The following is a 57,671-nucleotide window of genomic DNA, read 5'->3' as shown; positions in this document are numbered from 1 at the left end:
TGATGAATTAACTCTTGAGCTTATGGCTGAATTAGTTAAAGCCGGTCACACTACCATTGATACGTTGTACATCAATGAAGTGGACAGCGGTGCTTACATGTCAAATACATTGAACATTGACTCTTCAAGCAACCGTTTAGAAGCACTAGTAGAAATTTATCGCATGATGCGCCCAGGCGAGCCACCGACGAAAGACGCGGCTGAAGCCTTATTCCAAAACTTGTTCTTCTCTGAAGAACGTTACGACCTATCAACTGTTGGTCGTATGAAGTTTAATAGCCGTGTTGGTTACGATTCTGACACAGGCCCAGGCACATTAAGCAAAGAAGACATCGTGTCTGTTATGAAAGTATTAATTGCTATTCGTAACGGTCAAGGCGATGTTGATGATATCGACCACTTAGGCAACCGTCGTATACGTAGTGTTGGCGAAATGGCTGAGAACCAGTTCCGTGTTGGTCTAGTACGTGTAGAACGTGCTGTACGTGAGCGTTTAAGCTTAGGTGACCTTGACGCGATAATGCCACAAGATCTTATTAACGCTAAGCCTATTTCGGCAGCGGTTAAAGAGTTCTTCGGCTCGTCTCAGTTATCACAGTTTATGGACCAAAATAACCCGCTATCAGAAGTAACGCATAAGCGTCGTATTTCTGCATTAGGTCCGGGCGGTCTAACACGTGAGCGCGCTGGCTTTGAAGTACGTGACGTTCACGTAACTCACTACGGTCGCGTATGTCCAATCGAGACTCCTGAGGGTCCAAACATCGGTCTAATTAACTCATTGTCTACGTACGCACGTACAAATGACTACGGTTTCTTAGAAACACCTTACCGCAAAGTGGTAGACGGTGTAGTAACTGATGAAGTTGATTACTTATCAGCCATTGAAGAAGGTCAGTTTGTTATCGCACAGGCGAACTCAAACTTAACTGAAACCAATGAGTTTGTAGATGAACTTATTCCATGTCGTCACAAAGGTGAATCAACCTTTATGGGTCGCATGGACCAGCAATATATGGATGTATCACCACAACAGGTGATCTCTGTAGCAGCAGCACTTATCCCGTTCCTAGAACACGATGATGCTAACCGCGCATTGATGGGTTCAAACATGCAACGTCAAGCAGTACCAACATTGAAAGCGGATAAGCCGTTAGTAGGTACAGGTATTGAGTTAACACTAGCGAAAGATTCTGGTGTAACGATTGTTGCAAAACGTGGTGGTGAAGTAATGTATGCCGACGCAAGTCGCATCGTTGTAAACGTACATGAAGAAGAACGCATCCCTGGTGAAGCGGGTATCGACATATACAACTTAACCAAGTACACACGTTCTAACCAAAATACATGTATTAACCAAAAACCAACGTGCATGGTTGGTGAACCGGTTACTCGTGGTGACGTGTTAGCAGATGGTCCTTCGACTGACTTAGGTGACTTAGCCCTTGGTCAAAACCTTCGCGTGGCATTCATGCCATGGAACGGTTATAACTTCGAGGATTCAATCTTACTATCAGAGCGCGTAGTTGAAGAAGATCGTTTAACGACTATCCACATTCAAGAACTACAGTGTGTTGCCCGTGATACTAAATTAGGTCCAGAAGAGATCACTGCAGATATCCCTAACGTGGGTGAGTCTGCACTAGGCAAGCTTGATGAATCAGGCGTTGTTTATATTGGTGCTGAAGTTAAAGGCGGCGATATTCTAGTAGGTAAAGTGACTCCGAAAGGCGAAACACAGCTTACACCTGAAGAGAAGCTACTGCGTGCTATCTTCGGCGAAAAAGCATCTGACGTTAAAGACAGCTCTTTACGTGTACCAAACTCTGTAACTGGTACAGTAATTGACGTGCAAGTTTTCACCCGTGACGGTGTTGAAAAAGATAAGCGTGCGTTAGAAGTTGAAGACATGCAGCTTCGCGAAGCGAAGAAAGACTTCAACGAAGAGTTCCGTATTCTTGAAGCTGGCGTTTTAGAACGCGCTCGTAAGCTACTTGTAGCTGCAGGCTTTGATGAAAACAACTTAGTGTCATTAAATGCTGAGAAACTATTAACTCAAAGCCTTGCTGAAGAAGATAAGCAAGCTGAACTTGAGCAACTAGCTGCACAGTACGATGAACTTAAAGCTGAATACGATAAGAAGTTTGAAAACAAACGTCGTAAAATTACTCAAGGTGATGACTTAGCACCAGGCGTACTTAAAATTGTTAAAGTATACCTAGCTGTTAAACGTCGTATCCAACCGGGTGATAAAATGGCGGGTCGTCACGGTAACAAAGGTGTTATCTCGACTATCGTACCAGTAGAAGATATGCCATACGATGATAAAGGTCGTACGGTAGATATCGTACTAAATCCACTAGGTGTACCATCGCGTATGAACATCGGTCAGATCCTTGAAACACATATGGGTCTTGCTGCACGTGGTATCGGTGAACGTTTAGAAGAAATGATGAAAGAGCAACGTGAGCTTCATGAGCTACGTGAATTCATCAAGCAAGCTTACGAAATTGGTGAATCTCGCCAAGTTGTAGACATTGCAAGTTTCTCTGATGACGAAATTCGTCGCCTAGCTGAAAACTTAAAAGGTGGTTTACCAATCGCTACTCCTGCATTTGATGGCGCTAAAGAAGACGAAATCAAAGACATGCTAGAGCTTGGTGGATACCCTAGAAGTGGTCAGGTTACACTTTATGATGGCCGTACTGGCGATCAGTTTGAACGTCAAGTAACTGTTGGTTACATGTACATGCTTAAACTTAACCACTTGGTTGATGATAAGATGCACGCACGTTCTACTGGTTCTTACAGCCTTGTTACTCAGCAGCCGCTGGGTGGTAAAGCACAGTTCGGTGGCCAGCGTTTTGGTGAGATGGAAGTATGGGCACTTGAAGCTTATGGTGCTGCTTACACTCTACAAGAAATGCTAACAGTGAAATCGGATGACGTGAATGGTCGTACTAAGATGTATAAAAACATCGTTGATGGTAACCACAAGATGGAACCAGGTATGCCAGAATCGTTCAACGTATTGTTGAAAGAAATCCGCTCACTGGGTATCAACATCGAGTTGGAAGAAAATTAAGCCAATTAGATGCTGCAGTTGACGCTGCAGCATCTGTTACGGCTGAATAGAATGTAGGGACGAGATTACCCGTCCTCGAGATTAACTCCGACAGGAGAGCTAAGGTGAAAGACTTACTTAAGTTTCTGAAGCAACAAAATAAGACCGAAGAATTCGATGCAATTCGCATTGGTCTTGCTTCACCAGACATGGTTCGTTCATGGTCATACGGTGAAGTAAAGAAACCTGAGACTATTAACTACCGTACTTTCAAGCCTGAGCGCGATGGCTTATTCTGTGCCCGTATTTTCGGCCCAGTGAAAGATTATGAGTGTTTATGTGGTAAATATAAACGCCTTAAACACCGTGGTGTGATCTGTGAGAAGTGTGGCGTTGAAGTTACACTGACCAAAGTGCGTCGTGATCGTATGGGTCATATTGACCTTGCGAGCCCAGTAGCACATATATGGTTTTTAAAATCATTACCGTCACGTATCGGCTTAATGCTAGATATGACGCTTCGTGATATTGAACGTGTTCTTTACTTCGAATCATTCGTAGTAACTGAGCCAGGTATGACAACGCTTGAGCGTGGTCAGTTACTAGGTGAAGAAGAGTACCTAGATGCATTAGAAGAGCACGGCGATGAGTTTGAAGCGAAGATGGGTGCTGAAGCAGTTTTAGACTTGCTTCGTGAACTTGATCTTGGCCAATTAATTGCTGAGATGCGTGAAGAGTTACCAACAATTAACTCTGAAACTAAGCGTAAAAAAATCACTAAACGTCTTAAGTTAATGGAATCATTCCACCAATCAGGTAATAACCCTGAGTGGATGATCATGACAGTACTTCCAGTATTGCCACCTGATCTACGTCCATTAGTACCACTAGACGGTGGTCGTTTTGCGACATCTGATCTAAATGACCTTTACCGTCGTGTTATTAACCGTAACAACCGTCTTAAGCGTCTATTAGATTTAGCAGCACCAGACATTATCGTACGAAACGAAAAACGTATGTTACAAGAAGCGGTAGATGCGCTACTTGACAACGGTCGTCGTGGTCGTGCTATTACAGGTTCTAACAAGCGTCCGCTTAAATCTCTTGCTGATATGATCAAGGGTAAGCAAGGTCGTTTCCGTCAGAACTTACTTGGTAAGCGTGTAGATTACTCAGGCCGTTCTGTAATCACAGTAGGTCCTACACTTAAGCTTCACCAATGTGGTCTTCCTAAGAAGATGGCACTTGAGCTATTCAAACCGTTTATCTACGGCAAACTAGAGCGTCGCGGCATGGCTACGACAATCAAAGCTGCTAAGAAAATGGTAGAGCGTGAAGTAGCGGAAGTATGGGATGTATTAGACGAAGTAATTCGTGAACATCCGGTACTACTAAACCGTGCACCAACACTTCACCGTTTGGGTATCCAAGCGTTTGAGCCTGTGCTTATCGAAGGTAAAGCGATTCATTTGCATCCATTAGTATGTGCGGCTTACAACGCCGATTTCGATGGTGACCAAATGGCGGTACACGTACCGTTAACAATTGAAGCACAGCTTGAAGCACGTGCATTGATGATGTCAACAAACAACATTCTATCTCCTGCGAATGGTGAGCCAATCATCGTTCCTTCACAGGATGTTGTATTGGGTCTTTACTACATGACCCGTGATTGCATCAACGCAAAAGGCGAAGGCGCAATATTTAAAGATCCTAAAGAAGCAGAAAAAGCATACCGTAGCGGTAATGCAGACCTTCACGCTATTGTGAAAGTACGTATTAGCCAGTCAGTTGCTAACGAGCACGGTGTAGTAGAAGACACTACAACGGTTATCGAAACAACGGTAGGTCGTGCAATTCTGTCTCTAATTTTGCCAACTGGTATGCCGTTTGAGTCAATCAACCAGCCACTAGGTAAGAAGCAGATTTCTAGCTTGTTGAACGAGTGTTACCGTCGCTTAGGCCTTAAAGACACCGTTGTGTTTGCTGACCAAGTTATGTACACCGGTTTCCATTACGCAATGAAGTCTGGTGTTTCTATCGGTATCGATGACTTAGTTATCCCACCGGTTAAAGCGCAGATCATTGAATCAGCAGAAGCTGAAGTAACTGAAATCAACCAACAATTCCAATCAGGTCTTGTAACGGCTGGTGAGAAGTACAACAAAGTTATCGATATCTGGTCTCGTGTAAATGAAAACTTATCACGTGAGATGATGGCTAACTTGTCGAAAGACACAGTAACCAACGCGAAAGGTGAAGAAGTAGAGCAACCGTCATTTAACTCAGTGTTTATGATGGCCGACTCAGGTGCTCGTGGTAGTGCCGCTCAGATCCGTCAGCTAGCAGGTATGCGTGGTCTAATGGCACGTCCAGATGGTTCAATCATCGAGACACCAATCACGGCTAACTTCCGTGAAGGTCTAAATGTACTTCAGTACTTCATCTCAACTCACGGTGCGCGTAAAGGTCTAGCCGATACAGCACTGAAAACAGCGAACTCGGGTTACTTAACGCGTCGTCTAGTAGACGTAGCACAAGATTTGGTAATCAACGAAGACGACTGTGGCACAGAAGATGGCTTAACAATGAAACCGCTTATTGAAGGTGGTGATGTTGTAGAAGCGCTTCGCGAACGTGTACTAGGTCGTGTTGTAGCTGAAGATGTTGTTATTCCAGGTACTAATACTGTACTTGTAGAACGTAATATCATGCTTGATGAAAAACTGTGTGACCTTTTAGAAGAGCACTCGGTTGATGAAGTACGCGTACGCTCAGTTATCACATGTGATAATGACTTTGGTGTATGTGCTAACTGTTATGGTCGTGACCTTGCACGTGGTCATATCATCAACGCAGGTGAATCAGTAGGTGTTATCGCGGCACAGTCAATTGGTGAGCCGGGTACACAGCTTACGATGCGTACATTCCACATCGGTGGTGCGGCATCTCGAGCGTCAGCTGAAAATAATGTACAAGTTAAAACTAACGGTACATTAAAACTTCACAATGCTAAGTATGTATTAAATACAGACGGTAAGATTGTTATTACGTCTCGTTCAACGGAAATCACTATCATCGATAGTCATGGCCGTGAAAAAGAGCGTTATAAAGTACCTTATGGTGCAGTTTTAACAGTTCAAGACAATGCAGAAGTTCAAGGTAACGACATTGTTGCTACTTGGGACCCGCATAGTCACCCAATCGTTCTTGAGCACAAATCAAAAGTATCGTTTAGCGATATCGATGACTCGAATACAGAGACACAAACCGATGAACTAACAGGTTTGACTCGTATCGTAGTTAAAGACCTTGCTAAAGCGAATGCTAAAGAGCCTAAACTTATCATCGAAAGTGATGAGCGTGGTCTGCAAGAAACACGTCTTCCTTCATTCACAACGATTGAAGTAACAGACGGTGCGACTGCAAACCCAGGTGACGTGTTAGCACGTATCCCGCAAGAAGGTTCTAAAACTCGTGATATCACGGGTGGTCTACCACGCGTAGCCGACTTATTTGAAGCGCGTAAGCCAAAAGATCCAGCTATCTTAGCTGAAATCACCGGTACTATTAGCTTCGGTAAAGAGACTAAAGGTAAGAAGCGTTTAGTTATTACTCCAGCTGAAGGCGATCATTACGAAGAAATGATTCCTAAGTGGCGTCAACTTAACGTGTTTGAAGGTGAACAAGTGTCTAAAGGTGAGGTAATTGCCGATGGTCCTGAATCACCACATGACATCTTACGCCTACGTGGTGTGACTCATGTTGCTAACTACATTGTTAACGAAGTGCAAGAGGTTTACCGTTTGCAAGGCGTTAAGATCAATGACAAGCACATTGAAACAATTATCCGTCAAATGTTACGTAAATGTACCATTTTACACGGTGGTGATACTGACTTCTTAGCTGGTGAACAAATCGAAGTGGCGCGCGTTAATATCGCAAACCGTGACCTTGAAAAACAAGGTAAGATCCCAGCGAAGTTTGAAATCCAGTTAATGGGTATTACTAAAGCATCACTAGCGACAGAATCTTTCATCTCTGCAGCGTCTTTCCAAGAAACAACACGTGTTCTTACAGATGCAGCAGTGAATGGTAAGAGCGATGAGCTTCGCGGTCTGAAAAAAAACGTAATTGTGGGTCGTTTGATCCCAGCCGGTACCGGTTTTGCGTATCATCAAGATCGTATGGCTCGCCGTAAACAAAGCAAAGAAGTAGTAGAAGAGCAAACAGTAAGCGCTGAAGAGGCAACTCAAGCACTAACTGATGCACTAAATGCTGATTTGTCTGGAAATCAATAAACTGTTCTTAATCAATAGATTAAGAGATCGTAAGGCAGTTAAGTGCTGTCTTACGGTTAGTTTAGGTTGACAGGTTAAACTTTGCTCATTAAAATTCCGCCACCCATTTACTTGTGTGCTTATCGTAGGCAGGTAATAAAGGGCGGATTTTTTTATTTTTTTCAGTAGTAATTTTAATTTCAGGAGCTATTTAAATGGCAACTATTAACCAGCTAGTGCGTAAGCCACGCCGTAGCAAGGTTACGAAAAGTAACTCAGCTGCACTAAAAGCGTGTCCGCAAAAGCGCGGTGTATGTACTCGTGTATATACAACTACACCTAAGAAACCAAACTCAGCGTTACGTAAAGTAGCTCGTGTACGTTTAACTAACGGTTTCGAAGTAACATCTTACATCGGTGGTGAAGGTCATAACCTTCAAGAGCACAGTGTAATCCTAATCCGTGGTGGTCGTGTTAAAGATTTACCAGGTGTGCGTTTTCACACTGTACGTGGTGCACTTGACTGTGCAGGCGTTAGCGACCGTCGTCAAGCTCGTTCTAAATACGGTGCAAAACGCCCTAAAGGGTAATTGTATTCCGTTAGTAAGGCCAAGCACTAAATATTATTAATTATTGTTTTGGGTGATTGACTCGAAAGAGCAAACCTGAATAAACCGGAGATACAAAATGCCTAGAAGACGCGTAATAGGTCAACGTAAAATTCTTCCAGATCCTAAGTTCGGATCGGAACTTCTTGCTAAATTCGTTAACATCGTAATGTTAGACGGCAAGAAATCTACTGCTGAAAAAATTGTTTATGGTGCGCTAGACGTGGCTGCTGAGAAATCAGGCAAGTCGCACCTAGAAATCTTTGAATCTGCACTTGATAACATCCGTCCACAGGTAGAGGTTAAATCTCGCCGTGTTGGTGGTTCAACTTATCAAGTACCAGTTGAAGTACGTCCAGTTCGTCGCAACGCATTAGGTATGCGTTGGTTAGTAGACGCTGCACGTAAGCGTGGCGAAAAATCTATGGGCTTACGTTTAGCTCAAGAAATCGTTGACGCTGCTGATAATAAAGGCACTGCGGTTAAGAAACGTGAAGACGTTCACCGTATGGCTGAAGCGAATAAAGCATTCGCTCATTACCGTTGGTAATCTGTCCTTAACCTTTAAGAGGATCATATGGCACGTACAACTCCACTTGAGCGCTACCGTAATATCGGCATAGTAGCTCACGTAGATGCAGGCAAAACCACCACAACAGAACGTGTTCTGTTCTACACAGGTCTTTCTCATAAGATCGGTGAAGTACATGATGGCGCTGCAACTATGGACTGGATGGAGCAGGAACAAGAGCGTGGTATCACAATCACTTCTGCTGCAACAACGTGTTTTTGGAAAGGGATGGACGCTCAATTTGACGCCCATCGTATCAATATTATTGATACTCCAGGACACGTAGATTTCACTATCGAAGTAGAGCGTTCTTTACGCGTACTTGATGGTGCGGTAGTTGTGCTTTGTGCTTCTTCTGGTGTACAGCCGCAAACTGAAACAGTTTGGCGTCAAGCGAACAAATACGAAGTTCCAAGAATGATCTTCGTAAATAAAATGGATCGCACGGGCGCTGACTTTTTAGCTGTTGTTAGCCAGGTGAAATCTCGTCTTGGAGCAACGCCTGTTCCAATTCAGTTGCCAGTAGGCGCTGAGGACGACTTTAAAGGTGTTATTGACCTTATAAAAATGAAAGTGATTAACTGGAACGAAGCGGACCAGGGTATGACTTTCACATATGAGGCAATACCGGCAGACCTTCTTGAGTCAGCTGAAGAATGGCGCTCTCATTTAGTTGAAAGCGCTGCTGAAGCCTCAGAAGAACTAATGGACAAATACTTAGAAGGTGAAGAGTTAAGTGAAGCAGAAATTAAAAATGCTTTACGTCAACGCACATTAGCCAATGAGATTGTTCCAGTAACTTGTGGAAGCGCATTTAAAAACAAAGGTGTTCAAGCTGTGCTTGACGGCGTTGTAGAATACATGCCTTCACCAGAACAAGTTAAACAAATCCAAGGTATCTTAGAAGATGGTACCGAAGAGGAACGTCCAGCTGATGATAAAGCGCCGTTTGCTGCACTTGCATTTAAAATTGCAACAGACCCGTTTGTTGGCACTTTAACCTTTTTCCGTGTTTACTCTGGTACTGTTAAACAGGGTGACGCGGTATACAACCCAGTTAAAAGTAAGCGTGAGCGACTTGGCCGTATCGTACAGATGCATTCAAACTCTCGTGAAGAGATCAAAGAAGTCTACGCAGGCGACATCGCGGCGGCTATTGGTCTTAAAGACGTTACAACAGGTGAGACACTGTGTGCTCCGAATTCAATTATTACGCTTGAGCGTATGGAATTCCCAGAACCAGTTATCTCTGTTGCGGTTGAGCCTCGCACAATCGCTGACCAGGACAAGATGGGTATCGCGCTAGGTAAACTAGCTGCCGAAGATCCGTCTTTCCGCGTACAAACTGACGAAGAATCAGGCCAGACAATTATTTCTGGTATGGGTGAACTTCACCTAGATATTATCGTCGACCGTATGAAACGTGAATTCAGTGTTGAATGTAACGTTGGTAAGCCGCAGGTTTCATATCGTGAAGCTATTCGTTCAACTGTAGAAGTTGAAGGAAAGTTCATTCGTCAATCAGGTGGTCGTGGTCAATATGGTCACGTTTGGTTGAAGCTTGAACCGATGGATATTTCGGATGATGATTCTCCAATTTACGAATTCGTTAACGAAACCGTAGGTGGATCAGTTCCTAAAGAATACATCCCAGCGGTAGACAAAGGTATCCAAGAGCAAATGTCTCAAGGTGTACTGGCAGGCTATCCTTTACTTGGCGTTAAAGCGACTTTATATGATGGTTCGTTCCATGATGTAGATTCGAATGAAATGGCATTTAAAATTGCAGGTTCATTAGCTATGAGAGACGGTGCGCTTAAAGCAAACCCAGTTCTTTTAGAACCACTAATGAAGGTTGAGGTAATCACTCCTGACTCAAACATGGGTGATGTAGTTGGCGACTTAAACCGTCGTCGCGGCATGATCGAGGGCATGGAAGATGCACTTGGTGGACTTAAGCAAATAAATGCGCAAGTTCCACTGTCTGAAATGTTCGGTTATGCGACTGCTTTACGTTCTGCAACTCAGGGTCGTGCTTCTTACTCTATGGAGTTTTTGAAGTACGCTGAAGCCTCAAAGCAGGTTGCAGATACAATAATTTCAGCTCGCGCTGTAATATGATTTTAGCTTGTCTGGCTCAATAGTGAGTCAGGCTTTAATTTCTTAATTAGGAATTTTTTAAGATGGCAAAAGAAAAGTTTGAACGCGTAAAACCGCACGTAAACGTTGGTACAATCGGCCACGTTGACCACGGTAAAACTACACTAACTGCAGCAATCACTAACGTACTTGCAAAAGTATACGGCGGTGTTGCTAAAGATTTCGCATCAATCGATAACGCTCCAGAAGAGCGCGAGCGTGGTATCACTATCTCAACTTCACACGTTGAGTACGACACACCAACTCGTCACTACGCACACGTAGATTGTCCTGGTCACGCCGATTATGTTAAAAACATGATCACTGGTGCTGCACAAATGGACGGCGCTATCTTAGTAGTAGCTGCGACTGATGGCCCAATGCCACAAACGCGTGAGCACATCCTTCTTTCTCGTCAGGTTGGCGTACCTTACATCATCGTATTCATGAACAAATGTGACATGGTTGATGACGAAGAGCTACTTGAGCTAGTAGAAATGGAAGTTCGTGAACTTCTTTCTGAGTACGATTTCCCAGGTGACGACTTACCACTAATTCAAGGTTCTGCACTTAAAGCACTTGAAGGCGAGAAGCAATGGGAAGACAAGATTGTAGAGCTTGCAGAAGCACTAGATTCTTACATTCCAGAGCCAGAGCGTGACATCGATAAGCCATTCATCATGCCTATCGAAGACGTTTTCTCAATCCAAGGTCGTGGTACTGTTGTAACTGGTCGTGTTGAAGCGGGTATCATCAACGTGAATGACGAAGTTGAAATCGTTGGTATCAAAGAGACTACTAAGTCTACTTGTACTGGTGTTGAAATGTTCCGTAAGCTTCTTGACGAAGGTCGTGCTGGTGAGAACATTGGTGCACTACTACGTGGTACTAAGCGTGAAGACGTTGAACGTGGTCAAGTACTAGCTAAGCCTGGTTCAATCAACCCACACACTACATTCACTTCAGAAGTATACGTACTTTCTAAAGATGAAGGTGGTCGTCATACTCCATTCTTCAAAGGTTACCGTCCACAGTTCTACTTCCGTACAACTGACGTAACTGGTGACGTACAGTTACCAGAAGGTGTAGAAATGGTAATGCCTGGTGATAACATCAAGATGACAGTAACTCTAATCGCACCAATCGCGATGGATGAAGGTCTTCGTTTTGCTATCCGTGAAGGTGGCCGTACTGTAGGTGCTGGTGTTGTAGCAACTATCGTAGAGTAATAATTAACGTTTAAGTTAATTGTTAGAAAAAGGTCACTTAGGTGGCCTTTTTTAATGCCTGCAATTTGCCTCACGTGAAGGTGGCGCTCTTACCTCAGGCGTAGGTGCTTTGTAGCAACGTCCAATGAGTGATAGTTAACGTTTAAGTTAATTAATACTAAAAAAAACCGAGCTTAGTCTCGGGTTTTTTAATGCCTGCAATTTGCCTCACGTGAAGGTGGCGCTCTTACCTCAGGCGTAGGTGCTTTGTAGCAACGTTCAATGAGTAATATTTAGCGTTTAAGTTTTTAATACCTGAACAAAAGTGATTAGTTTTCAGTTATCTGACCCGGATAAATAGTGATCTTTAGTACGTTTGAATAAACGAACTTACCTCGATTAAAAGCTCACAAAACTAGCCGCTTGATATGTGTATTTGATAAGGTAGGGTGTCACTTATTAGAGGGGTCTTCATGCTAAATAAACTAATATTTACTGCAAAAGAAGTTAGGGATAACGAGGCACTGGCTGCTAAAAATAGCCATTGTGAGTTATTTACCCTCATGCAGCGCGCTGGGCACGCTGCATTCAACGCTTGGCAAGACTTTAATGCAGAGCATACGTTAGTTGTTGTAGGACATGGTAATAACGCTGGTGACGCTTATATTACCGCGAGCCTAATTAAGCAAGCGGGTAAGCGAGTAACTTTGTGTGCCGTTAATCCTGAAAAATCACTAACAGGAGATGCTGCAAAAGCGTTTAAGTTATGGCGTGATGAAGGCGGTGAAGTTAATGCTTATACGAGTGAGTTATTAAACCGAAGTGATTTAATTATAGATGCAATGCTAGGTACAGGGATCACAAGCTCGGTTCGCGATAATTTTGCTAAAATTATTAATGAAATTAACGCCAGTAATAAACCTGTATTGAGTATAGATGTACCCTCAGGTATCAGCGCAGATACTGGCCAACCTTTAGGTATTGCTATACAAGCAAGTAAAACAATAACCTTTGTTGGTATTAAGCAGGGGCTAACAACGGCTATAGGTAAACAACATTGCGGGGAGTTAATATTTGACGATCTAAATATTGGACCTGCATTTTATGAGCTCGCTACTTCAAGCGGCACACTTATAAATATTAAGAGCTTTAAAAAGCTTGGTGCGCGTAACCTAAATAGCCATAAAGGAACTCATGGTAAACTCCTCTGTGTAGGTGGTAATGAGGGGACGGCTGGCGCAATTAGATTATCCAGCGAGGCCGCACTTAGAGCAGGTGCGGGTATGGTAAAAGTGTATACACATTCAAGTTCTGTAGTGCCTGTAAGCATTGGTAGGCCAGAATTAATGGTAACCAGTACTAATCTAAAAGAAGCGCTTGAGTGGGCTAGCTGCGTAGTAATAGGGCCAGGGCTTGGGCAGGACGAATGGGCACAAAAAACCTTTGAGGAGGTTATATATTATTGCCAAACTAATAACATGCCACTGGTTATCGATGCCGATGCGCTAAATTTATTATCCAAGCAAGCCTCATCATACACATTAAAGCAATGTGTACTTACACCGCACCCAGGAGAAGCATCCAGGCTATTAAGTAAAACTATTGTGGATGTTGAGTCAAATAGGTTTGAGAATGCTCGATTGTGTGCTAAGCGCTATAACGCTACTTGCGTATTAAAAGGAGCCGGAACATTAATTGATAATGCTGAGAATACGTTCGTGTGTGAAGACGGTAACGCAGCACTGGCCGTTGGTGGTAGTGGCGATGTACTCACTGGTATTATTGGCGCTTTACTGGCTCAAGGTTTAAATATTGATGAAGCAGCGCGATATGGCGTAACACTGCACGCTAAAGCCGGTGATATCGCCAGTGAGCAAGACGGGCAGCGAGGTATGCTACCCTCCGATTTATTTAGCATAGTGAGACAGCTGTTAAACTGACTTTCATTAGATTAGTGTTTAGTCACTTTGCTTAAAAGCTTGGTCAGAATGAGATCTTTTTCTGTTTGAAGGAGTTTATCTTCAGTCGCTGCTTTTTCGATATTAGCAAACATCTCTAGGCGCTTTACTTTTTCATAGGCGAGCTCGCTTTCATTGAGCTCACTAACCAATACAGGTTTTACTACCCCAAAGTTAGGGTCATCAACTTTGTTAAAATCAAACTCTGCATCTAAATACTCACCGTAAGGTACGTTGTAAATAACAGCAATCCAGAGTTTTTTTTATTTACATCGTGAGAGCTTAACCAGTGTGTTTTCGGAACTAATATATCAGCCGAATAATAAATATCATCATAGAAAAAGTCGCCATCGATTCTAAAGTAAGCGAGTGACTCCCCTCTACTGTTTGCCAGTTCAATTTCGGCCGTAAGTAATTTTTTTTACTACCGACTAACTCAACAAAATCTTCTTTTCTTAGCCCTATGTAGGAGCTTTTTAAATTTTTTACGTTGTTGTACTGTTAATTATTTCAGTTGTTAACAAAAATTATACCCCCACTACTAACTAAGTTATTTACCTAAAAAATATGGGGCTACTATTTTACGTATAGTTTCTAAAAAGTAGCCGAAGTATCGCATATAAGGTAGGTCAAGAAAATGAACCTAAATACACATCAGATCCTAAATAGAGGTTCTTTTCAGCTTAGTTTTTACTTTTGGCGATCGAGTAGCTATTAAGCTCCCTGCAAAAAATAGAAAAGCCAAACTAAAAGCACCGCCACTAGAGCTCTTTTTCTCCGGTTCTGGTGTGGCAGGTGTATCATCAGAACCGTTATCAGTGCCGTCATCCTTGCCAGATGTGCTCACTGTCGGTGTGACTTTAACGAGGTTACCGTTGGTATCGTATTCATAGCTAACAACCATACCGTTGTCGTAAGTGACTTGTTGCAGTTTGTTTGAATCGTCATATCTATATACGGTTGCTGTGCTATAAAATGAACTGAACAATAAAATTAAAAGACTATATTTCATAAATCACTCCCTACTTAAACTATTGTTTTTTATTCCATTCATTGAAATGTTTTGTTAATTGCTCTGCTTGCCTTTTAAAAGCAGGGTCAATCCGAATCAAGTCGTTAAGTCCATCAGCAAAGATTTCATCGAGTCCTGTTTCATTATTTGTTTTTAGTGACAAATTATCTAATTTATTTTTTATTTTAGCTTTATTACTGTTCCCCCAACTTTCTGTCATGCGATGCACAGCCCGAGGAATCGATACTGTAGTAGTCGAGTAAACACCAAGGTTAAACTGTTTTAGTAGTTTTTGAGGGATAATGTGATGGGCTTCATAACCTTTTTTAAAGCCTTTTAGTTTATTATATGAACCGATTGCATAAGTTCCTAGTTTATCTGAATAAACTACAACTTTCCCTACAGGTATAACTGGTTGTGAATCATCAAAATTCGAAGCTGTTAGAGCAAAAAAAACTAAAGCACAAACGTGAGCAGGCGTCATCCCACTTGGGTCAATGAAATTAACCGGATCACCACCAACATAGGCATAACGATTTAGCGACCCTAAATCGCTTATGTCACCACGAATAGGATCTTTACTCACAAAGCGGCGTAACTCAGGTGAATAGTAACGGGCGCGCATATAGATAAGGCCATTAGCATCAGTAATTACACCATCACGGCCGTTATATCCAAATGGTGTTGTAATTGATTGGTTTTGCTCTACAAAGTTTGGTGCGTCAAAGCGTGTGCCAAATGGCGTATACCCATAACGAGCAACTACATCACCACTTGAATCGCTGATTGCAACTACCGAGCCGCGATAGTCATAATGGAAGTAATATTCCTGTGCGGTTTGATTTGCTTTGTTACTTCGTTGTGAAACTAAACCATAAGGACTATAAATAAAGTAGTGATAATCTACCGAATCATCAGGGTTTGTTACCTCTTGCCACGCAATTTGCGGTAAACCTAGGTAGTCAGGGAGCAATGAATAACGAATAGTTGTGTTACCACTTTCACTTGAATAGGTTTGCGTATCGCGCATACTTTCAGCGTTGTAAGTGTATTGGTGATTGCCAGCACTAGCCAACTGATTTCGGGCATTAAAGTCTAATTCTATATCACCTACATTGAGTGTATTGCCATCAAGGTCAAAGTTAAAAATTTCTGAATTTTTACTAGCAATACGGTTATCGGCTGAATAGGTCATAACCTGCTCAGTTAATAATTCAACAGGTGGTGCAAATTCAGGTGTAATATCTTCCTTAGTAACTTGCCCAATAGCATTGTAGGTATAATGCTGTTCAAGTATTACAGTGCCGTCTGGCGCTGTATCAATACTACTGGTTAGCCTATTTAGCTTGTTGTAGGTGTTTACCAAAACAGTGCCATTTCCACGAATGATTTTTGTAATATTTTGGTTCGCGTCATACTCATACTCAGCAGCGATAACATCCTGATTTAATGCAGAAACAGAAGTTACTAAATTGAGTTCGTTATAAGTGTATTTGATGGGGAGGTTTTGATTCCCATTGTTATTGATGTATTGAACTTGCTCTAAGTTACCTGCGGCATCTCGAAGAAAGTTAACACCACGAAAGTTATTGTCATTTTGCTTGTATAAACTGACTCTATTTAAGTGGTCATATGCTCTTGTAATCGTGAGATCATTTTCCGTAATGCTTGTAGCGTTAGCATTTTGGTCATACCCATAACTAATAGTAGAAATAGGGTCGCTTACGCTGATTAGACGTGAAGCTATATCATACTCGTTGCTACTTTGGTGATTGCGGCCATTAATAAAAGTGCTAACTAAGCCATTTTCATTATATGAATATTGCAGCGATACGTCGTCAGCTGTCGTTTCTGTCTCTACTTGGGCATTATCATTAAGGGCAAGCGTACGTGTATCATCAGCAGGTGCGGTAACACTGATAACGTTGTTATCGTTATCGTAGCCTTGTTTTGCAATAAGCAGCTCATCGTTACTGCTTGGATGAGTAATGCTGATTAAGCGTGAGAGCTTGTCGTATGTGTTGTTCCACTCTTGTGATAAGGCATTAGTCGTTTTGGTGGTTTGCCCGAGTAAGTTATATACGAAAGATTGTTTATTACCAACGGCATCCTCCGTTTGTGTAGTGCGATCCATTTCATCAAACGTTGCTTTAATGGTATTACCTTTAGCGTCACTGGATTCAATTAAGTTGCCATTTTCATCAAATTCGGCTTTAACTATATTTCCTAATGCATCGGTTGTTTCGATAACCCGACCAAGCTCATCACGGTTTATTTTGATGGTATTGTTATTTGGATCTGTACTCTCGATTAACCGACTCTCACCGTCATATTTATATTGATAAACTATATCCTGAACGTTTTGATTAAGGCTGATGATACGTTTTTCTATTAGATCGCCTTGACCATTATAGTTGTACACCGTTTGAGCCGCGGTACTAGAAGTGCCGCTATTACAACGTTTATCGCAATACTCTATAACATTGCCTCTGGCGTCATAGACCCATGTTTCAAATAATCCGAGTGGATCAATCTTTCTAGTCACTCGGCCTAAGCCATCGCGTTCATAGCTAGTGGTATTACCCTGCAAATCAGTTTCGGACTCAATAAAACCATCAGCATCATGATAAATACGGCGAGTATATTCTTCGGGGTTTGTCTCGCTCGTTAATAAGCCATTTGTATAACCATAGTATGTTGTTCTGCCTTCAGGTGTGGTTACGCTTAATAGCTGATTATGTTCGTTATAGGTAAATGAAGTAATTAACCCAAGTGCGCTTGTTATGAATTCAACATTATTAGTACCAGTTACGTAGCTATAAAGGGTTTCTTCCCTTAGTGCATTTATATGTTTAATAGTATTGCGGTTAGAGTCATATTCTTTTTTATCAACAGCACCGTCTGGCATTGCTAATTCGGTAATATCACCAAACTCTGTATACGCTATGCTAGTAGAATAACCGCGGCCATTAGTAACAAGTGTTGGTTTTCCTTCTTCGTTGTATTCAAAGTTTTGCTCATGAGAAAGGGCGTTTACCTCTTTAAGAAGCTGATAATTTTTATCAAAGGTTTTTTGAGTGATTTCACCATTTCTATCATTGATAGTTGTAATAACGTGTTCATCGGTTTCTTGATAAGAGAGGCGAAGCGGCAAATTGTCATCACGCGAATCTTCCTGCTCAGTTGCACGACCTTTGTTGTCGTATGTAGTCGTACTAACTAAAACAGAATTTAGGAAATGGTCAACGATCTGATCAAGGTTGTTGTAGGTGAACTCTTCAACCATACCATCTGCATGAGTAACTTTGGTTAACTGCTTGTTTTCATAGCTTAAACTAACTGACCTACCATAATTGGTAGAAGCCTCAACTAAAAAACCATCGCTATTATAGCTGTATGTAATGCCAACATTGCTAACAGGTTCATATGCTTTCTTAAGACGACTTTTCTCATCAAATTCAAAGTTAGTGCTTTGCCCTTGATAGTTCTCTATACGAGTTAGGAAATTAAATTCGTTGAATATATAAGTTAAACGATTACGACGCTCAACTTTGAATGTGCCATCTTCAAGTTTGGTTAGTTTATCTAAACGACAGCCAAAGCTTTCGGTATTATATGTGCCATCACCTTTCGGACTAAACTTATGCTGTTGATTATCAGACCATAAAATAGTGACGTCGCCATTTGGTGCTTCTGCTATTTGCGCCGCATAGGCATTAGCAAAGTCCCAACCCACTCCAATACCGCTTTGGCCACGAATGAGTGAGTTATAACTGATAGCAAACGTAACAGGTACAACACCATTAACGGTAAGTAGCCGCTTATGTTCAACTTTAGCGCCGTTGCTTGCAAGGATAGGGTTTGAACCTTTGGTAATAGTAGCTGCTGTTATTTCACAATCAGATATTTTTTGAGGTGCAGTTTCAGCCCCTTCATAACCAGAAACTACTTCTTCCGTTTCTTGGGGCTGCACAACTTTAATAGTATAGGCAAAAATATCCTCATTACCACTTTCATCTGTGGCGATGAATTTAAGTGTTAAATCACTTAAATCGTTATTGGTACGAGTATAAGAAAAAGCGATATCTTGTCCGTATGGGTTAATTACATTAACTATGCGATCGAGGTTGTTATCACCCTCCCAGTCGGCTTGAATGCTGACAAGATCGCCATCTATATCTTCACTTTTTACCGTGATAGTGAATTGCTGATCTAATATAATGTAACGAGGTATATTATCGATCCATACTAATGGATCATTAGAATTAACTGGTGGCGTTACTTCAACATGCCAATATTCACTACCAGCAATTACCTTATGCTTGTTTTCATTTTGAGTATCTTTTAAGTAAAAACGTTTTTGTCCGTGTACGTCAGGCGTGCATGACATAGTAATTACAGAATCTGAAGAGCTTAGTAATTGGCAATGACCATTAGTGCCTTCAATATTACCAATAGTAGTATTCTTTAAGTTTTCACCTAGTAATGTAAATACTGTTTTGGAATCTTGAGGTACACGTTTAGGGCTAAAGTCAATTAAGCGAGTTTCTGTGTTTGGTTCTTCTTGCTCTATAAAGGTTGCTGAAATCGTTAAGTCTTCTTTTATCAATAATTCGCAAGCTGCTGCTCTACAGTCATTCGGCTGAGGTTCGCGATCATAATTCCATTGGCTAAACTCCCAACCTTTGGCTGGGCTTGCTACTAAAGTTACTTTGGTATCATTTTCATATTGATAGCTACACTTAGTTCCACAATTAATCTCATTGGTTGGAGAACTAAATACTTTACCTTGACCCGAGTGGTTTACAGATAATATAGAGCTGTTTTCACGGACTTCTTGAACACTTATAGTCCAACTTTCAGAGCCTGCAAGGCGCGCGCCCCCAGATTCGGCTTTGACATAGAAGCCTTTATTCCCTTTCACATTAGGTGTACAGGAGAAGGTAGCGCGAGTAGAGCTTTGACTGTTGCGATTACATAGGCCAGTCATGCCTTCAATACTCGCGATAACGGTGCTTGGGATGTTGGTGCCATTAACAGTGAAAGTGGTCGCTTTACCGACAATAGCTGAATCGGGTGAGAAGCTGGTTAAGTTAGGTGCTGTGTCCTCTTGAACACTAATTGTCCAATTTTCAGAGCCCGCAAGGCGCGCGCCCCCAGATTCGGCTTTGACATAGAAGCCTTTATTCCCTTTCACATTAGGTGTACAGGAGAAGGTAGCGCGAGTAGAGCTTTGACTGTTGCGATTACATAGGCCAGTCATGCCTTCAATACTCGCGATAACGGTGCTTGGGATGTTGGTGCCATTAACAGTGAAAGTGGTCGCTTTACCGACAATAGCTGAATCGGGTGAGAAGCTGGTTAAGTTAGGTGCTGTGTCCTCTTGAACATTAATTGTCCAATTTTCAGAGCCCGCAAGGCGCGCGCCCCCAGATTCGGCTTTGACATAGAAGCCTTTATTCCCTTTCACATTAGGTGTACAGGAGAAGGTAGCGCGAGTAGAGCTTTGACTGTTGCGATTACATAGGCCAGTCATGCCTTCAATACTCGCGATAACGGTGCTTGGGATGTTGGTGCCATTAACAGTGAAAGTGGTCGCTTTACCGACAATAGCTGAATCGGGTGAGAAGCTGGTTAAGTTAGGTGCTGTGTCCTCTTGAACATTAATTGTCCAATTTTCAGAGCCCGCAAGGCGCGCGCCCCCAGATTCGGCTTTGACATAGAAGCCTTTATTCCCTTTCACATTAGGTGTACAGGAGAAGGTAGCGCGAGTAGAGCTTTGACTGTTGCGATTACATAGGCCAGTCATGCCTTCAATACTCGCGATAATGGTACTTGGAATGTTTGTGCCATTAACAGTGAAAGTGGTCGCTTTACCGACAATAGCTGAATTTGGTGTGAAGCTGGTTAAGTTAGGTGCTGTGTCCTCTTGAACATCAATTGTCCAATTTTCAGAGCCCGCAAGGCGCGCGCCCCCAGATTCGGCTTTGACATAGAAGCCTTTATTCCCTTTCACATTAGGTGTACAGGAGAAGGTAGCGCGAGTAGAGCTTTGACTGTTGCGATTACATAGGCCAGTCATGCCTTCAATACTCGCGATAACGGTGCTTGGGATGTTGGTGCCATTAACAGTGAAAGTGGTCGCTTTACCGACAATAGCTGAATTTGGTGTGAAGCTGGTTAAGTTAGGTGCTGTGTCCTCTTGAACATTAATTGTCCAATTTTCAGAGCCCGCAAGGCGCGCGCCCCCAGATTCGGCTTTGACATAGAAGCCTTTATTCCCTTTCACATTAGGTGTACAGGAGAAGGTAGCGCGAGTAGAGCTTTGACTGTTGCGATTACATAGGCCAGTCATGCCTTCAATACTCGCGATAACGGTGCTTGGGATGTTGGTGCCATTAACAGTGAAAGTGGTCGCTTTACCGACAATAGCTGAATCGGGTGAGAAGCTGGTTAAGTTAGGTGCTGTGTCCTCTTGAACATTAATTGTCCAATTTTCAGAGCCCGCAAGGCGCGCGCCCCCAGATTCGGCTTTGACATAGAAGCCTTTATTCCCTTTCACATTAGGTGTACAGGAGAAGGTAGCGCGAGTAGAGCTTTGACTGTTGCGATTACATAGGCCAGTCATGCCTTCAATACTCGCGATAACGGTGCTTGGGATGTTGGTGCCATTAACAGTGAAAGTGGTCGCTTTACCGACAATAGCTGAATCGGGTGAGAAGCTGGTTAAGTTAGGTGCTGTGTCCTCTTGAACACTAATTGTCCAATTTTCAGAGCCCGCAAGGCGCGCGCCCCCAGATTCGGCTTTGACATAGAAGCCTTTATTCCCTTTCACATTAGGTGTACAGGAGAAGGTAGCGCGAGTAGAGCTTTGACTGTTGCGATTACATAGGCCAGTCATGCCTTCAATACTCGCGATAATGGTACTTGGAATGTTTGTGCCATTAACAGTGAAAGTGGTCGCTTTACCGACAATAGCTGAATTTGGTGTGAAGCTGGTTAAGTTAGGTGCTGTGTCCTCTTGAACATTAATTGTCCAATTTTCAGAGCCCGCAAGGCGCGCGCCCCCAGATTCGGCTTTGACATAGAAGCCTTTATTCCCTTTCACATTAGGTGTACAGGAGAAGGTAGCGCGAGTAGAGCTTTGACTGTTGCGATTACATAGGCCAGTCATGCCTTCAATACTCGCGATAACGGTGCTTGGGATGTTGGTGCCATTAACAGTGAAAGTGGTCGCTTTACCGACAATAGCTGAATCGGGTGAGAAGCTGGTTAAGTTAGGTGCTGTGTCCTCTTGAACATTAATTGTCCAATTTTCAGAGCCCGCAAGGCGCGCGCCCCCAGATTCGGCTTTGACATAGAAGCCTTTATTCCCTTTCACATTAGGTGTACAGGAGAAGGTAGCGCGAGTAGAGCTTTGACTGTTGCGATTACATAGGCCAGTCATGCCTTCAATACTCGCGATAACGGTGCTTGGGATGTTGGTGCCATTAACAGTGAAAGTGGTCGCTTTACCGACAATAGCTGAATCGGGTGAGAAGCTGGTTAAGTTAGGTGCTGTGTCCTCTTGAACATCAATTGTCCAATTTTCAGAGCCCGCAAGGCGCGCGCCCCCAGATTCGGCTTTGACATAGAAGCCTTTATTCCCTTTCACATTAGGTGTACAGGAGAAGGTAGCGCGAGTAGAGCTTTGACTGTTGCGATTACATAGGCCAGTCATGCCTTCAATACTCGCGATAACGGTGCTTGGGATGTTGGTGCCATTAACAGTGAAAGTGGTCGCTTTACCGACAATAGCTGAATCGGGTGAGAAGCTGGTTAAGTTAGGTGCTGTGTCCTCTTGAACATTAATTGTCCAATTTTCAGAGCCCGCAAGGCGCGCGCCCCCAGATTCGGCTTTGACATAGAAGCCTTTATTCCCTTTCACATTAGGTGTACAGGAGAAGGTAGCGCGAGTAGAGCTTTGACTGTTGCGATTACATAGGCCAGTCATGCCTTCAATACTCGCGATAACGGTGCTTGGGATGTTTGTGCCATTAACAGTGAAAGTGGTCGCTTTACCGACAATAGCTGAATTTGGTGTGAAGCTGGTTAAGTTGGCTTGAACCATATGAGGTATGAAAGAAAAAGGGATAAGACTAACTATTTTTAATAAATATTTCACTAGGACAGTCCATAATCTTAAAGTGTTGATTACAATAGTTGCACAAATGTTTTCATTTGTTAATGGTTTTTTAATTTTTTCTGCGGTTTAATTTTTATAATAGAAGTTTTTGAATAATAAATAGCTCGAGTAACTTATATAGCCATGTCCAACATAGCAGTTATATCCTTATGGATCTTAGAAACCAGCCTAGCTAATATAGAGTGACAGCACACTACTAATAAACCGTTTCAGATTAGGCATTAATGAAATGATCTATAGGTTTCTATTGAAGTGTACTTTACAGAATATGTTTTTAGGGCACTCTAACAGCTAAGCATAATCATTTATTCCATTTCTTCATCCGGCGGGTCGCCTGAATCTTCCTTACGTTTACGCTGCTCTTGCTTCGCCTTTTGAACATTTTCGTAGGTAGGTGGCGGAATAGGCATCAGGGAAATAAGCGGAAAAAAAGCTAAAAATAAATATGCCCCTTTCGACATACTTTTACCCCAAGTAATCATTTTTAACAAAAGGCACACTATTAAAAGCAGCAATGCAGATATTAGGGTTACAAGCACTGCGATGAAAGTAATTCCATTACTGTTAAGTATGTCCATGGTGTGGTTTTTTAATTTATACGTTATTACTATTTGGGGGTAAATTGAACAATAACAATAAAAAAGTACTAAAAAGTAAAAACCCAGCCGAAGCTGGGTTTTATATAAGCAAGGTGCTTAAACGGTGATGATTACATCATGCCGCCCATGCCACCCATTCCGCCCATGCCACCCATATCAGGGGCACCAGCAGCTTCTTCTTTAGGGATTTCAGCAACCATTGCTTCAGTTGTGATCATTAGACCCGCAATAGACCCTGCAAATTGTAGTGCAGAGCGCGTTACTTTAGTTGGATCTAGGATACCCATTTCAATCATGTCATTGTATTCGCCAGTTGCTGCGTTGTAACCGTAGTTACCTTCGCCACCTTTAACAGCGTTAATAACAACAGATGCTTCGTCACCCGCGTTAGTTACGATTTGACGAAGAGGTGCTTCCATCGCACGAAGGGCAACTTTAACACCGTGGTTTTGATCTTCGTTATCGCCAAGTAGTTCAACTAGTTTGCTAGCTGCACGTACTAGAGCAACACCGCCACCCGGTACTACGCCTTCTTCAACCGCTGCACGAGTTGCATGTAATGCATCTTCAACACGGTCTTTTTTCTCTTTCATTTCAATTTCAGTTGCTGCGCCTACTTTAATTACTGCAACACCGCCGGCAAGTTTAGCCATACGCTCTTGTAGTTTTTCTTTATCGTAGTCTGATGTTGCTTCTTCAATTTGTGCTTTAATTTGAGAAACACGACCGGTAATGCCTTCTTCTTCGCCAGCACCATCGATGATAGTTGTATCGTCTTTAGTGATAACAACGCGCTTAGCTGTACCTAGGTCTTCAACTGTTGCTTTTTCAAGCTCAAGGCCAATTTCTTCAGAAATAACAGTACCGCCAGTTAATACGGCGATATCTTGTAACATCGCTTTACGACGGTCGCCAAAACCAGGAGCTTTAACCGCTGATACCTTAACAATGCCGCGCATGTTGTTAACTACAAGCGTTGCAAGTGCTTCGCCTTCAAGGTCTTCAGCAATGATTAATAGTGGCTTGCTTGCTTTAGCAACGGCTTCTAATGTAGGTAGTAGCTCACGAATGTTAGATACTTTTTTATCTACAAGTAGAATAAATGGGTTATCTAATTCAACTGCGCCTTTTTCAGCGTTGTTAATGAAGTAAGGAGATAGGTAACCACGGTCAAACTGCATGCCTTCTACAACATCTAGTTCGTTCTCTAGTGATTGACCTTCTTCAACAGTAATAACACCTGTATTACGGCCTACTTTTTCCATTGCTTCTGCAATGATGTCGCCAATTTCTTTATCAGAGTTAGCTGAAATAGTACCTACTTGAGCAATAGCTTTAGTATCAGCACAAGGAACAGAAAGCGCCTTAAGCTCTGCAACAGCAGCAATGATTGCTTTATCAATACCACGTTTAAGGTCCATTGGGTTCATGCCTGCAGCAACCGCTTTAAGGCCTTCATTAACAATAGACTGTGCAAGTACTGTAGCGGTAGTTGTACCATCGCCGGCTGCATCGTTTGCTTTAGATGCAACTTCTTTAACCATTTGCGCGCCCATGTTTTCAAACTTGTCTTCAAGTTCGATTTCTTTTGCTACAGATACACCATCTTTAGTGATCACTGGAGAGCCAAACGATTTGTCTAGTACAACGTTACGGCCTTTAGGGCCTAATGTAACTTTAACTGCGTTTGCTAGGATGTTTACGCCAGTTAGCATTTTAGCGCGTGCGTCACCTGCAAAAAGTACTTCTTTAGCTGCCATGTTTTAAATTCCTCTAAATTCTTAAATGTGTGTTAAACGAAAAGTAGGCTTAGCCTACAATGCCTAAAATGTTGTCTTCACGCATGATCAGGTACTCTTGACCTTCGATCTTTTCAGTTTTCTCAACATATGAGCCAAATAACACAGTGTCACCGGCTTTTACTTCTAAAGCTCTAACGTCACCGTTATCTAAAATACGACCATTACCTACGGCTACTACTTCTCCGCGAGTTGATTTTTCAGCTGCAGAGCCAGTTAATACAATACCGCCAGCAGATTTTGTTTCTTCTTCTAGACGTTTAACGATTACGCGATCTTGTAAAGGACGAATGTTCATGTTTTTTAGTTCTCCTAACAGTTTCTGAACAGTACAGAAAAAAGCTTTTCTAATTTGCATTCATTAATGGGGGTAGAGTAAAAAATTCCAAGAGAAAAAATGATAAATTTTTAATCTTTTCGTTCAAACTCACCATCAATGGTTGTTGGTTGTTCGGTTTGTTGCTGGTCACGCATTGAATGCGGTTGTTGAGCGTATGGGGAAGGACCTTGTTGCATACCTGCACTCATTCTCACAGTTGCCTGACTTGCAAGGCCTGCAGCTAATTTATTACGAATTGCAGGGGTTAATAAAAGTAAACCAAAAACGTCAGTCATGATGCCTGGCGTTAACAATAGTACACCGGCAATAATTACGCATATTCCCGTGAATAATTCTTTAGCAGGCATCTGGCCTTGCGCCATTTGCGTTTGCGCATTTTGAAGTGCGCCCATACCTTGTTGTTTCACCATCTTAGCGCCTAAAATTGCGGTAATAACCACTAGTGCAATAGTCGCTACACCCCCTATTACATCGCTTACTTGAATTAACAAGGCGATTTCGATAATAGGAATGATAATAAACAACACAAATAAAAATCTAAACATAATGCTCTCTAAATAAGGTACTCGTAAGAGTTGATGAAATATAAGTGAGGGTTAATAGGTCTCTTTTCAAGGTTAATGCGTAGGTAGTGTCATTTAACTGGATTTCTACACATTGGCTTACCTATCAGATACTATGAAGCTAGACATCGTTCAACAAGTAAAGGTTCATAATGAATACACAATTTAAATTAATTTTTACTACCTGTAAAAACGAGGCTGAAGCACGCATGCTTGGTAAAGCTTTGGTAGAAAAAAAGCTGGCCGCGTGTGTCAATATTTTACCAGCAATGTCTTCTATTTATATGTGGGAGGGTGAGGTAAAAGAAATGACAGAAGTTAAAATGCTAGTTAAAACCAAAACAGAGAAAATGAACGATGTGTTTTTAACTATAAAAGCGATGCATAGTTATGAAGTACCCGAGATACAAGTTATTGACATAACAACCGGGAACTTGGCTTATTTTAACTGGATGGATGAGGTATTACATTAATGCGCTTTTTGTTTTTGCTATTAGTGACATTATTAATAGCCCCTGCAAAGGCTACATCAAATAATGTGCTTAATGATTTATTAGCGCCCACGCAGCAAACCTTTTTACCCGTAACACAAGCGTTTGAGTTTGACTTTGATCAGCAAGGTCGCACCTTGTTTATAGGGTGGGATATTGCGCCAGGTTACTATTTATATAAGCAAAAAATAGAGATACTCGCTAAAGATGCCAGCATTGATGTAGGAAGCTTAGGTGATGGCGAGATTATCGAAGATGAATTTTTTGGTAAAACAGAGGTGTTTTTTCAAAGCGTTAGTATCATCAGTAAGCTGAGTGACGTAAATGAAGGCGCCGTAGTCAAAGTGCGTTATCAAGGCTGTGCTGAGGCTGGACTCTGTTACCCGCCTGAAGTTATCACTATTCCATTGAGTGTGATTGCAGGCGAGCAATCGCAAAATGCAACACCGTCTAATGCTGCAAGCGCATTAACCGAATCAACATCGCAACCGGATGCTGGTATAGCTAAAAAAGATCTTTCTTTTACTGAGCAACTGGCAAGTCAAAGTTTAGCTATTAACTTATTAGTATTTTTTGCAGTGGGTGTGGGGCTTGCTTTTACACCATGTGTGTTCCCGATGTTTCCTATTTTGTCGAGCTTAATTGCTGGGCAACAAAATTTATCAACTAAAAAAGCCTTTGCACTTTCGTTCGTATACATACAAGGCATGGCGGTAACTTATGCGGCATTAGGGCTAGTTGTTGCAGCATTAGGTGGACAAGTACAAGGGTATTTACAGCACCCCTATGTACTTATTAGCTTTAGCTTATTATTTGTATTACTGGCTATGTCGATGTTTGGTTGGTACGAAATAAAACTCCCTAGCAGTGTGATGAATAAACTCACGCAGGTAAGTAATAATCAAAAAGGTGGCAACTATGTTGGTGTATTTTTGATGGGGGTATTATCCGGTTTAATTGCATCACCTTGTACTACGGCGCCGCTATCAGCCGCTTTATTATACGTTGCGCAAAGTGGTGATTACTTAGTGGGCGGGCTAACGTTGTATGTATTAAGTTTAGGCATGGGGTTGCCTTTATTATTGCTTGGTACATCGGGTGGTAAATTGCTACCTAAAGCAGGCGGTTGGATGGAGCAAGTTAAAACCTTATTTGGCTTTGTAATGTTGGTCGTTCCACTAATATTGTTAGAACGTTTGATCAGCGCCAACATTATATTACTTATGGCAGGTATATTGGCGTTAGCTGCTGCTTTGTACTTACACCATTGGCAAAGTAATCAGCAGCAAAGTAAATTAAAAACAGCTTTATGGTTTGCAGCCATGTTGTTGGTATTTACTGGATTTAGTTTAGCTAAAGACTATTTTTGGCCTGTACAAGTCCAAGTAAACTCACAAAAAAATGAGTTTAAACACGTTGCCAATTTAGCCGAACTAAAAGTCGCGGTCGATGATGCCAATAAACAAGGTCGACTTGTTATGGTCGATTTATACGCCGATTGGTGTGTTGCGTGTAAAGAGTTTGAACATTACACCTTTCCTGATGAAAATGTGCAAAAGGAGTTTAGTCATTATCAGTTAATTCAAATCGATTTAACTGAAAGTGATAGTAAAACTATTGAGCTAATGGAAGAGTATGACGTGTTCGGATTACCGAGTATTTTGTTTTTTAACACTCAAGGGCAAGAGCTAAGCACGTTGCGAGTGACAGGCTTTTTAAATGCTGAGGATTTTGCTAAACACCTTGCTACAGTGCGTGCCAGCGCACAATAATAGTGCAAAAAAGCCACTTAAGTTTACTAAGTGGCTTTGTTATTTATACCTTTCAAAATGTACCTTAAATAGTGATTGGACCAGTATTTTGCTGTTATTTACGTCGAAATCACTATAATACCCAGCTAACGTGAGAAAATGTTGCAATTTAGCTTTTTTATGCTTAGTTTAAAGTTAAAAAATAGCTGGCAATGGCTTAACTCATTACTTAGAGGGTATATCGCGTATTATGGCTGCAAAATTAAAGATTTTAGTTGTTAATGGTCCAAATTTAAACATGCTAGGAAAGCGCGAGCCAGAAAAATACGGTACGCAAACACTTAGTGAGATTATGAGCGAACTAACAAATACCGCTAATAGTCTGAATGTTGAACTTACGCACTTTCAAAGTAATGGTGAGCAAGCGCTCATAGAACGAATTCATAATGCTTGGCAAGCGGTTGATTGTATCATTATTAACCCCGCAGCATTTACGCATACAAGCGTTGCATTACGTGATGCATTGTTAAGTGTTGATATTCCGTTTTATGAGGTGCACTTGAGTAATGTGCACGCACGTGAAGCTTTTCGCCATCATTCTTATTTTTCAGATGTGGCACAAGGCGTTATATGTGGATTAGGTGCAATGGGTTACCACGCAGCATTAAATGCAGCGGTTAACCGGTCGCAAAACGCAATTTAATTTAAAAATTAACACACTAACAAACTAACAGGCGGGTCGTGTAATGGATATTCGCAAGATAAAAAAACTTATCGAATTAGTAGAAGAATCGGGCATTGCGGAACTAGAAATCACTGAAGGTGAAGAGTCGGTACGCATAAACCGTAACAACATGAGTGCGGGTCCAGCTTACCCACAATTTGCACCACAACAATATGCACCAGCTCCTGCACAGCAAGCGTCAGCCCCTGCAGCCCCTGTAGCAGTTGAAGCAGAAGCTGCGCCTGCTGCACCAACGGGTCATCAAGTTAAATCACCTATGGTTGGTTCATTTTACTCAGCATCTTCTCCAGAGGCACCTGCTTACGTAGAAGTTGGCTCTAAAGTTAATGTAGGCGATACACTGTGTATCATTGAAGCCATGAAAATGATGAACCAAATTGAAGCTGATAAAGCGGGTACTGTACGCGCAATTTTAGCTGAAAATGGCGAGCCAATTGAATTTGACCAACCTCTATTCATCATTGACTAATAGCATAACGTAAAAGGCCAACTCTAATGTTAGATAAAGTAGTCATAGCAAACCGAGGTGAAATAGCACTTCGTATATTGCGCGCCTGCAAAGAGCTTGGGATCAAAACGGTTGCTGTTCATTCAACGGCGGATCGCGATCTTAAGCATGTATTGCTTGCAGATGAAACCATCTGTATTGGTAAGCCATCAGCAACAGATAGTTATTTAGATATACCGCGCATTATTGCTGCGGCTGAAATAACTGATGCGGTAGCGATTCACCCAGGTTATGGTTTTCTTGCAGAAAACGCAGATTTTGCAGACCAAGTTGAGCAAAGTGGTTTTGTATTTATTGGTCCAAAAGGCGACACAATTCGTCTAATGGGCGATAAAGTATCTGCTATTGCCGCAATGCGTAAAGCAGGCGTTCCATGTGTGCCGGGGTCAGATGGCCCTGTAACAGACGATAACGAACGCAACATGCAAATTGCTAAACGCATTGGTTATCCGGTTATTATTAAAGCCGCTGGCGGCGGTGGTGGCCGTGGTATGCGTGTAGTACGCAATGAATCTGAATTAGTAAATTCAATTTCACTAACGCAGCAAGAAGCTAAACAGTTTTTTGGTAACGGTATGGTTTACATGGAGAAATACCTTGAAAACCCACGCCATATCGAAGTACAAGTATTAGCCGACGGACAAGGTAATGCAGTTCATTTAGGTGAACGCGATTGTTCAATGCAGCGCCGTCATCAAAAGGTAGTTGAAGAAGCACCAGCGCCAGGTATAACGGCTGAGACGCGTAAGTTTATTGGTGAGCGTTGTACACGTGCGTGTATTGAAATTGGTTACCGTGGGGCGGGTACGTTTGAGTTTTTATACGAAAACGGCGAGTTTTACTTCATTGAAATGAATACCCGTATTCAGGTTGAGCACCCAGTAACAGAAATGGTTACGGGTATTGACTTAATTAAAGAGCAGCTAAAAATAGCAGCGGGTCAGCCATTATCGTTCACGCAAGACGACGTCGTTATTCGTGGCCATGCGATTGAGTGTAGAATTAATGCTGAAGACCCTGAAACGTTTATCCCGTCACCGGGTAAAATTACACGTTTTCACCCCGCTGGTGGGTTAGGTATTCGTTGGGACAGCCATATTTATGCTGACTACACTGTACCACCTCACTACGATTCAATGGTTGGAAAGCTAATTACTTACGGTGAAAACCGTGATGTGGCTATTGCCCGTGCACGTAATGCACTAAACGAATTAGTAATTGATGGAATTAAAACTAATACTCCTTTGCATAAGCGTATTCTTGCAGATGAGAATTTCCAAAGTGGTGGAACTAATATCCACTACCTTGAGAAAAAGTTAGGGTTGTAATCTTCCTAAATTAAAAAAACCGGCTTAGGCCGGTTTTTTTATGCCTGAAACTTCAATTTATCGCCATAAATAAATAATCTGGTATGATTAGCTAATATGCGCTTTTAAGTTAATTTTGAGGTAATAATGACCCGTAGTTTTGAATCTCACTTAAATGATGAACTTGCAACTGTTGCAATGGGTAAGCAAGTAGCAGCAGTTATTGAGCAAGGTGCTGTGATTTATTTACATGGTGATTTAGGCGCTGGTAAAACAACGTTTACACGTGGTGTAGTGCAAGGCTTTGGTCATACAGGTAAAGTTAAGAGTCCAACGTATACGCTGGTCGAACCCTATGAGCTTGACCGTGCAAACGTGTATCACTTTGACTTGTATCGCTTAGGTGATCCAGAAGAACTTGAATTTATGGGTATACGCGATTATTTTTCACCGCAGGCTATTTGTGTTGTTGAGTGGCCAGAAAAGGGCGGAGAGTTTATCCCTGTACCCGATTTAGATATAACGCTAAGCTATGTAGGTGACGAGCGTAAAATTGTGTTCAAAAGTACCAGTGAACGTGGTGCAGCAATTGTCGATAAACTAAAAAAATAAATAATAAAATAGTGAAGGCAGTAATTATCAAATGAATCGAGGCGCAGTTAAACTCTCAGTTTCTCTTATGATTTTCATCATGAGCTTTTCTTTGTGGGCACAAAACACGATAAATAGTGTGCGTGTGTGGCCATCTCCAGATAGTACACGCGTTGTATTTGATTTAGACGATAAACCCGATTTTAGTTATTTTATGCTAAAAAACCCAAGCCGCTTAGTGGTTGACCTAGAAAACACCAAAGAGCTTAAAGTACTACCCGGTGTGCCACCTAAGCACCAAATTGTTAGCAAATTACGTTACTCAAAGCCCAAAAATAAGCAAAGCGTTCGTTTAGTATTTGAGCTAAGCGCACCCGTAAAACCAGTGCTATTTGCGCTTGCGCCTACAGGTCCATACAAAAATAGGCTTGTGGTCGATTTATATAATAAAAGTGAACCAGAACCAGTGGCTTCACCTGCGCAAAAAGCTGCTAAAAAACGTCAACTTAGCCAAGAACGCGATATTGTAATTGCTATCGATGCGGGGCATGGCGGAGAGGACCCTGGCTCAATAGGGCCATCAGGCACGTATGAAAAAACGGTCACGTTGCAAATAGCTAAGCGCCTTGAGCGAATGATAGACGCTGAGCGAGGCATGATTTCGCGTATGGTACGAAGTGGTGATTACTTTGTAAAACTTAATACGAGAACAAACAGAGCACGAGAAAAAAAAGCCGACTTTTTTGTGTCTATTCACGCTGATGCATTTACAAGCCCTGGTCCCAATGGTGCATCGGTATGGGTGTTGTCATTACGAAGAGCTAATTCTGAAATAGGTAAATGGATAGAAGATAAAGAAAAGCATTCCGAGTTGCTCGGTGGTGCAGCCGATGTAATGAAAGATGCGGCTAACGAAAAGTACTTAGCGCAAGCATTACTTGATATGTCGATGGATCATTCAATGAAAACCGGCTTAAACGTTGCTGAAGAAGTAGTTAAAGAGCTACGAAAAGTTGCAAAGCTTCATAAAAAAGACCCGCAACATGCTAGCCTTGCGGTTCTTAAGTCGCCAGATATTCCCTCTATTTTGGTCGAAACGGGGTTTATATCTAACCCGCGAGAAGAAAAATTATTGAAAAGTGCAAATCATCAAGAGCGTTTAGCCAAGGCTATGTTCACTTCAATTAAAAATTACTATTTGAAAAACCCACCAGATGATTCGTTGTTTGCAAAATTAAAGTCGCAATACCCTACAAAACATAAAGTACGTCCGGGTGAATCTTTAAGTATGTTGGCAAGCCGTTATGGGATCAGCATAAGTAAAATAAAAAAAGTAAATAAACTAAATTCAAACACGCTTTTTATTGGTCAAGAGCTCGACATACCACAAAGTTAATTACATAAATTTGCACGCAGTTTGCTAGGAAATATCATGAATATTGAAATACTACCTGCCCGTTTAGCCAACCAGATTGCCGCAGGTGAAGTGGTTGAGCGTCCAGCGTCGGTAGTAAAAGAGCTTGTTGAAAATAGCCTAGATGCTGGCGCTACTCGTATTCAAATAGAGATAGAGCGTGGTGGCCATAAGCTTATTCGTATTCGTGATAATGGCTCGGGTATAGGTAAAGAAGAGCTCACACTTGCGCTTTCTCGCCATGCGACAAGTAAGTTAAAGTCGCTTGATGATTTAGAAAATATTTGTTCACTAGGTTTTAGGGGCGAGGCATTAGCTTCAATTAGCTCAGTATCGCGATTAACCCTCAGCTCCAAACCAAAGACTCAAGACGCTGCTTGGCAAGCATTTGCAGAAGGCCGTGATATGGCTGTGCAAGTTAAGCCGGTTGCTCACCCTGATGGCACCACCATTGAGGTTAAAGATCTATTTTTTAATACCCCTGCACGGCGCAAATTTTTACGTACCGAAAAAACAGAGTTTACCCATATTGATGAGCTCATTAAGCGTATAGCGCTTAGCCGGTTTGATGTATCGATTACGCTGACTCATAACGAAAAAGTAGTTAGGCAATACCGCGCCAAAACAGATCCCGCTCACGCCATAACTCGCGTTGCACAAGTTGCAGGTAAGGCGTTTGCAGAGCAAGGACTTCATATTCAATCAGGGGAAGCAGGGCTTCAACTACATGGCTGGGTTTTACCGGTAGGCTCTGTAAATACAACGCAGTACACGTATGTAAATAATCGTATGATGCGCGATAAGCTCATTTTACACGCTATTCGTCAGGCATTTGAAGAAGTTAGTGGGGTACAAGAGCTACCAGGGTTTGTAATTTATATTGATATTGACCCACGCCAAGTTGATGTAAATGTACACCCAGCAAAGCATGAAGTACGTTTTCATCAAGGTCGCTTAGTACATGACTTTATTTTACAAGCGATTAAGCAAGTTGTTGTGCCATTGCAAGGTGAGTTTAACAATGAAGCGGTAACGGCAGCTGATGAGCATTTGCCTGCATTTATTCATGCCATGCATCCGTCAACATCTAAAAATGAGACTAGCGACGGTTACGATTATCCTAAATCTCAGTTACAACCAAATTACTCAGGTAGTTCAAGTTCAACTGGTGCAAAAAGTAGTGGTGGTGAATACAGAGCATCATCAAGTGCAAACCATCAAGACGTGAATGCGTTTTATCAAGGAGTGAGTGAACAACATGCTGCGCACTTTGATGTCGTGGCGCAAACCACTCTGCAAGATTCATCAGTACCTGATCAAAGTGCTGTAAATATGGTGTCTATTATTAGTTTGCATGATGGAAACTGTGTCTTTAGTGCGCAGCAGCAGCTATTTTGCTCACATTTTAAATACGCCATAGTTGATGATTGGCATGAGCAAATTAAAGAGCAAGGTAGCCTTGAAGGTAAAGCATTGTTATTACCTGTAAGGGTTAATTTATCAAAAGAAGACTGTTTGCTAATCGAAGGGCAGCAATCGTGGTTCACGCTGCTTGGCTTTGAATTGGTGATAGAGAAGCAGTTTGTTATGGTTAAAAAGCTGCCTTCATGTTTGTATTTACTTGATGTAAGTAATGCTGTTAACGAGTTACTAAGCGCGTGTAAAAGGCAGTTTGAGAACATAGAAGATTGGTTAAAATGGCAGGCCGAATGTATACCGCCGCGCTTTTATGCTAGCAACGTATTTATAACTCAACAAATGCGCTTACAAAATAATCCGCAAACTATTGAACGCTTGCGTGAAAAAGCAGTTAAAATAGAGCTAAGTCAGTATTTAGCGCAATTAAATTAGGGTGTTCGTGTTGAGTCAATTACCAGTTATATTTTTAATGGGTCCCACTGCTGCAGGTAAAACAGCATTGGCTATTTCTTTGTGCGAGCATTTAAATACAGAGATAATCAGCGTCGATTCAGCATTAGTGTACAAAGGTATGGACATTGGCACTGCAAAACCTGATTCAGAAGAATTGGCTCGCGCTCCACATCATCTTATTGATCTGCTTGACCCGAGTGAAACGTATTCTGTTGCAGATTTTAGACGTGATGCAATAAAAAAAATTGATGAATTTCATCAACAAGGTAAAGTACCTGTATTAGTTGGAGGTACAATGCTGTACTTCAAGGCACTTATTGACGGTTTATCGCCTCTGCCTGAGGCAGACCCAGCTATAAGGGCTCAACTTGAAGCAGAGGCTAGTGAGTTTGGCTGGCCACACTTGTATCAAGAACTCGTAAAAATAGATCCACAAGCGGCACAAAAAATGAGTGAAAACGACTCGCAAAGAATTAACCGTGCGCTGGAGGTATATCGATTAACCGGTAAAACAATGACTGAACTGCAAAAGCAAAAGCAGCCACCTTTACCGTATACTTTTCATCAATTTGCCATCGCGCCGCAAGAGCGAAGTGAATTACATCAACGAATTGAAGAAAGGTTTAAAATAATGATAGATCAGGGGTTTGAAAATGAAGTTTCGGCCTTATATCTACGTAAAGATTTACATCACAATATGCCTTCTATTCGTTGTGTGGGCTATAGACAGATGTGGGATTACCTTGCGGGTGAAGTAAGTCATGATGAAATGGTATTTCGAGGTATTGCAGCAACCCGGCAATTGGCTAAACGTCAATTAACTTGGTTGAGAAGTTGGCCTGATGTTACTTGGTTAACAACCGGCGATGAAGAAAACTTGCATCATGTAGTAAGTTCGCTAAGCTAGTAGTAGTTGGATATGATTTAGCTTTATTAAATGAGTTCAGCCACTTAATTATAATAACACCTAGAACGAAGGAAGAATAACATGGCAAAAGGCCAATCGTTACAAGACCCATTTTTGAATGCACTACGTCGTGAGCGCATTCCAGTATCAATCTTTTTGGTTAATGGCATAAAATTACAAGGTAAAATCCAGTCATTTGATCAATTTGTTATTTTACTTGAAAACACGGTAAACCAAATGGTTTACAAACACGCAATTTCAACAGTTGTACCTGCTCGCGCAGTCAACTTCCAAGGTGTTCAAGGGAGCGATGACACTGAAGAACCAGAAGCTGGAAACTTTTAATTAGGAGCGTAATGCTTGTTTGACCGCTATGAATCCGGCGAACAGGCAATTTTAGTTCATATCGACTTACCTAAAGAAGGGGATCGTGAAGATCTTCATGAATTAGAGATGTTGGTATCTTCTGCTGGTGTTAGTAGTTTGGCGGTTGTGCAAGGCAGCCGTCAAGCACCACATCCGAAACTATTCGTCGGTACCGGTAAAGCAGAAGAAATAGCTGAGATTGTCAAAATCCACAATGCAGATGTCGTTATTTTTAATCATCAACTCAGACCGTCACAAGAACGCAACTTAGAGCGCGTTTGTCAGTGCCGTGTGCTTGATAGAACGACCCTTATTCTTGATATTTTTGCCCAACGTGCACGTACCCATGAGGGTAAATTGCAGGTTGAATTGGCACAACTTCGTCATATGTCTACTCGGCTGATCCGAGGTTGGACTCACCTTGAGCGTCAAAAGGGTGGTATTGGTTTACGTGGGCCTGGTGAAACTCAATTAGAGACCGATAGGCGTTTATTGCGCGTACGTATTCAAAGTATTCGTGCACGACTACAAAAAGTGGCTGTCCAGCGTGAGCAAGGTAGACGCGCGCGTAACCGTAATGAAATTCCAACGGTGTCGTTAGTGGGTTACACTAATGCGGGTAAATCTACATTATTTAATCGTATTACAGATTCTGAGGTCTATGCTGCCGATCAGCTTTTTGCGACGCTTGACCCAACACTGCGTAAACTGGAGTTGGGTGATGTTGGTCAGGTGATTTTAGCCGATACCGTGGGTTTTATCCGTCATTTGCCTCACGATTTAGTGGCTGCATTTAAAGCAACATTGACCGAAACACGTGAAGCCGATTTACAGTTACACGTAATAGATGCTGCTGATTCGCGAATTAAAGAAAATATTGAACAAGTGCAATCGGTGCTTAAAGAAATTGAAGCCGATGACGTTCCACAGCTATTAATTTATAATAAAATTGATGCGCTTGATAATGTTGCTCCGCGTATTGATCGAGATAGTGAAGGTCAACCTATAAGAGTATGGTTGTCTGCACAAACGGGTGAAGGGTGTGAATTACTAAGCGAAGCCATTAGCGAGTTGCTTGCTAAAAAAATGTTTAGTGAAACGCTTTTATTAACCCCTTTATACGGGCGTTTAAGGGCTTCACTTTTTAGCTTAAATGCGGTGCATGAAGAGCGATTTGATGAACAAGGCAATTGGCTACTAGATGTAAGAATGCCAATGGTTGAATGGAATCGCTTAATTAAAGAATTTGGTCCTGAAATTGTTGGTTTTATCAACCGAGATTAAAAATTGACGTTTAAATGTCGGTTTTTGTATGAGAAACGCAGTAGATTTGATAGATTTAACACAATTTCCTAATTTATTTAGATAACAATGGAGTATAGCTATGGCCTGGAATGAACCGGGTAATAATGGCAATGACAAAGATCCGTGGAACAATAAAGGCGGACGTGATCAAGGCCCACCTGATTTAGACGAGGTGTTCCGTAAGTTTAGTAACAAGTTCGGCGGCTTATTTGGCGGTAAAAAATCCGGCAATGGAAGCGGTGGCGGACTTGGCGGAGCCGGTATTTCATTTATCCTCATTATCGCCGCTATTGTGTGGGCGTTAAGTGGTATTTATACGGTTAAAGAAGCCGAACGTGGTGTTGTTTTGCAGTTTGGTAAATATGACCGAATTGCTGAACCAGGCCTGCGTTGGAAAATGACGTTTATTGAAACGGTTATCCCAGTTGATATCGAAGCCGTTCGTTCACTGTCGGCGTCTGGCTTTATGCTTACTGAAGATGAAAACGTGGTAAGTGTTGAGTTTCAGGTGCAATACCGTGTTATTGACCCATACCTTTACAAGTTTAGCGTAACGAATGCTGATAGCAGTTTAGAAGAAGCGCTAGACAGTGCACTGCGTTATGTTGTGGGTCATGCAAAAATGGACCAAGTTTTAACGAACGGCCGTGAAGAAGTGCGTCAAAACACATGGGATGAGCTTAACAAGGTAATCGAACCATACAATCTTGGTTTAATTGTTACTGATGTTAACTTTAAAGATTCTCGCCCACCAACTGAAGTTAAAGATGCGTTTGATGATGCGATTGCAGCACAAGAAGATGAAGAGCGTTTCATCCGTGAAGCAGAAGCGTATGCGCGTGAAATTGAACCGCGTGCACGTGGTCAAGTAACACGTATGACACAAGAAGCTGAAGGTTACCAAGAGCGTATTACACTGGAAGCGCAAGGTGAGGTTGCTCGTTTTGAAAAGCTATTACCTGAGTATTTAGCGGCTAAAGAAGTAACGCGTGAACGCTTATACATTGATGCAATGGAAGAAGTGTTAGGTAGCAGTTCTAAGGTGTTGGTTGATGTGAAGGGTGGTAATAACATGATGTACTTACCTCTTGATAAAATCATGGAAAAGCAAGGCACTGCAACACGTGTTGCGTTACCAAGCTCAAGTGACATTCAAGACTTAAGAAACAAAGTAAATACATCACGTAACAGCACCGTTAATAGCAGCAACGACCGCTTTAACAACGATCGCTTTAACTAGGGGAGATAAGCATAATGAAAAATTTTAGTTTAGTAATACTACTAGTTGCCATTGTGATGTCTTTCTCATCGGTATTTGTTGTACCTGAAGGGCAAAAAGCAATTGTGCTATTGTTCAGTAAAGTACAAAAAGATGACGATGATCAAGCGGTTGTTTATGGCCCAGGTTTGCATTTGAAAGTCCCATTTTTTAGCCAAGTACGTCGTATTGATGCACGTATTCAAACGCTAGATGGAACGCCAGATCGTTTTGTGACAAGTGAGAAGAAAGACTTAATTGTTGATTCGTTTGTTAAATGGCGTGTTAACGACTTTAGTGCTTTTTACTTACGTGCACGTGGCGACAAGCAATATGCTGAAACGTTACTTGAGCAAAAGGTTAATAACGGACTTCGTACTAACTTTGGTACACGCACAATTCGTGAAATTGTATCGGGTGAGCGTAGTGAGCTTATGGAAGAAGCATTAGTTCAAGCATCTGAAAGTGCCCGCGAGTTAGGTATTGAAGTGCTAGACGTACGTGTTAAGCAAATTAATTTGCCTCAAGAAGTAAGTAGTTCGATTTATCAACGTATGCGTGCTGAGCGTACTGCCGTTGCTAAAGAGCACCGCTCTGAAGGTCAGGAAAAAGCGGAGACTATTCGTGCTAGCGTTGACCGTCGAGTGACAGTTATGCTTGCAGACGCTGAACGTAACTCACGCTCAGTGCGTGGTCAAGGTGATGCAGATGCTGCCGCTATTTATGCAAATGCATATAATAAAGATCCAGAGTTTTTCAGCTTTGTACGTTCTTTAGAAGCGTATAAGAAAACATTTAAAGGTAAGCAAGACGTGATGGTGCTTTCACCAGACAGTGACTTCTTCCAATATATGAAAGGCGCTAAAGCGCAGTAGACTATATTTATACTTTTAAATTTTAAAGCCCCGCACTTGCGGGGCTTTTTGTTGAATACAATCTACAACTTTAAATCACTGTTATATATGTGGTTATTTACTCATATTTTAATTTAATAATTCTTCGCAGAAAAAATAAGCTGAACAGGGGTGATCTTTGCTTGGGTTTTCTGGTAAAATCTCGTCCTAATTTTCTCTAAGTGAATTTACAATGGGTAAAAACGTTGTTGTATTAGGCACCCAATGGGGTGACGAAGGTAAGGGTAAGGTAGTTGACCTCCTTACGGACAAAGCATCTTTAGTAGTTCGTTATCAAGGTGGCCACAATGCAGGTCATACTTTAGTTATCGAAGGTAAAAAGACGGTTCTACACCTTATTCCATCGGGTGTATTACGTGACAATGTTAAATGTGTGATTGGTAATGGTGTTGTTTTATCACCAGAAGCGCTAATGAAAGAAATTGGCATGCTTGAAGAGCGTGGCGTACCAGTACGCGAACGTCTTTTAATAAGTGAAGCATGTCCGCTAATTTTGCCTTTCCATGTTGCATTAGATGTAGCCCGCGAAACAGCTCGTGGCGACAAGCCAATTGGCACAACTGGCCGTGGCATTGGTCCTGCGTACGAAGATAAAGTAGCACGTCGCGGTTTACGCGTAGGTGACTTATTTAATCCTGAATTATTTGCAGCTAAACTAAAAGAAGTTCTTGAGTACCATAACTTCACATTAGTTAATTACTACAAAGTAGACGCTGTAGATTTCCAAAAAACGTTTGATGATGCAATGGCTGTTGCAGATATCTTAAAAGCAATGGTTGTAGATGTAACTGAGCTTTTAGACCAAACACGTTTAGCAGGTGAGCACATTTTATTTGAAGGTGCGCAAGGTACATTACTTGATATTGATCACGGTACTTATCCTTATGTAACTTCGTCAAACACGACCGCTGGTGGCGTTGCAACTGGTGCTGGTTTTGGTCCACTAAACCTTGACTACGTGTTAGGTATTATCAAAGCGTACACAACACGTGTTGGTTCGGGCCCTTTCCCTACAGAGCTTTACGATGGCCTTGATAAGCAAGACCCAGTTGGTAAGCACTTAGGTGACAAAGGTCATGAGTTTGGTGCTACAACAGGTCGTCTTCGTCGTACTGGTTGGTTAGATGCAGTGGCAATGCGCCGTGCAGTTCAAATCAACAGTATTTCAGGTTTTTGTTTAACTAAGCTTGATGTTTTAGATGGCTTAGAAACATTGAAAATCTGTACTGGTTACCAGCTTGAAGATGGCACTGTTACAAACGTAACACCATTAGCTGCTGAAGGTTACGAGAAAGTAACACCAGTATATGAAGAGATGCCGGGTTGGTCTGAAAATACTGTGGGTGTAACTTCACTTGAAGGCTTACCGAAAGCTGCAATTGATTACATCAAGCGTATTGAAGAAATCACTGGTGTTCCAATTGATATTATTTCTACAGGTCCAGACCGCGTAGAAACGATGGTACTTCGCAACCCGTTTGCTTAATGACCATAAATATAAAAAAAGCTGCTAAATGCAGCTTTTTTTGTGTCTAAAATTCACCTTGGAACGATCTTTGTATATTATTTAGTAAGATAATTTTTGTACGTGGTGAACATGCGCCTATTTTTAAAAAGTTCGTTATTAGCTGTGCCCTTAGTGTCAGTGTCTTTATTTATATCTTCCAATACGTTAGCAGATGAATCACCTGCTGCAGTACCGCTATACACTGAATCAGAGCTTATCGCGTTAATAAATAAAAATGTGCATTTGCAGCGTGTAAAGGCAGATGATTGCCAGCTAGTTCAAGATATTGAAGCGCGAGCCAATAAAATGGCATTGCCATCCTATCAATTTTTATATGGCGATATGCTTGCTTATAATGTGTGTGTTGAACGAAATGTAAAGCTAGGCGTGTATTACATGAGAAAGTCTGCTGAGCAAGGCTTAGCGGCAGCGCTTGAGCAGTTAGGTCGCTATTACGATACCGGAAGGCTAGTTCAGCAAGATAAAGCCATGGCTATTACGTATTTACGTGAAGCATCTGCACAAGGTAACTTAAAAGCGCAGTTACGTTTAGTGAAGTTGTTTAATGATGGGTACGGTAGCCCACGGGATTTTGAAGATGCATATCGTTGGTTGTTTAATGCAATGGTAGCAGATAAAGCAACGCATAAAAAAATTGAAAACGCCCTAACTAAGCTTGCGCAAAAAATGCCTGATAGTGTAGTAGAGCGCGCTCGGTTACCTATGTAATACTAATCAAGAATAAACTTTAATTAAGCGAGTTGCTGTACATTTAGAAAAAAGCCCTAATAAAATTAGGGCTTTTTTGTGAGCATTATTTTAGTTAACTTTATTCTTTGTCTTTAGGTTGAGGGTCTTTTAATAACGACATTTTTGGGGGGTGCAGTGCAACAATACGCTCACCTTCTTGAGGCGGTTTGTCCATATTAAGTGTGAATGGTGTTACTTTAGCTGGTGTATCGTCATCGTTGTCTTTATCTCCTTTAAGAATAAATAAAGGGATAGCCTCAGGGTTCATTTCTAAGTATTGCTCCCAGCTAAACTCATCTGAAATACGTGTAGCACTTACTTTTCCACCTTTAGCAATGACACTGCTTAAGCGAGCGTACGAACCTTCATCCCCAAATAATATTTGACGCGATAAAAAGGTCGCACTGTCTTTATTAGCTTTAGCGTGTGTTGTTGATGAGCGTAGCGAAAACACGTTTTTTTCATTGAGTAAATGTGAAAAATACTGCACACCTAATGCATTGTGATGCCTGTTTGGTGAAAGCGCTAAAACACTTCGGATAGTTGTAAGCGGTAAGTATCGTTCAGCATGCTCTGATTGCGGATTACCATAATAGCAAGGCAAGCCATCCATACGTGCCATTTTGCAGTTTTCCCAAGCAGGATCTGAAAGGTGAACAGGAATATTTTGCTCTTTTAAACCTCGCCCTATTGCACGTGACACATGGTTAGCCCCAATAATTAAAATAGTATTAGGTGATGGTTGACGTACACCTAGTAACTTAGCCACAGGGATTGCGGTTAGGCTTTGTAGTACAACAGTTATAATGATAACTGTAAAAATAAGTGGAACCATTTTTTCTGCATCAGCCACACCCGCTTCCATCATGCTAAGTGCAAACACCGAACCAACAGCGGCTGCTACAATACCCCTTGGCGCAATCCAGGCGAGTACTAAGCGAGATTTAATTGGTAAGTCGGTACCAAAGGTAGAGATAGCAATACATAAAGGGCGTGCTACGAATAACACAATCGCTAAAAAAATAAATACATCACTGTCTAACATCATTAAGTCGGAAAGCTGCAAACGGGCTGCGAGTAAGATGAAAAGCGTTGATATAAGAATCATCGACAAGTCTTCTTTAAACTCTAAAACAGAGTCTATTTCTAGGTCATCTTGATTCGCAAGCCAAATACCAAATACCGTTACGGCCAATAAGCCTGACTCATGGCTTAAGTAGTTTGATACAGAAAAGCTAATTAATACCAGTGCTAAAATACCAAACTTATGTAATTCAAATGGCAACCATTCTCGGCGCATTAATTGAGTTGTAACCCAGCCTGCTGCTACCCCTATTGTTAGACCAACTCCAACAGTTTTAACTAAAGCAACAATAGTATGGCTTAGTACCTCGCCTTGGCCTACTAACATTACTGCTTCAAATACCAGTACAGCAAACAATGCCCCGATAGGGTCAATAACAATCCCTTCCCAGCGTAGAATGCGGTCTATGTCTTGTGTAGGGCGCATGGAGTTTAGTAAAGGCGCTATTACTGTCGGGCCTGTTACCACAAGCACTGCGCCGAGCACAGCAGCAACCCGCCAATTGAGCTCAAGTAACCAATAGGCACTTAAACTAATTACAACACAGGTTGCAATCATACCAATGGAGCATAGGTTTCTGACTACTTTACCAATTCCCTTTAACTCCCTAAAGTGAAGGGTAAGGGCGCCTTCAAATAAAATAACAGCCACACTTAATGATACGACAGGGAAGAGTAAGTCGCCTAAAAGTGCATCAGGGTCTAAAACACCACTAAATGGCCCAAGTAACAGGCCAGTGAGCAATAAAAAAAGAATAGCGGGTACTCTAAATGCCCACGCTACCCATTGGGCAAGCACTGAGCAGAGTGCGATACCGGCTATGTAAATTGCTGACATAGATTAAGAATTCCTTATTATGATTTTATTTAAAGTATAACGATTTTAGTTGTTATTAAAGGGGTATACACGGGAAAATCAACTATTACTATTTAATTTTAGCCGCTAACAAAATATTAGTACGTATTAATTATGGTTAGCGTTGCTAAATATTTTATAAATTATCAATAACACCTTCTATCTTCATGATTTGAAGGTAAAAAAGTTTGTTACTAAACGCTTTTCAATGTGGTCGTTTGAATTTTAGCCTTGATCTTACGACCTAATTTAGCGTATTATACTTCGAGTTCGAATAATTAGGTATCTAATTAAATTATCTGGGAAATAAATTCGTCGTTAATGTTACGGTCATATTTGCTAGGTATAATCGTTATTTAGAAGCTAGTTCAGTATTTGAACGTCTAAAATATAATTTATTTAATTACTTGATACGGTTTATCTCAAGCATTTAAAGTTTGAGTTGAATTGATATCTTTCAATGTTTAACCCCCATCGTGGCGGTTAAATCTCGGTCCTTTAGTCTTCACCCTATCTGTTGGTGTACCAGACTTTAGAGGCTCTATGTATGTTGTTAATAAAAAAGTCACCAAGGCTTTTTACAGCGATGCATAAACAACACTTTTTAAACTTTCTTATAGGCATTACTTTCATTGCAAGGTATCTGCTTTTTATATCTGAGCTTAAATTTAAAGCCTTGCTTTTAGATTTTGGCTTTCTTGTGTGTGTTTAAAAGTGTTGCCAAAAAACACAAATTCGAAGCTACATATATTGGTAGCTATTTAGTTTAGCTCATTAACACTGAGCACAGATAAAATGGAAAGTAGAAGACTTATGCAAAAGTTAAATTGGCGACGCATTGTTTTAAAAGTAGGTAGCGCACTTATTGCTCCAGATCAAGACGGTTGTCGTTCTCGTTACATACTTACTATCGCACAGTTTATTGTTCGTTGTCGTGCTCGCGGCATTGAAGTGATTTTAGTTTCATCAGGTTCTGTTGCGGCAGGTTCGCATCTATTTCCATCAGATCAACCTCGTTCAGTTGTATTAAAAAAAGCAATGGCCGCCGCTGGTCAAACTGAAATGATTGCTATGTGGGACCGCTTTTTTGATTTTCCATCTGCCCAGCTTTTGCTCACTCATGGTGACTTGCGCGACCGAGAGCGTTATCAAAGTATTCGTGAAACCGTGTTTACATTATTAGAGCATGGTGTTTTACCTATCATTAATGAAAATGATGCGGTAACTACCGATGACCTTAAAGTAGGTGACAACGATAATTTATCAGCAATGGTTGCAGCAGCCGCTGATGCAGACGCTTTACTCATTTTTTCAGACGTAGATGGTTTATACGATAAAAACCCAAATCTTCATGACGATGCTGTTTTATTACCTGAAATAAAATCAATTGATGATTCCATTTACGCCATGGCAGGATGTGCTACTAGCGCGGTAGGTACTGGCGGTATGAAAACTAAAATAGAAGCGGCAGAAAAAGCAACATCACACGGAATCGCAACATATATAATTAATGGTTTTAAAGAAGAGACATTTAATCGTTTATTAGAGGGTGACAACCCTGGAACAATATTTTTACCATACGAAAAACCAATGCAAGATTCGGTGCATTGGATGACACACACCGCGAATGAGCAAGGTGAAGTTGTGGTAGATGGAACATTTGATGAATCAATCGAAGGTGAAACAGGCATAATTCGCGGCGATGAAATTGTTGAAGTACATGGTGAGTTTGCAATTGGCGACACCATACTCGTTAGAAGTGAAGATGGTACGCGTTTAGCTAAAGCGACCGCAAATTACAGTAGTTGTTTGTTGAATTTCATTGCAGACAACGAACAAAGTGAATTTAGTGAAAAAATGCAGGATTCTATTGGACCTGTTATTTCAGAAAAAGATATCGCATTATTGGAGAAGTCATGAGTTTAATTACGGATATTTCGCGTCAGGCAGCTAAAGCTGCAAATACACTTGCTTTACTCGACACCGAGACAAAAAACCAAGTGTTAACAGAAATGGCTGCGGCATTAAGAGAGCAAAAAGCATTTATAATTCAAGAAAACGAAAGTGATTTAAGCGCTGCGCGCGACAACAATTTGCCTGCGGCAATGGTTGATCGTCTAACTCTGAATGATGAGCGCATAGAATCGATGGCTGAAGGGATAGAAGTTATAGTAAGCCTGGATGATCCAGTGGGTCAGCTTCGTGAAATCACCGAACGACCTAATGGTATTAAAATTCGTAAAATGCGCGTACCACTTGGTGTTGTTTGTATGATTTATGAAGCACGCCCTAATGTGACCGCAGACGCTGGTGCTTTGTGCTTTAAATCGGGTAATGGCGTTATTTTACGCGGTGGTAAAGAGGCGCTCAAAAGCTCACAAGCGATTGCCAGTGTAATGCACAGTGTACTTGAAAAGCACAACTTACCCGTTTCATTAATCTCGGTTATTCCAGATCCCGATCGTGCACTTCTTATGGAGTTGATGCAGCAACGTGATAGCATCGATTTAATCATTCCTCGTGGCGGTGAGGGGTTGATTAACTTTGTTACCGAGAACAGTACCATTCCTGTTATTCAGCATTACAAAGGCGTATGTCATTTGTATGTCGATAAAGACGCAGACCTAGAGGTTGCGATTAATTTATTACTTAATGGTAAAACACAACGAACGGGTGTATGTAATGCACTTGAAGGTTTGGTTGTACATGAAGATATCGCAGATGAGTTCCTAAACTTATGTGCGGTAGTACTTCGTCAAGAAGGTGTAAAGATCAATGCAGATAGCTTTGCTGCCAAATACTTTGATGATGCAACTGTTTTAGCTGATGATGAGTTTGGTGAAGAATACCTAGATTTAGAAATCGCGATACGCGTAGTACCTACGTTTTCAGCCGCTGTTGATCATATTGCTCAATTTGGCTCAAATCACACAGAAGTGATTTGTACTAAAAACCAAGCCGCAGCTGAGTTATTTCAACGTAGTGTAGATGCGTCAGTTGTGATGGTGAATGCATCGTCTCGTTTTTCTGATGGTTCACAGTTAGGATTGGGTGCAGAGATTGGCATTGCTACATCTAAGCTTCATGCGTATGGCCCTATGGGGCTTGAATCACTCACAACAGAAAAATATTTAGTGAATGGCGAAGGCCAAGTTCGCGAATAAATTTTATATTAATTTTACAAAAGCCGAGCATAGCTCGGCTTTTTATTTTTGATGAAAATCACTTTAATTTAGCTAGCCAATCGTTTACTGGCTCAGGTTTATGCAAGTGATAACCCTGTAGTATCACCTCCGGGTATTCCTGTAGTAAATCGAAGTGTGATTGGTTTTCGACACCCTCTGCAACAACGTCTAATTCAAATAAACGTCCCAAACTCACAATCATATCTATTATTAGTTTGTCATTTTTATTTGTTGGCGCTTCGAGCACAAAAGAACGGTCTATTTTAAGCTCTTGAATTGGTAATTGCTTTAAATATGTGAGGCTTGAATAGCCAGTTCCAAAATCATCAATTGATACTTTTACACCCAACTTTTTGAGGTTATGCACAGCTTCAATAGCAGAGTCCATATTATTTAGTAGCGTACCTTCAATAATCTCTATAGTGAGTTGCGACGCAATAACATTATTAATTGTTAGCTGTTCAACTAAAAAGGCTAAAAAGCGTGGCTCGTGGAAATGTCGACCACTTATGTTTATTGATAAACTTAAGTGAGGGTGTGTTTGATTAATCTTAGCTAATGTTTTTAAGGCATTTTCACATACCCAGCAATCTAAGTCATAAATAACGTCAGACTCTTCCGCAATAGAAATAAACTCACTGGGGCTAATAAAGCCTTTCGTTGTGTGTTTCCAACGAAGTAAAACCTCAGCTCCTTTTAAAATTTGATCACTATCATATTGAGACTGTAAATGAAGTGATAACTCGTTATAAGCGATTGCTTTACGTAGGTCTTGCTCAATTTCGAAACGTCTTTTTGCTTGTTCACCAAATGAGGTGTCAAAAAATGTAACTCGGTTGCCCCCTTTCTCTTTTGCTTTATAGCAGGCAGCTTCACAGTTTCTGATAGTCTCGATAGCGCTTTCCCATTGCCCATGTTGCGGGAATATGTACATACCAATACTTACTGTTAGGCTAACTTCCTTTAAATCAACAAAAAAAGGCAGTCTTACGGATGTAAGAATTTCTTGTGCTTTTTTCTCTGCAATAATTTGAGCTCTTGCTCTGCCAATGCCTTTATCTAGGACAGACAACGTTGCAAAGGCATCGCTTCCCAAGCGAGCAATAATATCATTATTATCAGTATTTGTATGGATACGCTTAGTTAGTTCTTTTAGGACATGGTCACCGGCTAGCAGGCCCATTCCATCATTAAACGAGTGAAACCCATCTACATCGATAATAAAAATATAGGCAAAATTTTTGTCAGTGGAACAGCTTTGTAATTGCTGTTCTAACTGCTTTAAGAAGCTGTTACGGTTAGGTAGGGCGGTTAATTCGTCATGCCAAGTTAAGTAATCTATTCGCTCCTGGGTCACTTTTAGGCTTGATATATCGCTAAATACACCGATGTAGTGATCGTTGGTATCGTGTTCATTTTTTACAAGGCTCAACGTTAGCAATTCAGGGTATAACTCACCACTTTTGCGTCGGGTAACTAACTCACCACTCCAGTAGCCGGCTTCACTTGCGTGTTGCCATACTTGTTCAAAGTTTATATTTGGCTGGTTATTTTGTTTGATATCGTGAATATGCATATTCAACGAATCAGCTTCATCGTAACCCGTGATGCGGCAAAAAGAAGGATTAACCGCGATTATTTTGCCTGTACTGTTAGTTATCACAACACCGTCAGCTGTACTCGTTAGTGCGTGAAAAAAGAGTTGATGTTTAGATGATAACTGCTTTAATTCTTTTTCTCTAACATCCAGCTCCATTGCTAAAGATTCTATTTCAAGCAGCTTGTCATGTAGGTCAAAGTTTTTCTCTATTAATCGGTCTAGCATACCTTGTGCTGTTATATGTGTACGAATGCGAGCTCTGACCAAGGCTAATTTATAAGGCTTGTGAATATAATCTATGGCGCCCATAGCAAAGCCTTTTTCTTCAGACTCTTCTTCTGTAAGCGCCGTAACAAAGATGATGGGAATGCCTTTTGTTTTGGGTTTCCCTTTTAGTATAGTGCACACTTCATAACCATTCATTCCCGGCATCATTATGTCGAGTAAAATTAAATCTGGGCGGGTAGACTCAATAAACGTTAGTGCTTGTTCTCCACTTGTCGATATTCGAACATCGTAGTCGGTTGAAAGTCCTTCTACCAAAACATGTAAGTTACTTGGTTCGTCATCAACAATTAGAATTAAAGGTTTTTGTCGCTGCGCTTTTTGTTCACTTTTATTTGTGGTGGAATGAGTTAAATGCACTGTTAATCCTTTTTACATAGTATTTAAATTCTGAATCACTCAATCATTAATGCTTTGTGTCTGCTTTATATGTGTCAATAATCGAAATTACAGACGGATAGTCGAAATTATTAATCGCCTCTATTAGTTTTGATAAGCCGTGTTCAGTATCATAGCTATTCGCTTCTAAATGCCTTTTTAGGTCGTTTGGGATAGGACGAGACGCTAATGCTAGTGAGTGAATCTCATTTATCACTACCAGCTCATCTTCGAGATTGTGTCGTTTCGGCTCTATATTTTCCAAATTGAGTGTCGCTAATAATTCTTTAATAGAAAAAAGCGTTGCTGCCAAATTTTCTTTTAATAAATCTATATTAAGCGAACTTTCCTCAAGTAGTGCTTTTTCAGTCTCTAATGCACACTTTTGCAGCTTCTCTAGCCCTAATGTACCCGCTAACCCCTTCAGTGTATGCACCGTTCGCTTTAAAGTAGCAACATCATTATTGTTTATTAATAAATCAGCCTTCGCTGAAAAGTTATTATTACCATCTATAAACCGAGTAAGCAATGTCATGAGTAAAGTTTCATTGTTATCAACGTTTTGCTTTGCTTTTACTAAATTTATTGTTTGCAAATTATCTCTACTTTTTAGGTGTTTATCTAAGCTTTCGTAAAGCGCGTCAAATACAATGGGTTTAACCAAAAAGTCATCCATACCTGCATCAGCGGCTGCTTTTTTATCTCTGGGCTCTACAGCAGCACTTAAAGCAATAATAGGCATATTGTAGCCTTTAGCTCTTAGTTGTTTTGTTGCTTCAAGGCCGTCCATATGGGGCATTTGTATATCCATAAATACAATATCAAAATGTTGAGCCGATACTTTATCTATAGCGTCTCGTCCATCGTTTGCAATTGTTGTATTAAGATCAAATTTACTTAGCATTGCAGAGGTTATTTCTTGGTTAAGTTTATTATCATCTACAACAAGTGCCTGATAGGCCGCTAGTTTTGGCAGGTCTACTGTTGCAGGTAAAGGGGCCTTTTTGTTATTAGTGTGAGCAGCGCGCTGCTCAGCAATGGTAAATGGAAGAGTAAATAAAAACTCACTTCCTTTGCCAAGTTCGCTTTTTACTTGTATGTCACCACCTAATAATTTGGTTAGCTGTTTGCTAATCGCTAGGCCAAGCCCTGTGCCTCCGTACTTTCTTGTTGTACTTGAGTCGCCTTGAGCAAATGATTCAAACACCCTATCAGATTGGGCTTGCGTCATACCAATTCCGGTATCACTAATGCTAAAGCGCAACTGTACTTTGTTTTCTTTTTGAAAAATGACTTCTATGGTTAATGACACCTCACCCTTATCGGTAAACTTAATGGCATTACCAATGCAATTATTAATTATTTGATTTAGCTGTATAGGATCGCCCAACAGAGTCAGGTGTCTGTCGGCATGCACAACACAATTTAGAGCTAGTCCTTTTTGTTGTGCATTAATCGAAAATAAATCTTGGACGTTAGATACGATCGTATCGAGTGTGAAAGGGATTTTCTCAAGTTTGACGTTATTAGAGTCGAGTTTTGAAAAGTCTAAAATATTGTTTAAAACTTGCAGTAAACTTTGCGCGCTGGAAAACGCTTTTTTAGCGTATTGCTCCTGCTTTGCGGGCATTTCACTACTTTGTAAGAGTTGAAGCATACCCAATATGCCGTTCATTGGTGTGCGAAGTTCATGGCTCATATTAGCCACAAAATCAATTTTTGTTTTATTAGCCTTGTTTGTTTCCTCTATTGCTTGAGTAAGCTCTGTATTCATGGCTTCCATTTTTACATTTAAAGCGCGTGTTTCATCAAGTAATTGCTTCGTTTCCTCACTTTTTAAATAAAGTGTATTAGCCGCTTTTAACACAGATGCAATTTCGCTCAGCTTTGTATGCTTATTTTTTAGTGTAATTGGCTCACCTTCATTCATACTATTAAGTAGCAAGGTAAGCTGTGATAGGGGTTTAATAACAAAAGCAACAATAAAATAACAAAGCAGCAAAATAATAATCAGAATTAGAAAGGTAAATAGGCTGCTTTGCTTGGTTTTTTTCGTTAATTCACTATTAAATTGCGACTTAACCAAATTTAATTTTTCTTCTTCAGCGCTTTTAATTTTATTAGTTAGGTATAAAAGTTCGTTTTCGATCCCTGTCAGCACAACATTCACAGAGTAGGTGTAACTACGTGTTAGCAGTATTAGTTGGTTATGTGTTTTTTTAAGATTAATTGTTTTATCAAGCAAGGAGTCATTAATAGCTGACATACGGTTAATTTTTGTGTGCAAAAACTCTAGATTTTGCTTCACATTTTGAGCTTCATCAAAATTAGGTTTATAAAGGTAGCTGACAGCTGCATGCTTAAGGTTACTAATGGTTAGTAAAATATCATTGTAGAGAATTTTTTTATCTTCATTTGATAGTGACTCAAGTGCCATTACCTTTTTTTGTAGCTCTTCAATGGGCTGTTTAAATCCAGATGAGTATATTTGCTCGCGCTTTTGTCTGTTAATAACTACTTTTTCAAATGTTGTTTCATAGTTTTTTAGGTGCTCGCTGAGGCGAGTAAGCATATTTTTATATTCAGGGGTTTTGTCTAGCGTGTTTAATGTTAATTGCCCTAAATGAATATTTGCTTGGTCTAAATATGTTTTAAACTTTGCAATATTATTTTTATTAGCGTCATCAATAAATGCAACGGCATGACTTTGTAAGGCGATGACATCTCTTTCCAGCTTTACGACAGCTTCACTTTTACTAATAGCATTGTTTTGAATGTTTTGTAAGCTGGTTAACGACTCTTGCAAGTGGTTAAATAAATAACTTTGTAAAAGAAGCAGTCCAGCTAGTACCGCTAAGGTCGCAATTATTTTTGATTTAATAGAACGCATTAGCGACTTATTAACTCATACCACTTTTGTAAACTGTAGTCGTAGGTTGGCATAACGGTATTCCATACTGCAACGTTGCTGAAGCGCTTAGTATAGCTTCCGCCATTTCTTTGCTCGCCTTTTCTTACAGCAATATTGCCATTTGTTTCTAGTAAATCAGTGCTTGCGACTTTGCCGTCATACCAATAGTCCCATTCATTCTGTGAAAGTAATGGTTTAGAACGCTGCGGATTGCTTATGTAATAACCTTGGCGAGCAATAAACGCACCTGGCCAGCCAGATAACCACCAATTCATATAATCGTAAGAAGCATCTTTCACACTATCATGCGTTTGTGATGACAAACACATTACACCATGCCAGCCTCTGTAGCCTTCTTTAGGTGCTGCAAAGCGCACATTTATGCCTTGGCCATTTAGCGCAGATACCGCAGGAGAAAACATACTTTCAATATGAACGCGTTCATCTTTCATATACTGAACAGATTCAGGCACTGAGTTCCAATAACCGCTAAAGTGGCCTTGGCGTTTGAGCTCAAGTAGTACCTTAAATAAGTTATCCAATTCAATACGAGTCATTGCCCCTATATTGTTAATTTTCACAAGCCCTTTAGCTTTAGCAGCAAGCGCTAAGTCAAATAAACCAATAGTAGGCGCATTTACAATACCTACTTTTCCTCTGTGTTGCTCATCCAGTAACCATCCCCAACTTTCAGTTTCATAGGCAATTCCGGGTTTAATAAATTTAGTGTTATAACCAAAGGAGTCTACATTGTGCACGTAGGGTAAAAAGCTTATTAAGTCGCTTTCTTGCTCACTGAGTGTGCCATCGGGTTGTACGTTTAATATTTTAAAGGGAGCGTCACCTGCACCAATATTGGCATCTTCTGATAACTTTCCTGTTTTTGTAAGGCTATTTATTTCGTTAAAATAAGTAAGGCGTTTTTTTTCTATGGGTTGTATTGAGCCTGCATTCCACAACACATTAATACTGTTTGACCACTGCTCGTATAAATCAAATGAGCTGGGGTCCATTGAGGCTCTTTGCAAAACAGCGGCACTACCAGCGGGCGTAAATTCAATCTTAATGCCTAAATCACTCATGGCTTGCTTACGAATTGCGTCCTGTAAGGTTACATGTGTGCCAAGCACTCTTATTGTGACCTTGTTACGAGCAAAAACATAAGGAACATGGGTTATAGCGCCTGCAGTTAAGCCTATAGCTGCAAGTTTTTTAAGTGTTGAGCGTTTTGGAGAGTCCATGATTTACCTAAGGCATTAATAGATATACAAGTATGTATAGCTAATAATTGATAAAGACTCAAGATAATAGAGATAAATGAAAAACAAAATAAAATGAATGAATTAGGGTGTTTTTGAAGTAAAGAATATATTTAAGGAAGGAGTAGGAAAGTGGTGGAGCTAAGCAGGATCGAACTGCTGACCTCCTGCGTGCAAGGCAGGCGCTCTCCCAGCTGAGCTATAGCCCCACATTCCTAGTTTATGCATAACATAAACGCTTGGCTGCTGAGTTCCAAGCGGGACGAACTTTAAGTTTTTTTATAAATTTGGTCAAGTATTTTTTCGCTAATTTTCACAGTTTAGATGAATTTTTGATAGACTCGGCTTAATTACTCATTAAAACGACAGAAAATAATGAAAAAAAGCGTTTTGGTACTGATGGTTTTACTTTCGGGTTGTGCATCAAATGAAGAGCCGCCTTTTGAAATAAACAACAAACAGTTTTTTGAAAAACAAGATGAGCAAGGAAATAATGTATTTGCTTATGTTGTATCGGTTAAAGCTAAGCATCGTGAGAACTTTAATCTCGATCGTGGACGTAATAACAGACCTTCTCGCAGTGAAGTTAAGGAATATATTGAGCAAGAACACTTTGAAGAGTCGAGTGTGTTAAAGCTAAAATTAGAAGACCAGGCCGTTGAATTATTAAAGCAAGAGCTTACAACGCGTGAATACTGCGCTAATAATCATGAAATAACAGACGTTCTGTGGCGAGATTTAAGCGTGCAATTAAGAGGGCGTTGTTTGTAACTATGTTAGCGGACAAAACAAAATTAGAGGTGTGTTTAGCGCATTTAAATATTAATTACGATGTTATCGAACACCCACCTTTACATACTAGCTTAGCAGCGGATGAATTACTGCTTGAACGCCCAGGTACCCGTTTAAAAAATTTATTTTTGCGTGATAACGAAGGTAAACGTCACTTTTTAGTAATTACAGCTCACAATAAGCAGTTGGACCTAAAAGCGCTCTCTAAACAGCAAGGTTTGTCGCGTTTAGGGTTCGCTTCAAGCGAACGTTTAGCAACCTATTTAAAAGTTGCACCAGGATGTGTATCAATGCTTGCGCTACTAAACGATAAACAAAATGCGGTAACAGTATGGTTAGATCAAGATATTTGGTTTGGTGAGTTATTTCACTGCCACCCCTTTGAAAATACGCTGACATGGATTTTGAGTAAATCAGACCTAGAAACCTTTTTTAAGCATACGGGTCATCAACCGCGTGTCATGTTTTTACCGTCAAGATAAGCCCAGGTAATAAGAAAAAAGCCGCACAAACAAACAACAAGTAAGGTAAACATAAATGCTGTTTGTCCGTACTGTTGATAAACTAAACCCGGTAATAGCGAGCCACAAGCCCCGCCACTGTAATAAAACGAGACATACCCTCCGTTTGTCACGCTTGGTGGTGCTTTACTTATTTGATTGACCAGTGGAGCTGCGGTTGAATGAATAATAAACATAGCCGCACAAAATAGCGTGAATGCAGTTAAAAATACGCTTAGCTGATGGCTTATTAGCGCAACAATACTAAGGCTATAAAAAATGAAAGTCGCCGCTAATACGTGCCAAGCTGAAGGTGCTTTTTTTAGTAACCAAGGCGTCGCAATAGATGCCAAAGCACCAATTAAATAGCCGCTATAAACTAATCCGATATCACGAGTGTTGGTAATTAAAAATGTTTTTTGCAGTATAAAAGGCAAATAATTAAGTAAAGCAGCAAAACAAAAAAACATACAAAACACAGCGCTGTAAACTTTTAAGACAGGACCTTTCTTAAGTTGTTTGATGTAATCTAGAGGTGATTTTGGAGCATGGGTGCTAAGGTTGTTGAATTTCTGGGGCTTTATTAATATGGCTAAAAAAACAAGCATAAAAGCAATTAAGTAATAAAAGCTTTGCCAATGCCATAAGTCACTAAACAGTGCAGCAAGTACTCTTCCAAAGTAACCACCTGCAATACTGCTGCCTATATAAAGTGTCATATTTTTTTGAAGTGTATCAGCGCTAAAGCTTATCCCTATGAAACTGGTCATGGCGGTTAATGCTGCGGGAAGAGTAAGGCCTTGTAAAAACCTTACTAACAGCAAGAGCTCAAAACTAGGCACCCAAATAAATAGTAAGCAGCTAAGGCTCAGTACTATCATTGCAATACGAAGTATTTTTAAAGGATTCTGTTTAGCTAAAAACAAGCCGTATACTAATGGTGCAATAGCGAGTGGCAGCATAGTTGCCGTCATTAGGCTACCAGCAACGGCAGGCGATACATTATATTCACTCGCAAATAAGTTCAGTAACGGTTGAGGTGCATAAAGCACAAAAAATATAACAATGGAGCAAGCAAGTAGATGAATTAAGCGCATTATTTGGCTTATGAGTTAGCTAGTTGGCTACTTAATTGTATTGAAAGTTAACTCTAATTGATAATTAAAAGTACGATTATTGTTTTATATCATGCTTAGTATGAAGGAGTTTGTTAGATTAATACCAATAGCACTGTTATTTAAACGCGTTGATGATTAAAATGAGCGTAATATTAGTTTTTACTGGAACAATGCCATGGGTTCATTACAAGACCAATTGCTTCAAGCAGGATTAACAACATCGCATAAAGCTAAAGTTGCTAAATCAGAAAAACGTAAGCAACAAAAAAAACAAAAAAAGGGGGCGACAAGTAACCCTAGTGATCTGCAAAAGCATATTCAACAAACTAAACTTGAGCAGCAGAAAAAAGCAGAAGAGCTTAACCAAGTTCGCCAAGTTAGCCTTAAACAGCGTGAGCAAGAAGCGCGCGTTAAACAAATTTTAGAGCACAACAACCAAGATGCTATTCGTGGTGAGCGAACCTTTAATTTTACTTACGACAAAAAAGTTAAAAGTATTGAAGTGAATGAAAACACTCAAAAAGCATTGTCGGGTGGTCGTTTAGCAATTTGTGTCCTAGAAGGGCAGTTTTATGTATTAGAAGACGAACCCGCTCGCAAGGTGGCTGAAGTTGACGAAAAATACATTGTTTTTCATGTTGAAGCTGAAAATAAACCAAAAGATGAAGACGATCCGTACGCAGATTTTGAAGTGCCAGACGATTTAGTATGGTAACAATCAGTTAAGCGTCTGCTCATATTTATTTGCTAAACTAATTACGAGCATAAAACGAGCTAGCAGTGTAGGATTAAGTTGATCGTCTAGCATCGTTTCTAACGTATGCTTTTTATTTGATTGTTGACTACAATCAATTGAACAGTTTTTTCTAACCGTCAAAAAAGAAGAGTAAATACAATGAGCAAGATGAAAACACTAATACTAGGCGCGGGCATTAGTTTAGCCGCAAGTTTCTCGTTTAATGCAGCTGCTGCCGATGGCGCCGCTCTTTACACTGCAAAAAATTGTCAAACCTGCCATGGTGCAGATGGTAAAGCACCAATCATGGGTATGTACCCTAAACTTAATGGCCAAAACAAAGATTATTTAGTTGCACAAATGAAAGACATTAAGTCGGGTGCGCGTAATAATGGTATGTCTATGGCGATGAAAGCAATGGTTGCTACAGTAACAGACGAAGAGTTTGAAGCTATTGCAGACTACTTATCTAAAGTAAAATAACTCAAAGCAGTTATTCACCCTTTAAAAAACAGCCGCACACGTGTGGCTGTTTTTGTTTGTTGATTGCTATAAAGAACAGAGTGTTTTAGACTTCTAAACATCTATTCGCACTTGTTATGTGTGTATTTTAAAAGGCTTACTATGTTTGATTTACCCCAACTCGATTTAAAAAATAAAGTATCTGCTCAAGAGTGGCAACTTCGTGTCGACCTTGCTGCCTGTTACCGGCTAGTGGATCACTTTCGCTGGGGAGATTTAATTTATACGCATTTATCAGCGCGTTTGCCGGGCACTGACCATTATCTTGTTAATGCTTTTGGATTAACATTTGACGAAGTAACCGCGTCAAACTTGGTTAAGGTAGACTTAAACGGGAATATAATCGACGACACTCCTTTTAGCATTAATCCTGCTGGTTTTACTATTCATAGTGCAATACACGAAGTAAGAGAAGATGCGCATTGCGTTATTCA

Annotated in this window: 41 protein-coding genes and 1 tRNA gene (2 of these 42 only partly in view); 29 read left to right on the top strand and 13 right to left on the bottom strand. The window is 40.9% G+C overall.

Annotated elements, in window-relative coordinates:
• The 7 genes from rpoB to ATS72_RS10100 form a co-directional block, all read left to right on the top strand.
• Positions 1-3,085: the 3' portion of a DNA-directed RNA polymerase subunit beta gene (gene rpoB / locus ATS72_RS10130; RefSeq protein ID WP_006791260.1), read on the top strand. Its footprint begins 941 nt before the window's first position; 3,085 of the gene's 4,026 nt are visible here — the last part of the coding sequence; its start codon lies beyond the left edge, outside the window; it ends in the stop codon at positions 3,083-3,085.
• A gap of 104 nt (positions 3,086-3,189) precedes the next feature.
• A complete protein-coding gene (gene rpoC, locus ATS72_RS10125) occupies positions 3,190-7,365 on the top strand; it encodes a DNA-directed RNA polymerase subunit beta' (RefSeq protein ID WP_058430022.1) in 4,176 nt (1,391 codons plus the stop codon).
• Positions 7,366-7,559: 194 nt separating this feature from the next.
• A complete protein-coding gene (gene rpsL / locus ATS72_RS10120) occupies positions 7,560-7,934 on the top strand; it encodes a 30S ribosomal protein S12 (RefSeq protein ID WP_002958885.1) in 375 nt (124 codons plus the stop codon).
• Positions 7,935-8,031: 97 nt separating this feature from the next.
• Positions 8,032-8,502, top strand: coding sequence for a 30S ribosomal protein S7 (rpsG, locus tag ATS72_RS10115; protein ID WP_004588211.1), 471 nt, complete (start codon positions 8,032-8,034; stop codon positions 8,500-8,502).
• 27 nt (positions 8,503-8,529) lie between these two features.
• Complete coding sequence (fusA, locus tag ATS72_RS10110; protein WP_006791258.1) at positions 8,530-10,644, top strand: elongation factor G; 2,115 nt, start codon at positions 8,530-8,532, stop codon at positions 10,642-10,644.
• 62 nt (positions 10,645-10,706) lie between these two features.
• Positions 10,707-11,891, top strand: coding sequence for an elongation factor Tu (gene tuf, locus ATS72_RS10105; protein ID WP_006791257.1), 1,185 nt, complete (start codon positions 10,707-10,709; stop codon positions 11,889-11,891).
• Between the two features lie 452 nt (positions 11,892-12,343).
• A complete protein-coding gene (locus ATS72_RS10100; protein WP_058430382.1) occupies positions 12,344-13,810 on the top strand; it encodes a bifunctional ADP-dependent NAD(P)H-hydrate dehydratase/NAD(P)H-hydrate epimerase in 1,467 nt (488 codons plus the stop codon).
• Positions 13,811-13,821: 11 nt separating this feature from the next.
• Here the strand turns inward: ATS72_RS10100 and ATS72_RS18860 are convergent, their stop codons facing one another.
• The 7 genes from ATS72_RS18860 to ATS72_RS10070 all read right to left on the bottom strand — a co-directional run bounded on the left by ATS72_RS18860 (position 13,822) and on the right by ATS72_RS10070 (position 26,308).
• Entirely contained in the window at positions 13,822-13,980 is a 159-nt protein-coding gene (locus ATS72_RS18860; protein ID WP_161936500.1) for a hypothetical protein, read from the bottom strand.
• Positions 13,981-14,489: 509 nt separating this feature from the next.
• Positions 14,490-14,840 (bottom strand): RHS repeat domain-containing protein, encoded by a 351-nt coding sequence (locus ATS72_RS10095; RefSeq protein WP_058430383.1) that lies wholly within the window; start codon positions 14,838-14,840, stop codon positions 14,490-14,492.
• A 19-nt stretch (positions 14,841-14,859) separates the two neighbouring features.
• Positions 14,860-23,004, bottom strand: coding sequence for an RHS repeat-associated core domain-containing protein (locus ATS72_RS10090; protein ID WP_139295584.1), 8,145 nt, complete (start codon positions 23,002-23,004; stop codon positions 14,860-14,862).
• Positions 23,005-23,330: 326 nt separating this feature from the next.
• The gene (locus tag ATS72_RS18855; RefSeq protein ID WP_170865579.1) at positions 23,331-23,486 is read right to left on the bottom strand and encodes a hypothetical protein; all 156 of its coding nucleotides are present in this window, start codon (positions 23,484-23,486) and stop codon (positions 23,331-23,333) included.
• Positions 23,487-23,734: 248 nt separating this feature from the next.
• Complete coding sequence (gene groL, locus ATS72_RS10080) at positions 23,735-25,384, bottom strand: chaperonin GroEL (RefSeq protein ID WP_006791253.1); 1,650 nt, start codon at positions 25,382-25,384, stop codon at positions 23,735-23,737.
• A gap of 49 nt (positions 25,385-25,433) precedes the next feature.
• Positions 25,434-25,721 carry a co-chaperone GroES gene (locus ATS72_RS10075; RefSeq protein WP_006791252.1) on the bottom strand — a complete coding sequence of 96 codons (288 nt, stop codon included), beginning with the start codon at positions 25,719-25,721 and terminating at the stop codon, positions 25,434-25,436.
• Between the two features lie 110 nt (positions 25,722-25,831).
• A complete protein-coding gene (locus tag ATS72_RS10070; RefSeq protein WP_006791251.1) occupies positions 25,832-26,308 on the bottom strand; it encodes an FxsA family protein in 477 nt (158 codons plus the stop codon).
• 170 nt (positions 26,309-26,478) lie between these two features.
• Between ATS72_RS10070 and cutA the strand changes: the two genes are divergently transcribed.
• The 15 genes from cutA to ATS72_RS09995 all read left to right on the top strand — a co-directional run bounded on the left by cutA (position 26,479) and on the right by ATS72_RS09995 (position 41,991).
• On the top strand, positions 26,479-26,799 hold the full coding sequence (gene cutA / locus ATS72_RS10065) for a divalent-cation tolerance protein CutA (RefSeq protein ID WP_006791250.1): 321 nt from the start codon (positions 26,479-26,481) through the stop codon (positions 26,797-26,799).
• The gene (locus ATS72_RS10060) at positions 26,799-28,589 is read left to right on the top strand and encodes a protein-disulfide reductase DsbD (protein WP_058429613.1); all 1,791 of its coding nucleotides are present in this window, start codon (positions 26,799-26,801) and stop codon (positions 28,587-28,589) included. Before cutA ends, ATS72_RS10060 begins: the two co-directional genes overlap by 1 nt.
• Positions 28,590-28,818: 229 nt before the next feature.
• Positions 28,819-29,271 carry a type II 3-dehydroquinate dehydratase gene (gene aroQ, locus ATS72_RS10055; protein ID WP_006791248.1) on the top strand — a complete coding sequence of 151 codons (453 nt, stop codon included), beginning with the start codon at positions 28,819-28,821 and terminating at the stop codon, positions 29,269-29,271.
• Between the two features lie 43 nt (positions 29,272-29,314).
• Positions 29,315-29,782, top strand: coding sequence for an acetyl-CoA carboxylase biotin carboxyl carrier protein (gene accB / locus ATS72_RS10050; RefSeq protein WP_006791247.1), 468 nt, complete (start codon positions 29,315-29,317; stop codon positions 29,780-29,782).
• Between the two features lie 26 nt (positions 29,783-29,808).
• Positions 29,809-31,149 carry an acetyl-CoA carboxylase biotin carboxylase subunit gene (accC, locus tag ATS72_RS10045; protein WP_058429614.1) on the top strand — a complete coding sequence of 447 codons (1,341 nt, stop codon included), beginning with the start codon at positions 29,809-29,811 and terminating at the stop codon, positions 31,147-31,149.
• A 126-nt stretch (positions 31,150-31,275) separates the two neighbouring features.
• Positions 31,276-31,740, top strand: coding sequence for a tRNA (adenosine(37)-N6)-threonylcarbamoyltransferase complex ATPase subunit type 1 TsaE (gene tsaE / locus ATS72_RS10040; RefSeq protein WP_010556692.1), 465 nt, complete (start codon positions 31,276-31,278; stop codon positions 31,738-31,740).
• Positions 31,741-31,819: 79 nt separating this feature from the next.
• Complete coding sequence (locus ATS72_RS10035; RefSeq protein ID WP_412762926.1) at positions 31,820-33,115, top strand: N-acetylmuramoyl-L-alanine amidase; 1,296 nt, start codon at positions 31,820-31,822, stop codon at positions 33,113-33,115.
• A gap of 36 nt (positions 33,116-33,151) precedes the next feature.
• Positions 33,152-34,984: a DNA mismatch repair endonuclease MutL gene (gene mutL / locus ATS72_RS10030; protein ID WP_058429616.1), complete on the top strand. Its 1,833-nt coding sequence runs from the start codon at positions 33,152-33,154 to the stop codon at positions 34,982-34,984.
• 10 nt (positions 34,985-34,994) lie between these two features.
• Positions 34,995-35,912 (top strand): tRNA (adenosine(37)-N6)-dimethylallyltransferase MiaA, encoded by a 918-nt coding sequence (gene miaA / locus ATS72_RS10025; RefSeq protein ID WP_008128382.1) that lies wholly within the window; start codon positions 34,995-34,997, stop codon positions 35,910-35,912.
• A gap of 81 nt (positions 35,913-35,993) precedes the next feature.
• Positions 35,994-36,257: an RNA chaperone Hfq gene (hfq, locus tag ATS72_RS10020; RefSeq protein WP_006791241.1), complete on the top strand. Its 264-nt coding sequence runs from the start codon at positions 35,994-35,996 to the stop codon at positions 36,255-36,257.
• 15 nt (positions 36,258-36,272) lie between these two features.
• Positions 36,273-37,562: a ribosome rescue GTPase HflX gene (gene hflX / locus ATS72_RS10015; RefSeq protein WP_010556689.1), complete on the top strand. Its 1,290-nt coding sequence runs from the start codon at positions 36,273-36,275 to the stop codon at positions 37,560-37,562.
• 100 nt (positions 37,563-37,662) lie between these two features.
• Positions 37,663-38,823, top strand: coding sequence for an FtsH protease activity modulator HflK (gene hflK / locus ATS72_RS10010; RefSeq protein WP_006791239.1), 1,161 nt, complete (start codon positions 37,663-37,665; stop codon positions 38,821-38,823).
• A gap of 14 nt (positions 38,824-38,837) precedes the next feature.
• Entirely contained in the window at positions 38,838-39,716 is an 879-nt protein-coding gene (gene hflC, locus ATS72_RS10005) for a protease modulator HflC (RefSeq protein WP_006791238.1), read from the top strand.
• Between the two features lie 211 nt (positions 39,717-39,927).
• On the top strand, positions 39,928-41,241 hold the full coding sequence (locus tag ATS72_RS10000; protein ID WP_008128387.1) for an adenylosuccinate synthase: 1,314 nt from the start codon (positions 39,928-39,930) through the stop codon (positions 41,239-41,241).
• Between the two features lie 111 nt (positions 41,242-41,352).
• The gene (locus tag ATS72_RS09995) at positions 41,353-41,991 is read left to right on the top strand and encodes a tetratricopeptide repeat protein (RefSeq protein WP_058429617.1); all 639 of its coding nucleotides are present in this window, start codon (positions 41,353-41,355) and stop codon (positions 41,989-41,991) included.
• Between the two features lie 100 nt (positions 41,992-42,091).
• On the opposite strand, the gene ATS72_RS09990 is transcribed toward ATS72_RS09995, so the two are convergent.
• Positions 42,092-43,933, bottom strand: coding sequence for a cation:proton antiporter (locus ATS72_RS09990; RefSeq protein WP_006791234.1), 1,842 nt, complete (start codon positions 43,931-43,933; stop codon positions 42,092-42,094).
• A gap of 831 nt (positions 43,934-44,764) precedes the next feature.
• On the opposite strand from ATS72_RS09990, the gene proB reads away from it, so the two are divergent.
• Both proB and ATS72_RS09980 read left to right on the top strand, forming a co-directional pair.
• A complete protein-coding gene (gene proB / locus ATS72_RS09985; protein WP_006791232.1) occupies positions 44,765-45,871 on the top strand; it encodes a glutamate 5-kinase in 1,107 nt (368 codons plus the stop codon).
• The gene (locus ATS72_RS09980; protein ID WP_006791231.1) at positions 45,868-47,115 is read left to right on the top strand and encodes a glutamate-5-semialdehyde dehydrogenase; all 1,248 of its coding nucleotides are present in this window, start codon (positions 45,868-45,870) and stop codon (positions 47,113-47,115) included. Before proB ends, ATS72_RS09980 begins: the two co-directional genes overlap by 4 nt.
• A 58-nt stretch (positions 47,116-47,173) precedes the next feature.
• Here the strand turns inward: ATS72_RS09980 and ATS72_RS09975 are convergent, their stop codons facing one another.
• The 4 genes from ATS72_RS09975 to ATS72_RS09960 all read right to left on the bottom strand — a co-directional run bounded on the left by ATS72_RS09975 (position 47,174) and on the right by ATS72_RS09960 (position 53,778).
• Complete coding sequence (locus ATS72_RS09975) at positions 47,174-49,381, bottom strand: two-component system response regulator (RefSeq protein ID WP_058429618.1); 2,208 nt, start codon at positions 49,379-49,381, stop codon at positions 47,174-47,176.
• Positions 49,382-49,427: 46 nt separating this feature from the next.
• Complete coding sequence (locus ATS72_RS09970; RefSeq protein WP_058429619.1) at positions 49,428-52,289, bottom strand: ATP-binding protein; 2,862 nt, start codon at positions 52,287-52,289, stop codon at positions 49,428-49,430.
• Entirely contained in the window at positions 52,289-53,551 is a 1,263-nt protein-coding gene (locus ATS72_RS09965; protein ID WP_058429620.1) for an ABC transporter substrate-binding protein, read from the bottom strand. Before ATS72_RS09965 ends, ATS72_RS09970 begins: the two co-directional genes overlap by 1 nt.
• A gap of 151 nt (positions 53,552-53,702) precedes the next feature.
• A tRNA-Ala gene (locus tag ATS72_RS09960) sits at positions 53,703-53,778 on the bottom strand.
• Between the two features lie 166 nt (positions 53,779-53,944).
• On the opposite strand from ATS72_RS09960, the gene ATS72_RS09955 reads away from it, so the two are divergent.
• Together ATS72_RS09955 and ATS72_RS09950 are read left to right on the top strand one after the other, a co-directional pair.
• Positions 53,945-54,340, top strand: coding sequence for a hypothetical protein (locus tag ATS72_RS09955; RefSeq protein ID WP_058429621.1), 396 nt, complete (start codon positions 53,945-53,947; stop codon positions 54,338-54,340).
• 2 nt (positions 54,341-54,342) lie between these two features.
• Positions 54,343-54,843 carry a prolyl-tRNA synthetase associated domain-containing protein gene (locus ATS72_RS09950; protein WP_058429622.1) on the top strand — a complete coding sequence of 167 codons (501 nt, stop codon included), beginning with the start codon at positions 54,343-54,345 and terminating at the stop codon, positions 54,841-54,843.
• Here ATS72_RS09950 and ATS72_RS09945 read toward each other — a convergent pair.
• Positions 54,810-55,958, bottom strand: coding sequence for an MFS transporter (locus tag ATS72_RS09945; protein WP_058429623.1), 1,149 nt, complete (start codon positions 55,956-55,958; stop codon positions 54,810-54,812). The genes ATS72_RS09950 and ATS72_RS09945 overlap by 34 nt on opposite strands.
• A gap of 196 nt (positions 55,959-56,154) precedes the next feature.
• On the opposite strand from ATS72_RS09945, the gene ATS72_RS09940 reads away from it, so the two are divergent.
• From ATS72_RS09940 to ATS72_RS09930, 3 genes are all read left to right on the top strand, one after another.
• Complete coding sequence (locus ATS72_RS09940) at positions 56,155-56,694, top strand: DUF2058 domain-containing protein (RefSeq protein WP_006791224.1); 540 nt, start codon at positions 56,155-56,157, stop codon at positions 56,692-56,694.
• 180 nt (positions 56,695-56,874) lie between these two features.
• Positions 56,875-57,198: a c-type cytochrome gene (locus ATS72_RS09935; RefSeq protein ID WP_008128263.1), complete on the top strand. Its 324-nt coding sequence runs from the start codon at positions 56,875-56,877 to the stop codon at positions 57,196-57,198.
• Positions 57,199-57,339: 141 nt separating this feature from the next.
• Positions 57,340-57,671, top strand: partial view of a class II aldolase/adducin family protein gene (locus ATS72_RS09930; RefSeq protein WP_006791222.1) — the beginning only. The gene runs 436 nt beyond the window's last position; only the first 332 of its 768 coding nucleotides appear in the window; it begins with the start codon at positions 57,340-57,342; its stop codon lies off the right edge, out of view.

Source organism: Pseudoalteromonas sp. 13-15, assembly GCF_001468205.2.
Classification (GTDB): domain Bacteria; phylum Pseudomonadota; class Gammaproteobacteria; order Enterobacterales; family Alteromonadaceae; genus Pseudoalteromonas; species Pseudoalteromonas marina.
The sequence above is the reverse complement of the archived record's forward strand: the minus strand, read 5'-3'. Positions and strand labels throughout refer to the sequence as shown.

Coding starts and splice junctions, on each gene's coding strand:
- rpsL (WP_002958885.1), top strand. CDS start 7,560: ATGGCAACTATTAACCAGCTAGTGCGTAAGCCACGCCGTAGCAAGGTT.
- rpsG (WP_004588211.1), top strand. CDS start 8,032: ATGCCTAGAAGACGCGTAATAGGTCAACGTAAAATTCTTCCAGATCCT.
- fusA (WP_006791258.1), top strand. CDS start 8,530: ATGGCACGTACAACTCCACTTGAGCGCTACCGTAATATCGGCATAGTA.
- tuf (WP_006791257.1), top strand. CDS start 10,707: ATGGCAAAAGAAAAGTTTGAACGCGTAAAACCGCACGTAAACGTTGGT.
- ATS72_RS10100 (WP_058430382.1), top strand. CDS start 12,344: ATGCTAAATAAACTAATATTTACTGCAAAAGAAGTTAGGGATAACGAG.
- ATS72_RS10095 (WP_058430383.1), bottom strand. CDS start 14,840: ATGAAATATAGTCTTTTAATTTTATTGTTCAGTTCATTTTATAGCACA.
- ATS72_RS18855 (WP_170865579.1), bottom strand. CDS start 23,486: ATGTCGAAAGGGGCATATTTATTTTTAGCTTTTTTTCCGCTTATTTCC.
- groL (WP_006791253.1), bottom strand. CDS start 25,384: ATGGCAGCTAAAGAAGTACTTTTTGCAGGTGACGCACGCGCTAAAATG.
- ATS72_RS10075 (WP_006791252.1), bottom strand. CDS start 25,721: ATGAACATTCGTCCTTTACAAGATCGCGTAATCGTTAAACGTCTAGAA.
- ATS72_RS10070 (WP_006791251.1), bottom strand. CDS start 26,308: ATGTTTAGATTTTTATTTGTGTTGTTTATTATCATTCCTATTATCGAA.
- cutA (WP_006791250.1), top strand. CDS start 26,479: ATGAATACACAATTTAAATTAATTTTTACTACCTGTAAAAACGAGGCT.
- ATS72_RS10060 (WP_058429613.1), top strand. CDS start 26,799: ATGCGCTTTTTGTTTTTGCTATTAGTGACATTATTAATAGCCCCTGCA.
- aroQ (WP_006791248.1), top strand. CDS start 28,819: ATGGCTGCAAAATTAAAGATTTTAGTTGTTAATGGTCCAAATTTAAAC.
- accB (WP_006791247.1), top strand. CDS start 29,315: ATGGATATTCGCAAGATAAAAAAACTTATCGAATTAGTAGAAGAATCG.
- accC (WP_058429614.1), top strand. CDS start 29,809: ATGTTAGATAAAGTAGTCATAGCAAACCGAGGTGAAATAGCACTTCGT.
- tsaE (WP_010556692.1), top strand. CDS start 31,276: ATGACCCGTAGTTTTGAATCTCACTTAAATGATGAACTTGCAACTGTT.
- ATS72_RS10035 (WP_412762926.1), top strand. CDS start 31,820: ATGAGCTTTTCTTTGTGGGCACAAAACACGATAAATAGTGTGCGTGTG.
- mutL (WP_058429616.1), top strand. CDS start 33,152: ATGAATATTGAAATACTACCTGCCCGTTTAGCCAACCAGATTGCCGCA.
- hfq (WP_006791241.1), top strand. CDS start 35,994: ATGGCAAAAGGCCAATCGTTACAAGACCCATTTTTGAATGCACTACGT.
- hflK (WP_006791239.1), top strand. CDS start 37,663: ATGGCCTGGAATGAACCGGGTAATAATGGCAATGACAAAGATCCGTGG.
- hflC (WP_006791238.1), top strand. CDS start 38,838: ATGAAAAATTTTAGTTTAGTAATACTACTAGTTGCCATTGTGATGTCT.
- ATS72_RS10000 (WP_008128387.1), top strand. CDS start 39,928: ATGGGTAAAAACGTTGTTGTATTAGGCACCCAATGGGGTGACGAAGGT.
- ATS72_RS09995 (WP_058429617.1), top strand. CDS start 41,353: ATGCGCCTATTTTTAAAAAGTTCGTTATTAGCTGTGCCCTTAGTGTCA.
- ATS72_RS09990 (WP_006791234.1), bottom strand. CDS start 43,933: ATGTCAGCAATTTACATAGCCGGTATCGCACTCTGCTCAGTGCTTGCC.
- proB (WP_006791232.1), top strand. CDS start 44,765: ATGCAAAAGTTAAATTGGCGACGCATTGTTTTAAAAGTAGGTAGCGCA.
- ATS72_RS09980 (WP_006791231.1), top strand. CDS start 45,868: ATGAGTTTAATTACGGATATTTCGCGTCAGGCAGCTAAAGCTGCAAAT.
- ATS72_RS09970 (WP_058429619.1), bottom strand. CDS start 52,289: ATGCGTTCTATTAAATCAAAAATAATTGCGACCTTAGCGGTACTAGCT.
- ATS72_RS09965 (WP_058429620.1), bottom strand. CDS start 53,551: ATGGACTCTCCAAAACGCTCAACACTTAAAAAACTTGCAGCTATAGGC.
- ATS72_RS09955 (WP_058429621.1), top strand. CDS start 53,945: ATGAAAAAAAGCGTTTTGGTACTGATGGTTTTACTTTCGGGTTGTGCA.
- ATS72_RS09950 (WP_058429622.1), top strand. CDS start 54,343: ATGTTAGCGGACAAAACAAAATTAGAGGTGTGTTTAGCGCATTTAAAT.
- ATS72_RS09945 (WP_058429623.1), bottom strand. CDS start 55,958: ATGCGCTTAATTCATCTACTTGCTTGCTCCATTGTTATATTTTTTGTG.
- ATS72_RS09940 (WP_006791224.1), top strand. CDS start 56,155: ATGGGTTCATTACAAGACCAATTGCTTCAAGCAGGATTAACAACATCG.
- ATS72_RS09935 (WP_008128263.1), top strand. CDS start 56,875: ATGAGCAAGATGAAAACACTAATACTAGGCGCGGGCATTAGTTTAGCC.